Below are 57,553 nucleotides of genomic sequence, written 5' to 3'. Positions count from 1 at the left end.
GAAATAGATGTTAGCAAAGTTCCGACACTCCATACTGCTTAATTGTATAACTCAGTCTCTAGAAACTTTTCCAAGTGGTTTTATTGTTTTAACTTCTTTAATTTTAAGTGCAATTTTACGCATGAAAGAAAGACTAAAACGCCCTTGAGGTTTTAAATCTTCAAAGTCAAACAAAGATTCGCAAGAAACAACATTAAATTCATCAACACGTACCCAAGATTGCTTTTGCAAACCCACACGTTTACATTCTATCTCAGGTACTTTTAAGCTAAATTGCAAATTAATAGGTTCTTGAGAAGTGATAGGAAACAAAAAGAAATGGCTTTCAGTTTTAACCATAACACAAGAAGGACGCGCTTTACGTCCCAAATGTTCACCTTTTTGCGCTTGTTCGTGCCATAAATAATAATATTGAACAACATCCCCTGCTTTAAACATGTTCATCACTATTCAAAATGTCATCTAAACCACGATCTAAATCGTCTAATATATTTTGCGGTGCATCTGCGTAAACAAAAGATTGTACACTAGAACGGGATTTTATTAATTCATGATATAAATCAACAGGAAGCATAATGATTTTTTCACGCCCTCGTTTTGTCAAAGCGACAGGTGTAGACATAGCCTCATCTAAAATATCGCCTGCCCCGCGGTTTACATCTGTAAAACTATATTTTTTCATATGCACATCCTATCTTTAATGTATAATACGTATTATACGTACAATATGTATTATGTAAAGATATTTTACGGCATTAACTACCTCCCCGCCTCAAGGCGAGGAGATAAAATCATGTTTTTAACTTAAGCTACTTTTGCAACAGGACTTACTAAAACTCGCTTGGCTTCTTCAACAAGCGTTTTATAATGTTTGCTCTCTTCTGCTAATGTAAAGGCTTTAACAAGATGCATGTGAAGCGGTCCATAAATATAAACAGCTTTTTCAGTAGGTCCCATTTCATCCCAGTTGCTTGGAAAATCAAAGCGTGTATCACGGTCATTATCAATTAACTGGTTTTTTAAATCATAGAAAGCTTTAACGAGGGCTTTTTTAAACGCACGCACCGTATCATTGTTACGCATATAGGTCATGAGTAGAGTGGCTTGTGGTTCGTTGAGAATAGCAACTTCTCTCTTTTGACCACCTTTACCGTCTCTTTTACTCACTTGGATTTCAAATCCAAGTGAACCAAACTCTTCAAAATCCTTACGATTATTGCGTACTAACTGTATAACTGTTTTATGCGTATTCCCCACACCCTCAGCAATTTTTAAAGAGGTTGTGACAACGATGCCATCATTGTTGATTGTCACTAAATTGTTCATGATGAACTCCTAATGGTTTTAATGTCTCTATTGACACCCCCAAGGGTGCCGGGCGTTAGAAACACGGCCATTAGTCCGTCGCTATGTCTTCCCCTCGTGAGAAGGTATTGTATAGCATAGCTACACCCGACAAAATCGTTATATGCCAATAATAGCATAAAAGACAATCAGTATTTTAAATGCATGGGAGAGATCTTACGTGACCTATCCGCTAATGGTTTAGTGTTTCTAGCACTTGTGATTCGAGTAACATGAGGGTTTATTAGTGTCAATATGCTTTTAAAAAATTATTTCACATATTGTTGTTTTCAAAGGATCGCATTTGAAATGCTACCCTTTACTATTCACTCGCATTTGAAATGTGAGTGAACCAAAATTCTTATGTTTTACTGTTTTAAAGGGTGCGATTTCAAATCCAACCCTCATTTTTCCCATTCATTTCATTAGCCAATTATTAAAAGGAGCATAAAGTATGGCAACAGGTTTTTTACACGGTGTTGAAGTCGTTGAAGTTGACGACGGCACCCGCCCCCTTCGCGCCGTTCAATCGGCAGTTATCGGAATTGTTGGCACAGCACCCGATGCCGATGAACAAGCATTTCCCCTCAACACACCCGTTTTGGTAACGGGCTCTCTTTCACAAACTGCAAAACTGGATACAACAGGTAAACGACGCGGCACTTTACCCAATGCCCTTGATCTTATTTTCAAGCAAGTGGGGGCTATTGTCGTTGTCGTACGCGTGCAAGAAGGTGACAACGAAAATGCAACACTCACCAATGTTCTAGGCGGTGTGAACGCAAATGGTGCTTATGAAGGCGTCCATGCTTTGATTGGAGCACAATCCATTGTGGGACAAACACCACGCATTCTCATCGCTCCAGGCTTTACACACAAACGCCCTATCAGTCTTAGCAAGATTGATGTGACGAACCAAGGAAGTGGTTACACTCAAGCAACTGTTAAAATTGCCGGCGGTGCAGAAGCAGAAGCAATCCTGAAAGATGGAAAAGTAACTTCTGTTGTCATTAAGAACGGTGGCTTTGATTATCACACCGCCCCAAATGTGACGATTGAAGGGGATGGCACTGGAGCGACAGCCAAAGCCGAAATCAGTGCAACCTCTAATCCTGTAGCAGCAGAACTGATTGGCATTGCCGAGCGTTTGCGCGCCATTGTGGTGCTTGATGCACCAAACACGACAGATGAAGCAGCACTTAGTACGGCAAAGGATTTTGATTCAAAACGCGCCATTCTCATTGACCCGTTTGTAAAGGTAAATCGTGATGGAAAGATCATAGAACAGCCGGCAAGTGCAGCGGTTGCTGGTATCATTGCCAAAACGGATTTTACCCATGGCTTTTGGCATTCCCCTTCCAATAAAGTGATCAATGGCATTGTAGGAACTGCGCGCCCCATTGATTTTTCCATTGGGGACAGATCAAGCCGCGCTAACCTTCTTAACGAACAAAACATCACAACCATTATTCGGGAAAACGGCTATCGCCTCTGGGGTAATCGCACCCTTTCAAGTGATACAAAATTTGCTTTCTTATCGGTGGTGCGCACCGCGGATATGATCAATGATGCTATTTTGCGCGGACATCTATGGGCTGTCGACCGCAATATCAAAAAAAACTACATGAGTGACGTGAGTGAAAGCGTCAATGCCTATTTGCGTGATTTAAAAGCACAAGGTGCCATTCTTGGTGGGCGCTGTACGCCTGATCTAGAGCTTAATACAGCAAGCGCCATTGAGAGCGGCAAAGTCTATTTCAATGTCGAATTCACCCCCACAACACCTGCAGAACATATCACGTTCCGTTCACGCATTGTGAATGATTACTTAGAGGAGATCTTTTAATGACCGTACCTGTTTTACCCAGAGTCTTGAAATATTTTAACATTTTTGTCGACGGCATTCCCTATCAGGCAAAATGTGAAAGTGTCACCCTACCGAATTTGAGTTTGGTTGTTGAAAGTTATCGCGGGGGTGGCATGGATAGCTCCATTGAAGTTGACCTTGGTCTTGAAACCCTCACGCTTAGCATGACCATTTCTGATTGCTCTCCAGAGTTGATGGCACTCTTAGGGCGCACCGATGTCAACATTTCATTGCGCAGTTCAATGCAAGCTCAAGGCACCCCCGCAGAAGGTGTTGTCATTACCATGAGAGGGCTTTGCAAAGGCTTTGAAATGGCAGAATGGCAACCGGGAGGAAAAGCAACTTCTACGGCTACATTCACATTGCAGTATTTCAAATATGTCCAGAAGGACGTTGAAATCGTTGAGATAGATGTCCTCAACTTGGTGAGAAAATTCAATGGCGTCAATCAACTCGCAGACCATAAAAACAATTTAGGATTATAAAAATGACACTACAAAAAAATGTTACATATCAATTGCTTGAACCTCTCACATTTGAAGGAAAAGAGCACACCACAATTACTTTACGGCGCCCCAAAACAAAAGATTTGCAAGCAATCGACAAAAAAGAAGGTATAGAGCAGACAATCGCTATGATCGCGCGCCTTTCTGAATGGCCGCATGAGGTTATCAGCGAACTCGACATCAATGATTTGACAAATATTGGAGAGATCTTGGAGTCTTTTATCAAACGGCGGGAAACCTAGACTGGGAAACCGCCGCAAAACTCATAGCCGATATTGCTATTGAGTTCCATTGGTCCCTTTCAGACATGATGGAAATGGAACCACAAGAACTCATATTCTGGCGAAACCAAGCAGCAGAAAGGTGTAAGACAAAATGAGTGAAAAAGTCGCCGATGCAAAGGTAAAATTGTCTCTTGAAGATAAACTCACGGCACCTCTCAAACGTGTTCAAAAACAATTTGATACATTGTCAAAAACACTCTCACATAGATTGGGTATTCCCCGCTTTTCTGCTGCTGTTAAAAATATGACAAAAAGCCTCCATGGCGTTCAAAATGCTCTTAGCACAGCGGCAAGTCGTGCTTCGGTCTTTACCGGTGTCTTAGGGCTTGCCGGGGGTGGTCTTGTGGCAAGTGTGACCGCCCTCACCATGAAAACCATGCATCTGGGAGATAGTCTTTATCACGCATCACACCATTTAAATATGAGTGTTACGGCACTTCAATTATGGGGTGATGCAGCCGATAATTCAGGCACTTCTGCCGAGCTTTTTCAACAATCCTTAGCGGTTTTAAATAGGCGTTCAGCACAAGCATATGCCGGACAAAAAAGAGGCATGATGGGTTTTGAAGCGCTTGGCATTTCTGTCAAAAACACTTCTGGAAAACTCAAATCCACTTCTGTCTTGTTAGAAGAAATTACCGACAAGATGAGTAAGATGAAAAGCCAAGCACAAAGACAGCATATTGCCGCTCTGCTGTTTGGGGGTGATGGTAAAGAAATGGCGACCATGCTTGCACAAGGCATGGCGCCTATCAAAGAACTGTTTGCAAAGGCGCGGAAAGGAAAATGGCTCATAGGCGCCGATGTTGCACGCTATGCAGCAGATTTGAGTGACAAGCTTGGTGCTTTTAAGAAAAAAATAGGCGGTATCGCGAGCTTTATTGGCGCCCGTTTTATGCCCGTCATCAATGATATGATTGACGGTTTTTCAAAGTTGATTGATGAAAACCGTGATCTCATTCAAACAACCGTTGCGAGCTGGGCAAAAACCTTAAAAAAAGTCCTTAATGATTTGCTTAATCCTACCTCTGATTTAAGAAAAAGCATCAGTGATCTCACAGAGAAAATTAAAAGCTGGTTCCAATGGCTAGAACCATTGATTGGTGAAATAACCCTCTTTAAGGTGGGGCTTGTAGCTCTTGGTTCCTTCATTTTTGGTCCACTCATTGCCGCATTAGCAGCCGTGGGAACAGCGTTTGTTAGCCTTGGTATCACAATTATGACGACACCTATCGGTTGGTTAATGGGTGGCATTGCAGCGCTCTTTGTCCTCTATCAATATTGGGACAAACTCAATGGTTGGGTAGCAGCATCTTTAGCCGCGGTTGGGGCAGTTCTTGTAGCGTCACTTATTCCAGCAATAACCGCCGTTGGTTCTGCTTTTATATCGCTTGGTATTGCCATCATGACAACCCCCATAGGCTGGATAATGGCTGGTATTGCAGCCCTTATTGGAATTGGATATCTGCTTTATAAAAATTGGGATACGGTCATGAATTTCTTACGAAATTTGTTGAGTTCTTTGGCTAATTTATGCAGTAACGTTTTCAATAACCTCTTGACGCTCTTTAAAAACTTTTCACCACTCTCTTGGATTGCGACAAAAATCAATGAACTCATTAAATGGTTGCTTGGCGTTGATTTAATGGAAGTAGGCTCCAATCTTATTAATGGGCTTTGGGAGGGCATCAAAAGCAAATGGAATGCTCTGTATAACGGTTTTGGCAATATGATGAATAAATTAACCAGTTGGATGCCAAACTGGGTGAAAGAAAAGTTAGGGTTTAATGTCTCAATAGATAAGACTTCAACGCAGACCATTAAAACCTTTACTGATGAAACTAAAACACGAGCAAAAAGAATGCTGGATACAGCAGTGGTTACAAATACCCCCCCTGAAAAACGCAAGAGTGGCTTTAATACAAGCGTAGTCGAAACAGGACAAATGCAGGCTACAAATGCAAAAGTGGGCGCCTTCAAAGCTCCCAAGCCCATTACCGTTCATAAGCCGGTAGAAGTAGATGCCCGCGTGATGATTTCAAATTTAAATATTTCTGTCCCCAATGGTCTCAAGGACGAAATCAGAGACGCAGTCAATCAAGCCCTTGAACGCTATGCCAAGCAGCAACGCTTGGCTATAGCCTCTAGCCTTTCGGATTAAGCGCCATGATGTTAGCTTTGGGTGGTTTTATCTTTTCCATTGAAACAGCTGCTTATCAAACCCTTGACATGTCTTATGGCATTCCATGGGTCGAGCAAGGGCGATTGGGGCGCAAAGCAGCGCTTCAATTGCCTGCCCTTGCAAATGCAGAGTTTTCTTTAACTGGGGTGATCTATCCAGATTTTAAAGGCGGTCACGGACAAATCGAGTATTTGCGACAAATGGCGCATAATGGTCCTCATATCCTTGTAACCGGTCAGGGGAAAATTTTAGGCAAGTTTGTTATCCTTTCTGTAGAGGAAAAACAAAGCATTTTTCACTATAACGGGTCCCCCAAAAAACAAGAATTTACGATAAAGTTGAGAGAATATGGTGAAGAGCTATGAGTGATCTTTACGTAACAAAAGAAGGTGATATGGTTGACGCCATTTGCTGGAGATATTATGCAAAGGGTCAACAAGCCCTTGCTGTTGAACGCGTTTATGCAGCAAATTTTGGTCTTGCAGACTATGGACCCATTTTAAAAGCAGGCATCACAATCGTTTTGCCAACCCTCCCCTATCCTAAAGCCACACCGGTGATTAGAATTTGGGGTAGCCAGTCATGAAACCTTTTTGCACAGTGATGGCAAATGGAGAGGACATCACAAGAACGCTGATGGACTATGTTTTGTCGATTGAAATTACCGATGAAGCAGAAGACAAAAGTGACCGCATTACCATAGAGCTTGATGACCGCGCCCGTGACAGTGATAACGGCTTTCTTGATATTCCTCTCATCGGAACAATCATTTCTGTCACACTTGGCTATGAAGGCGGCAAAAACCGCGATATGGGAGCCTATCTGATTGATGAAATCTCTGTAAGCAGCCCGCCTCAAAGCCTAAGCGTGACCGGACGCGCCGCCTCTATGAATACGTCTTATAGAACACCCAAAAGCCAATCCTATCACCAACAAACCCTTGGCAGTATTGTTCAAGAGATAGCAGAGCGCAATGGCTATACACCAAAAGTTGACCCTGCTCTTGCTAAAATTGTTGTGCGTCACATTGATCAAACTTCTGAAAGCGATATGGCTTTTGCCACGCGCCTTGCAGAAGACTATGATGCGGTAGCAAAACCCGTTGATGGCAAGCTTGTTTTGGCTAGACGGGGGGAAGGCAAAGCCATCACTGGTGAAACACTCCCCGTTGTTATTATCCATGAAAAACTCTGTACCTCTTGGGATTTTAAATACAGTGCGCGTGATGAAGCAGGAGCAGCAAACGGCTTAGCAACAGAGGCAGGAGATGATCAAAAAGCCGCCGCTGATGCACGAGAGCCAGAGGAAATTGAAGAAGGCGAAGATGTTATCCATATGGACGAAAATGACGCCCCCAATTTGCCTAAAGTAGAGACGGAAGCCAAAACACCTGAAAATCAAGAGCAAGAAGAAGAGAAAAAAGGCGGTGTTATCGCAAGCTATCATGATATTCGCACTGGTGAAAAAAAAGAAGTCAAAGTTGGTAAAGCACCGTTTCATGAACTCAAATATACCTACCACAATCAATCAGAAGCTGTTGCAGCCATTGCGGCTTATCGCAATAAATCATCGCGTGGGAAATCTTCTTTCTCATGTGATATTGGTGGTGATCCCTTTGTACAAGCGGAAGCAAAGCTTGTTCAAGAGCCCCCTTTCCGCCCCTATATTCCAGCAGAATGGCGCATCAAAAGTGTTAAGCACAAACTTGATAAAACAGGTGGTTACACCACAAAAATAGAGTGTGAACTTTTTGATGAAGCCCAAGAAAACACAGCTGGAAACGTTGCAAACACCACACCAGACAAAGATGATACCCTTGACCCAAACGCCCCACCTAACGCATGTGATGAAGGCGAAGGCGTCATCCATATGGACGAGGAAGACAGATAAGTCAAATTAGCAAAAATGCAAAAAATCTCAAAAGCCGCTTGACAATGTGGCGACAATATGAATAATCGAATCAGGTGCCTAGAAAACACCTTAAAATACCAAGCGGATTGATTGCCGAAATAATCAATCTTCTGAACATTAAAGATTTTGACTCATTATATGCTGTGGCATATAAAGATCTTGTCGGGTGTAGTTACGCTATACAATACCCTTTTGGGAAAAGCATAACGACGGACTTGGTACCGTGTTTTCTAGCACCCGGCACTCTTCATAGAGTGTCAATAGAAAACCTCTATTACCAAGGAGTTCACATGAACACTCTTATAGAAATTAGAGAACAGGTTATTGATCAGGAAACTGTTCAAACTGTTAACGCTCGTGATTTGCATGCGTTTTTAGAGATAAAAGCCCGCTTTAATGATTGGATTAAAAATCGCATCAACAAATATAATTTATTAGAAAATCAGGATTATTTAGTTTTCACCAATTTTGGGGAAAACCTCCAAGGTGGTCGTCCCTCTAAAGATTATCATCTCACCTTAAGCGTAGCCAAAGAGCTCTCTATGCTTGAAAATAATAAGAAAGGTAGAAAAGCTCGTTTATACTTTATCGAATGTGAAAGACGGTTAAAACAAGTAGCAACACCACAGATTGACTACTCCAAACCCGAAGCATTACTTGGCGTCTTGAATCATTTACAAAGTCAAATTGAGCAGAAAGATCATGTTATTGCAGAATTAGCACCAAAAGCAGAGGCACTTGAGGGTCTAAAACGTTCTGATGGTCTGTTTGGTCTTATCGAAGCAGCAAAGATGTTAGAGGTACGACCAAAGGATTTAGCTGATTACTTTTATAAAAACATTACATTGCCACTTGACAATATTGCGACAATATGAATAATCGAATCAGGTGCCTAAGAAACACCTTGATAGCAAGCGGATTGATTGTCGAAATAATCAGTTTTCCGCACATTAAAAAGCTTTGACTCATTGTATGTTACACGCATATAATGACTTTGTCGGGTGTAGTTACGCTATAAAATACCCTTTTGGGAAAAGCATAACGGCGGACTTGCTACCGTGTTTCTTAACACCCGACACTCTTGTAGAGTGTCAATAAGAAACCTCTAAGTAGCAAGGAGTTCTTTATGAACAATCTCATAGAAACTAAAGAAAGCACTGCTAATAGTGCTACCACTCGGACTATGTCTAGTCGTGAAATTGCTGATTTGTGTAAAAAGCAGCACGCACATATTATGCGTGATATCAAGAAAATGCTTGAAGAACTTAACGGCTCCAAATTTGGATTGGTTGATTTTATCGGTACTTACGTTGATGCAAAAGGTGAAAGCCGCCCTTGTTATAACTTACCTAAGCGTGAATGTTTAATTCTCGTATCTGGTTACAGTACTGCTTTACGTGCTAAAATCATTGACCGTTGGCAAGAATTGGAAAGACAAATAACAACACCACAAGTTGACTATTCCAAACCCGAAGCATTACTTGGTGTTTTGAATCACTTACAAAGTCAAATTGAGCAGAAAGATCATGTTATTGCAGAATTAGCTCCAAAAGCTGAAGCTTTGGAAGGTCTAAAGCGTTCTGATGGTTTGTTTGGTCTTATCGAAGCAGCAAAGATGTTGGAGGTACGACCAAAGGATTTAACGGATTACTTGCGTAAACATGATTGGGTCTATCGACGGGCTCCAGGGGCGCCTCTGTTACCTTATCAGGATAAAATCAAGAAAGGATTCATGGACTGCCCTGCTATCACCATTCAAAGACCAGATGGTACAGAGAAGGTGCTCCCTTCAACAAAAATTACCTCCAGAGGATTAGCATGCTTAAGAGAGCAAATTCATGGAGGTGTGCAATGAATACCAGTGTCGACTTTTTATGTAATTTGTGGATGGCATTATCTCAATTTTCTAGACGTGAGAATATGAGCGATAAAGATTGTACTGCTCTGGTTGATACTATGAGTGTAATAGAAAAGGTTTTGATTTTAAAACTTCAGAATGAGGTTCCAAGTATGCTTAAAATCTTAACAGTTCTAACAGATTTTGGAGCTTCCGAACTGCCACATAGCATGGATTCTTTGTTGAAAGCTTACGAACCAAATTTAGAGAACCCTATTAGAAAAGTTGCTTAAGTAAAATATATGCCCCTTTCCCACTTCAAAGGTGGGGAGGTGGTTAAGATGCTTCTTCTAAAGCTTTCTGCTCCTTACAATTCTTTTGAATAGGTGTTAAACTCATTTGCAAATCTAAAGCACTCAAAACACTAAGAAAAGTAGAAAGGCGTGGATCACCTTTATCGCTTAAAGAACGATAAAGAGACTCTCTTGATAGCCCTGTATTTTGGGCGATTTTACTCATTCCTTGGTTTTTCGCTATTATACCAAGAGCATGGGCAAGATACTTACTATCTTTGCTTTCAAGAGCATCTTCTAAAAGAATCCTTTGTGTCTCAGGTGTCTTGAAATATTCACTTGTATCAAATTTAGTAATTTCCATGTTTCATTTCCTTTACTAATTGAAGAGCTTTTTCGATATCTTTTTGTTGTGTAGATTTATCACCCGCATTTAATAACAAAATGATTTGTTTACCTTGTTTTACAAAATAGATTCTATAGCCAGGACCATGATGTATTTTTAACTCTCCAATTCCACGGAAAAATTTTACATTTCCAAGAAATCCCGTTTCTATTCTTGCTATCCGTTTAACAATATGCGCTTGCGCAATCTCATCTTTTAAAGAATCTAGCCATTTTATAAAATGCTCTGTTTTGTATACTGTAAACATTTGTAACTTATAAGATACAATTATTACAATGTCAAATACATTCTTTTGTTCCAATGAAAAAGCGACATGAAGCTTAACCAAGCTATCTTTCCGAATGAGAAAGATGTCAATTTTTTTAATCCAGCTCTGCTTTTTGCGGAGCTTTTTTTATGGAGAAGCATATGCGAAAAATATCATCAGAAGGACTTGCACTTATCAAACAATGGGAAGGTTTGCGTTTAAACGCCTATAAAGATGCCATTGGGGTGTGGACAATAGGTTATGGACATACAAACAGTGCTGGAAAACCTTTTATTTACGAAGGCATGACAATCACTGAAAAGCAAGCAGAAGAACTTCTTTGCCAAGACTTAAGACAATTTGAAAATGCTGTTGAACGCGCTGTTACAGTTTCATTAACAGATGAACAATTCGCGGCGTTAGTGTCCTTTTGCTATAATGTAGGAACAGGAGCCTTTTGTAACTCGACACTGTTAAAAAAGCTCAATCAAGGTGAATATGAAGCTGTCCCTGCCGAGCTACAGAAATGGACCAAAGCAGGCGGTAAGCGTCTTGAAGGTCTCGCACACCGGCGTGCAGCAGAAACAGGCTTATGGGCGAAAGGGGCTTTTGTTTCCTCCAATTATCAAACAGTAGAAACGCAAGCACCAACGGGGGTTTTCAAAGCCGAAGCTCTTGCACCGATTATTGGTTCTTTTTCAGGGCTTGGAGGCTTATTAGCAGGCAATGGTCCAGTGCAATGGGCGCTCGCCACTATCATGGTTTTAGCCGCATGTGCTGGCATTTTCTTTGTTGCTAAACGTTTTCAGGAACACCGCCTATGATCTTATGGATGAAAAGAAATCTGCTGTTAACAGGCGCGGCTTTAGCCGCTTTTTTTATGGCTTTGGCAAAAGCTTTTACCCTTGGAAAAAAGGCAGAACGGCAAAAGCAAACAGAAAAAACCTTAAAGGCAGCAACAACACGGCTGGAGGTGGAAAATGAAGTTAATCAGAAAAATGATACTGATGTGCGTACTGCTCTCTCTCGTTGGTTGCGGGACAAATAAGTATGTCTCTTGTGTTGGTTGGTTGCCAATTTATTTAGAGAGGCAAGATGTTAACGTCATCAGTTCCAATTTAGCAAGAGAGATCTTAAAGCATAACAAGCAGGGTGAACGTGTGTGTGGGTGGAAACATGGCTAGAAAAAGAACACAAGACGATATAGAACTTACAGAAGGAGAAAAAGAAATACTTCAAGAAATCATCATGACCTACAAAAGTGTAAAAGTGATGTCTCGTTATACGAAATGGATTGTACTCATTATAATCTTATTAGCGCTTGATTTTTCACGTATTATGGACGCATTGGTAAGTGTTTTTACACAAAAACCAAATATCCGACTCTAAATACATTCTGAGATGTGCGAAACTGTTTAGCAAATGAATTGTCAATTTCGCGCGCCTCACAGATGCGAGAGATAATATCGTTTTACACATCTCAAACAGTGGTTTTCAAAAGCTGAAAGCCTTATCCTCTCCCCGCTTTTGAAACGGGGAGATGAGTCATGTCGTTTACTTAAGCAGCTTTCGTAACAGATCTTGCTAAAACCCGCTTAGCTTCTTTAATGAGAGCTTTATATTTTCTATTCTCTTCATCCACTCTAAAAGCGTCAATAAGACGAACATGGATTGGACCTAAAAGATACAAAGCTTTTTCACCAGCACTCATACCCTCCCAGTAACTTGGCAAATCAAAGCGTGTATCATTATCATAATCAACAGATTGGCTTTTTAACTTTTTTTCACACTCGATAAAGTAACGACGGGCCTGTCTACCTTTCTCATTGCGTTCAACCATTGAAAGTTCTTTAGCCATGTCTAAGGTAAGGTGATAATCTATTGCTGTAATAGCTCTAGATTTTGCGCTCCCCAATTTTGGGGACCGCAAATCTTGTGTTTTTATAAAATCACTACCCTCTTCAAATTTATACTGATGAATGCGATCTTTAATCCAGGTAGAAAAATCTTTCCCTATTTCCAAAAACGCATGCAAATCACGAGCGTTTACCGTTTGAACAGTTTCCTGATCAACGATTTTTTCTTTAATTTCTATAAGCGTGTTCATAATGAACTCCTATGTGTTTAAATGTCTTCTATTGACACTCTAGAAGAGCGCCGGGTGCTAGAAAACACGGCACATAGCCCGTCGTTATGCCTTCCCCAAAAGGGTATTGTATAGCATAACCACACCCGGCAAAGCCATTATATGTGTGTAACATACAATGAGTCAAAGCCTTTAATGTGCTGAGAAAAGATTGTATCGGCAATCTATCCGCTATGTGTCTAAGGTGTTTTCTAGGCACCTGCTTCGACAATAGACACATTGTTATAATCCTGTCAAGTATCTCCTGTTATAAATGCAGCCCACTGTTCCAAGAGAGCATGGCGTTGTTCTAAAAAATCTGTCCGCATATAAGCTTTTGTCACTGAACTCCCAACTGAATGTGCAAGAACAGTTTCGGCAATCTCAAAGGGTGTTGACGTTGTCTCTGCTATCCAATCCCGTAAGCTGGAACGAAAACCATGGGGACGATAAGTCAAACCACAAATTGTCATATATTTTGCCATGCTTGCATCAGAAATTGGTTTGCCGGTAAGACCAGAAAAGAGAAAACCATTTTTTTCAAAGGGAAGAGATTTTTCAATCACTTTTAAAGCTTCATTACTCAATGGCACGCGAAAATCTGAAACTTTCCCTACAATACCCTTCATATTTTCTTTGGGTATCGTCCATATATCTTTATCTATTTGTTCAAGACGCAAATAGCGCAATGGATATGACCGTACCCCCGTCAAAATAAGCAACTTCAGTGCTAAATTTGAAAGAATCTTATCATCTAAATTCTGATAAAATGCCGGAACTTCTTGCCATGGCATAGCAGGAATATTTGTTGGTGTAGTACGGGGCTTTCCCAAAAGGGCGCGTGCTTTCATACAAGCTTGTAGATCAACTTCCAAACCAAGAGCCGCCGCATATTTCAAGCAAATGTTAATACGGTTTAACGCTTTTCGTGCTGTATCTGCTTTTTCATGCCAAAGGGGCGCAAGAACATTGCGAATGATATTAGCCGTTAATTTTTCTATAGAGAGGCTGCCTATGTGTGGAATAACGTGCAATTCCAGCGGAGAAAACCAACGCCCATTTTTGCCTTCATTTTTTAACTCTGCTTTTTTACTTTCAAAAGCCGCAATTGCAATCTCACTGAATATGTTGCTTTGCTGTTTTAAAACGGTTTGTTCTCGAAAGACAATAGGGTCATTGCCTTCTCTGAGAATAGCACTATAATGCTTGGCAAGTTCGCGCGCTTCTTTCAGAGAAAGTTGTGCGACTGGACCAAGCCCCATTTCACGGCGTTTGTTATGGTATGTATAACGAAAGAACCAAGAGCGCGTATTGTCTTTTCGAACATTCAACCATAGCCCTGCTCCATCACAGTATTTACCTTGAGAAGCAGACTTGACAAGCAATGCTGATAATCTATGAATCCCCCTCACTTAATTTCCCTTCTCGTCCACCTTTTCACACATTGCTCGTCCACCTTTTTGGGTCCACCTTTTAGACCACCTTAATTTTTTGATTTGAGATTTTTTCTTTAATTCTTAATTTTTTTATTGGAACATAAAAAATTATAGACATCAATATGCTCTTGCACATATTTACATAACTTGATTCTTGTTGCTAAAGCCTGATTCGCTCTCTGGGGGCACCATATGTTTTTTAATTACGTGTAGCTTTTCATTTTCCGAGTGTTTTTAAATTCAAGAGAAGGTAGAGGTGAGCGTGAATTTACAAAATATGTTATTTTTATCAAACTTCTTTTTAATACTTTAAATTCAGCTAATTTCTACCAAGGAAAATATTAAAGTTTAAGTTTCTAATGAATATACTAACAACTTCATAACATTGGTAAAATTATCCGGCGGGCTATTATTAAAAGAATCAGAAAGTTTTTTGTAAAATTCTTTCCACAAACATTTTTTTCAATAAAGCCACCTAATTCATCAGCCTTAACTTTAGCAAAGACATAAGGCATGTGTTTCATTTATTAAAGCAAATTCTTTTCTTTAAAAAGGTTGTAGCCTTCTATCTAACAGCGTTTTTGCTGTAAAATTCAAATTATCTATCTGCTCAACTAAAGAACTTTTATTGTTTAGCTTTTGTGCTTTTTTCAAAGAGATGTGGACTTTCAAGAATAAGCTTTTCTCGTGCTTTTTGTAACTGTTTAATGACTTCATCAATCTTTGACGGAGAACAAAAAGATTCTTGGCTATTCAACAAATGCAGCCTCTCCTTTCCCTCATATAAACATTGCATCTGAGATTGAAGTATTCTAACTTCTTGAAAAAAAAGACGTCCTGTTTCCTTAAAACCATTATTAAGTGCAAAAAGTTGATCAGAAATAGATAGCAGAATTTGTTTTAAAAAACGCTCATTTTCTTGGCGTTTACGATATTCTAAAATAAGAGCATGGCTTATTTCATCTAACTGTTTTTTTGTAGAATCAATTTGACGCAATAAATTTGGTTTTTCCCCCATATCACCTTTTCTCACCTTCACAAGCATAGCATGAATGTCTAATAACTTAATTGCGGAATGAGATAAATAATCAACAACTGTAGGCGTATTAACATAGCGTTTCCGTGCAATCATCACAAACTCACCTAATGACTGTTTTTTACATTCATCCCGCTATTTATTTTTCATTTTACAAGACCATTCTAAAGAAAGTGCTAAAAAATATTACCTCCAATACATTATTCGATGGAGCCCTTTCTCTCTTTTCACGATCAACGTGGAATCCGTGGAGAGAGAAAACGTACAGGTGTATAAAGGATAAGATGTGTTGTTTTTTCCAACACACTACTACCATCAGCAAGAAGGGCTTGACTAGGTGACAATTCTGTACCTTGCATAATTGTGGAAGCCAAAGAACCTTCTCGAGAAAGAGCCATCAACGTTGGCGAAGATGCAAAGACATTGTGTGCTCCCCCATCCACATGAGAAAAATCAAGAACAGCTATTCCATTTTTACGCAACATTTCGATATCTGAGCCATCGCCCACACGATGATGTCCACCCGTAAGACGTCCTGAAACGGCAAGAGCTTTATCCGCTCTGGATACTAAAATAGCGGTTGGCTGCGGGAGTTTTTTTATATCATTAAGTTGGCGCTCAAATACATCAACATCAATATCTGGTGCAGCCATTAATAAACTTGTAATACGACGAATAGGCCTATATTTTCCCTGTAACGCTAACGTTCTAAATGCTTCCATTATAACAAAATTGCCCATAGAATGTGCAATAACCGAAATTTGATCAGCATTGGTTTCACTAATAAGTGTTAAAAGCTCTATCAATCCGTCACGGGCAAAATTAGCACTGTCACGATCATAAATATAAAGAGGAACTGATCCGGCCGAAGGCCAAGAATAATGCACAGCGACAACATTTAAAGAATAATCGTGTGTAAACTGTGCTGTACGAAATGTACCATCTGCAAAATTATTATTATACCCATGGATAAAAAGAAAAATTTCTCTTTTTCCTTTTGGCTTTTTTGCTAAAGCAGCATTTAATTGCTGTTTAAACTGTTCTTTATTATCGTATTTTTGCAATGCTACTGCTGCAAAATACTTATCATGCGTAGGTTTATAGGCATTTATTTCAACAACTCCCTTTACATGTTGCTGAGGAATTCCTACGTCAACGCGATTATAATGAACTTTATTTGATCGCTCTGCACCATAAGGTTGAGCGTAATTATTTTGCATCATACGACTTGTTGCAACATACACTGGAACGATGGCTTTTGGAGAAACTGGTTTCCCTTCAACTTCCCTTTCTACGGCAGTCATAGAAGGTGTTGCATGTACCCCATGCCAAAGTACAGCACGTGAATCACTACACGCTGATAATAAAGAAATACAAATAAGAAGTGTTAAATATCTCAGAATCATTATACTTCTCACTGCAACTTAACCCCACCTTATAAAAATATAACATTTCAAATGCATAGATAAAGTAATAAAAAACGAAACATTATTGGCAACACACCAACAAATAACATACAAAAAAGATTTTTCTATAATGCCTATAAATCCCCTCTCTCTAACATAACTTCATCTCATTATGGAGAAACTCACTGCTAACTGGTGCGGTCGAGAAGACTCGAACTTCCACGGGTTGCCCCACAGCGACCTCAACGCTGCGCGTCTACCAATTCCGCCACGACCGCACGTGGAAAGAAAAAACCTTGGTTTTTAGCCTTTAACAAATCATAAAGAAAGGTACAAGCCAATTTTCTTTTTCTCATAATTTATTTTATCCGGATGTTTTATAACTTAATAGAGATTACGAGAAATATGGGCTTTACTATGACCTTTGAACCATCATCATAAAATGTTCTTGTGCCGCTTGATCTTTTTCATAATAACCATGAAAGTTTTTTGTAATTGTTGTAGAGCCCTGTTTTTGGATTCCTCTCATAGCCATACACATGTGCTCAGCCTCAATCAATACTGCGACACCATGAGGCTTCAGATACGTTTTTAACGCGTGAGCCACTTGCGCTGTCATAGCTTCTTGAGTTTGTAAACGACGAGAAAAAATATCTACAACACGTACAATTTTTGAAAGACCAACAATTTTTGTATTAGGAAGATATGCTATATGTGCTTTCCCAATAATTGGGATCATGTGATGCTCACAGTGTGAATAAAAAGATATATTCTTTACGATTACGGCTTCATTGTATCCTGAAACCTCTTCAAAAACTGTACCTAAGGTTTCTTTAACCGATTGACTATAACCATTAAAAAGCTCGCGATATGCCTTGGCTATACGTTTTGGAGTATCTAAAAGCCCTTCTCTATTTGGATTTTCCCCTATCCATAAGAGTAATGTACGAATCGCCTCTTCCACCTCTTCAATACTCGGACGCTTTTCTTCAGATAAATTTGTGTCCTCTTTAACAACATTACGCATTCAAAAACTCCAAGCTTATTCTATACAAAGCATTTGCTCCATACCTATCTCATTTTGTATAATCTCTATATAAGCGAATTAAAAGTTTAAACAATCACGACTCTCAAAATTTCAGGCAATAGCGCATGATTGATACTATCTATAATGATAAAATACTTAAATATGCTGCACATATAGGCAAAATTGGGCGTCTTAATAATCCTGATGCAACATCAAGAAAACATGCACACCTTTGTGGTTCGACAATCACTGTAGATTTAAAAGTGGAAAATGGTATTATTACCGATTTTGCTCACGAAATACATGCATGTGTGCTAGGGCAAGCTTCAGCTTCACTTTTAGCATCTCATATCATCGGACAAACAACTCAAGATCTTAAAATATTGCGTGAAGTTATCTACCAAATGCTAACGCAAAATGGTCCTTCTCCTCAAGCTCCATTTGAGGATTTTTCTTGCTTACAGCCCATTAAAGACTATAAAGTGCGCCATGCAGCAACACTACTACCCTTTGATGCAACGATAGACTGCATTCAAAAAATTGAAGAAAAATAAATGTTCAAATCACAATCTAGACAAAAAAAGTTGACTCGGAATTACACAGGCACTTGGCAAAAGACACCCGGACGATTATTGGGTATTTTCTTAATACGTTTCTATCAAATAACACTTTCGAGTCTTATAGGCAATCAATGTCGCCATGCCCCGACTTGTTCAGAATATACATATGAAGCGATTGCACGCCATGGGCTTTGGGCTGGTGCATGGATGGGACTCTTTCGTATCATGCGTTGTGGGCCCTTTGGAACAGATGGCTTTGATCCAGTCCCTCCATCACTTGGAAATTCTTGCTGTTTTTATAAACCTTGGCGTTACTGGAAAATTTCTGACAAACACAATAAATAATCCTTTTCTTTTTTTATATGTACTGATAGAAAGATTAGTCTATAAGTTTTTTACTTAGTCACGAAACCATCCGCAATCGTTGGCGGAATTGGACTTAAAGGGTGTTTTTATGTCTTGCTCTATTTCTCTTTCTTTTCCTGACGGCTCAAAACATAATTACCCCCCCGAAATGACAGGCTTGGAATTAGCAGAATCTATTTCTAAATCACTTGCAAAAAAAGCAGTCGCCTATAGTCTTGATGGCATCACGCGAGACTTATCGGATCCATTGGGACAATCTGGTCAAGTAGAGATTATTACCCGAGAAGACTCACGCGCTCTTGAGCTCATAAGGCATGATTGCGCCCATGTCCTTGCTGAAGCAGTGCAAGAGCTCTTTCCTGAAACGCAAGTAACAATAGGTCCTGTCATTGAAAATGGATTCTATTATGATTTTGCACGCCAACAACCTTTCACATTAGATGATCTCACTGTCATTGAAAAGAAAATGCGTGAAATTATCCAACGCAATAAACCTTTTAGAAAAGAAATTTGGTCTCGTGAAAAAGCGAGAAGAGTTTTTTCTGAGAAAAAGGAATTTTATAAAGTTGAACTTATTGATAGCATTCCTGAAAATCAAGATTTAAAAGTTTATTATCAAGGAGAGTGGTTTGATCTTTGTCGCGGACCGCACATGCAATCTACAGGGCAAATTGGGAATGCTTTCAAATTAATGAAAGTTGCAGGCGCTTATTGGCGTGGCGATGCCAATAATCCAATGCTCACGAGAATTTATGGAACAGCATTTGCAAATGAAAATGACTTAAAAGCCTACCTCCATATGCTAGAAGAAGCTGAAAAACGTGATCATCGCCGTTTGGGACGTGAAATGGACTTATTTCACTTTCAAGAAGAAGGGCCAGGAATGATTTTTTGGCACAAAAAAGGCTGGAAAATGTTCCAAAATTTGATCAACTATATGCGTAGGCGCCTTGATGATCATCAATATGCTGAAGTTAATGCGCCACAAGTTCTCGATAGGTCACTTTGGGAAATATCTGGCCATTGGGGCTGGTATAAGGAGAACATGTTCAAAGCAATTCCAGCAGTAGAAAATTCAGATCATAGGAATGTTTATGCTCTTAAACCAATGAATTGCCCTGGTCATGTGCAAATTTTTAAACATGGTTTAAAATCTTATCGTGATTTGCCTATTAGACTTGCTGAATTTGGACTTGTTCATCGTTATGAGCCTTCAGGCTCTTTACATGGTCTTATGCGTGTGCGTGGTTTTACACAAGATGATGCGCATATTTTTTGTACTGATGAACAATTAGCCGATGAATGTCTCAGTATTAATGATCTTATTTTATCAACTTATGCTGATTTTGGTTTTAAAGAAATCAGTCTTAAGCTTTCAACACGTCCAGAAAAACGAGTTGGATCTGATGCATTATGGGATCACGCAGAAAGTATCATGGAATCTGTCCTTAAAACGATTGAAACAAAATTTGCAGGACAAATCAAAACAAGCATCCTTCCAGGTGAAGGAGCATTTTATGGTCCAAAATTTGAATATACATTAAAGGATGCTATCGGTCGTGAATGGCAATGTGGAACAACACAAATAGACTTTAATCTCCCTGAACGTTTTGGTGCATTCTATATTGATAAAGATTCAGAAAAACGTCAACCTGTTATGATCCACCGTGCTATTTTTGGATCAATGGAGCGTTTCCTTGGTATATTAATCGAAAACTTTGCTGGACATATGCCACTTTGGCTTGCTCCTGAACAAATTGTTGTTGCAACAATTACATCCGAAGCAAATGAATATGCCCAAAAAATAACAGCAAAACTTAAAGCTACTGGGCTTTCCGCAACAATAGATCTCCGCAATGAAAAAATTAACTATAAAATACGAGAACATTCTTTACAAAAAGTCCCCGTAATTTTGGTATGTGGCAAACGTGAAGCTGAAACAAATAGCGTAAATATGCGCCGCTTAGGAAGTACAAATCAAACCCTTTTATCTGTAGAAGATGTAATTAAACAACTCTCAAATGAGGCAACACCTCCAGATTTGCAACGCGTAATAAATGCGTAATATCACAGAAAATTGTAATACGTTAATTTTTTACTATAAATCTTCAGTTTTTGTACAAAATGAAATAATTTGATATTGTAGTGTGTTTTTGTTTCATGCACAATGACCTATCATCAGAAAGAATAACGGCTCTTTCTCTACAAGGTAGATTGGTGAAAAAATTGAATGTAAGCTATGAGCTTGTTTAAATGAAAAAATCATAGCCAATTGAATATTAATAATAACATTAATCTTTTACCTTTATAATGAAAAGATTCTGCTATTATCATGGATAGATCATTACAATAATGATAGCAATATCAAGCAAGAAAACTGGAAACAAGATTATATTTATTAATAAAAAATATGTAAAATTACCTAAACAATGATATGTCTTATTCATAAGATAAGCCCTTATAAAAAAGACAAGATATTGATTTATAATCATAATATATCGTTATTCATATTAAATAAAGCTTTGAATATCATAGGATTCTCTTATTTTAAATATGTTTATGTTGAATCTATCAAAATCATTTGCTTGCACCAAACAAGCGGAATAAATGTGTGGATAAAAATTATTGAGAAAGGACTTTTAAAATGCCTACAATGAACCGCCTAAAGTGCTAAGGATCGTTGCAATCATTGAGGACAGACTATAACTATAATGATGATGCCGACTTGCTCCTTCATAAATGTAAAAATAGCGACATTCAGCAGAGTTTACCATTATATCATTCACGAAGAATCATGGCAAAATAAGCTTAAGAAACATCTCTTTAAAACAAGCACATGAATCGGTAAGCCAACGGCATTCTACATCCCGCAATCTACACTGATGAGATATTGCCTTAATTTTTATAAAGCTAAATCAAAGAAAAATGGCAAAACTCAGCGTTTATTCTTTTTCCTCTTCATATTTTACCAAATTAAAAACTCTTATAAAAAACTCGTTAAATATACACATACGGTACATGACCTCTCGTTGAACGTATTAAATTCTGAGCACATCCATAAAACGTCTAAATATCTACGAAACACATATAAAATAAAAAATATTATTATTATCGTGCTCTATCAAGAACACGCTTACATTCAATGAGTTCAAACAAAATTTCTTGTAACAATGCTTTATCAGTTTTGTCTTTGTAAAGATTCAAAGAACCGACAGATGTTTCTCCCTCATTCCTCATGAAGCTCAAAAGCCCAAAAGAAGATTTTTTAGGCTTATTGCTTGCATTTTCAGAAGTTTGTCCTGCATGTTTCTTCTCTATGACCACATTCATAGCATCAAGATCACCATTACCCAATGCAGTCACAAAAGCAACACCATTTTCTTTCAAAAGGCGTTGCACACCTTTTATCGTATAACCCTGATCATATAGTAACTGCTTAATACCATTGAGCAAATCAACATCGACCGGACGATAATAGCGCCTTCCTCCCCCACGTTTCATTGGTTTAATCTGCCTAAAACGTGTTTCCCAAAATCTTAAGACATGCTGCGGAAGCTCCAATAACTCCGCTACTTCGCTAATTGTGCGAAAAGCATCAGAGCTTTTATCCATTTCGTAACACCTTATTTAAAACAAAATAAATTACTTTACAATGACTCATTCTGTTTCAATTTCTCAACAAAATTAGTCAAAAATAAGACCATCATTGACACCTTACTCACCAGTCTTTTTCTAAAAAACAAAGACTTTTATTTTATACATTTCTTTAACAAATACCAAACATACCATGGCATTTATTTATGAGATATCATTTTTTCTGTTTTGCACGATGCGAATCTAAAATTCTCTGTTTAAGAACATTGGCAGCCTTAAACGTCACAACACGTCGCGGCGGAATAGGTGCTTCAACACCTGTTTTTGGATTGCGTCCAACACGTTCATTTTTACTGCGAACCTGAAAAGTTGCAAAAGAAGATAATTTAACCGCTTCACCTCTTACAAGTGAGTTGCAAATCTCATCCAAAACCAATTCGACTAAAGCTGCTGATTCAGTATGTGACAAGCCCACTCTTTTACAAACTACGCTCGCTAAATCTGCACGCGTTACTGTCTTACTTGTCATTATAACCACCTATTAAAATATTAAAAATTACAAAATGACTTATACGTTTTCTTAAAATATGGTCAAGTAGCCATAATTTACCAACGAATAAGAATTGCTCCCCATGTAAATCCACCTCCCATGGCTTCTAACATGATAAGATCTCCTTCTTTTATTTTTCCATCGCAAACAGCTGTTGTTAAAGCCAACGGAACTGATGCAGCAGACGTATTACCATGTTGATCAACGGTAATCACAACTTTATCTAGTGAAATTCCCAGCTTTTTAGCAGATGCTTCAATAATGCGCTTATTAGCCTGATGAGGTACAAACCAATCTAGTTGTGAAGAATCCATACCTGCAGCTGCAAAACAATCATCAACCACATCCGTTATCATACCAACAGCATATTTAAAGACTTCTCGTCCTTCCATACGCAAATAGCCTGTCGTTTGTGTTGTTGAAGGTCCACCATCAACATATAGCTTATCTATATAAGCACCATTAGAGCGCAATTTCGCAGACAATATACCACGCTCAAAAGCAATATCCCCCTCAGTTTCTTGTGCTTCCAAAATAACAGCACCAGCACCATCACCAAACAAAACACATGTCGTACGATCTTCCCAATCTAAAATTCGAGAAAATGTATCGGATCCAATAACTAAAATTCTTTTAGCCCCCCCACACCGTAAATAAGAATCTCCTGTTGTTAAAGCAAAAATAAAACCAGAGCAAACAGCTTGAATATCAAAAGCAAATCCATGACTCATTCCCAAAGCATGCTGAATTTCAACAGCAGAAGCAGGAAAAGTACGATTCGGGGTGGACGTTGCTAAAATAATACAATCGATGTCTCTTATTGTTAAACCAGCATTTGTAAGTGCTGCTTGCGCAGCCTCAACTCCTAAAGAAACAGTTGTTTCATTTTCACTGGCAATATAACGTTGGCGTATTCCTGTGCGCTGAACAATCCATGAATCTGACGTTTCAACAAACTTTGCAATCTCATCATTTGATAAACTTCTTTTCGGCAAAGCACTTCCTACACCCCGTATAATTGACCGAATCATTCAGCTCTTACCTTTTCTTCAAATTTTTTATTTCTATTATAAGAGCTTATCATAAGGACTCTCCATTCATCACTGCTTCATCTTCTTGGTCAAAAAGTGTTTCTTTATTTTCATGAAATCGCCGTAAATCAGCCGTTATTTTTTGTAAAAGTCCGTTGTTAACCATCTCATAACCAACGCGGATAGCAGAAGCAAAGCCATTAGCATTAGCACTGCCATGACTTTTTATAACAACACCATTCAAACCTAAAAGCACTCCTCCATTCACCCTATCAGGATCCATTTTATGTTTCAGTATACGAAAAGCACCCCGCGATAAAAAATAACCAAGAGATGTTAAAAAAGAACTGCGCATTGCAGAGTTTAAAATCTCTCCTATCTGTCGCGCGGTTCCTTCTGCGGTTTTTAAAGCAATATTACCAGAAAACCCCTCTGTTACAACAACATCGACTGTTCCTTTTCCAATGTCATTGCCCTCAACAAATCCTTTATATTCCAATCCTTCTAATTGCACTTCACGCAATATCATTCCTGCTTTTTTTATTTCATAAAGTCCTTTAACCTCTTCCACCCCCACATTTAAAAGCCCAACACTTGGTCTTTCAGTGTGATATAAAGCGCGAAACATACCTGCTCCCATAACCGCCAAATCAACCAACTGACTAGCAGAGGCACCAATTGTTGCTCCAATATCTAAAACAATACTCTCACTGCGCAGTGTTGGCCAGATACCCGCAATACCAGGACGTTCAGCCTCTGCTAGCATTTTTAAACAAAAATAAGACATAGCCATCAGCGCTCCCGTATTACCAGCAGAAATGCAAGCATCAGCTTCACCATTTTTTACCGCTTCAATGGCGTACCACATTGATGATTTACCACGTCCATTACGAAGTGCTTGGCTTGGCTTTTCATCCATGCGTGTATAACTTTCTGTCGGGCAAAAGCGCGATACAGAATCCAAACAGGGATATTTTTTTAAAACCGGACAAACAGTCTCCTCTACCCCATAAAATAGAAAATAAATATTTGATAAATATTTTTGTACAATTGCTGCTCCTGCAATAGCTGCTTCTGGACCGTAATCACCGCCCATGACATCCACAGAAATTCTAATCACGCTTGCATATCCCACATCTTTTCATTTACATCTTTAAATACATATTATGATTTTTGGCTCCTGAATACTCACACAGAATATCTGGCGAAAATCGCTCCGCAGAAAATACCGTTTAGCATACAATAGATATTTTTTATATTTTTTTACAATCACTTCCAATTTTTCAAAACAGAAAATGGAGAGAATTTTCGCTCTGCTTCTTCTAAATTTTCAACCATATTCATCTTTATCCCTTCTTTACGTGGATAATGATTAATAGACAACTCAAAAAACTCTTCCATGATTGCGCCAATATCAATTTTATCATCATAAAACACTTCAGGAGTATCAAGCCCCTCTACATCTAAAAACAATTCCCCTGTATCCTCTGATATTTTGGGCTTCATCAAATTTGAATCTTCAGGAACAAAAACAACCTCAATATTTTCACAAAGGATATTTTCTAATGGTTCTAATGTAACAACACATAACTGTAGTATACGCGCTTGCAACAGACCTTTTATACGCACTCCGCGTTTTTTCCACGGGAAAATATGAAATTTTCCCTCACAAGATTTTACTTCAATTAAATCATGGTTCTGGGCTAAATGTGTACATTCTTTTTTGTTTGCACAAAAATGAACCCTTATACCTTTAGCAGGGAGAGAACGTACAGATATTGGATAAGCCAAAGCAAATGTCATTTGAGGAACATTTTGAACATTCATAGACAACTCCCAAACATAAAAACGCGTAAAGCACCATGTTTTTATTTATCTCAAGTATTTATGCATTTTTTTCTTTTCTAAAGAAATTCTATATGGCATAATTTGCTTTATAACAGGGAAACTCAGTGTAAGCTACGGTAGATTAAGTTAAAATTAGAAAAAACTTGAGGCTGCCTTCTTGTCCTACATCTCAGTATAAAAAGGAGATATCATTGTTTCAAATGCCTCACATAATAGCCTTAATCAAACGTAAATTATTGATTGGTCTATCAATAGCAAGCATAGGAATGCTTGCTGGGTGTAGTCTTCTTGATTCTTCAGGTTCAAGCCAAATTTATAGAGAAGGCTATGTTCTTGATAAAAATGCTCTAAGTTCTATCTCTATTGGCTCAAGTCAAGAGCAAGTTCTTTTAACTTTAGGGACCCCTTCATTAAAAACAAAATATGATAATGAAGTTTTTTATTACATCTCACAGACACGTTATCGTGGGATGCAGTTTATGAAAACAAAGATTATTGATCGCAAAGTTTTAGCTATTTACTTCAATAAAAATAATCAGGTTGCAAAAGTTGCAAATTACGGGTTACAAGACGGTCAAGTGTTTGACTTTATTACACAAACAACGCCAACTGTAACGAAAGAACATCCTTTCTTAATTCAAATTATAAAAGGCCCTGCGAATTTGCCAACCAATAACTAAAATATAGTTTACATATCGTTTTAATATTATGAGATTTGATTATTGTCAGGTCTCATAATATAAAAGATTGTAACTCTTAGAGTCGGACTTTTTTTGCCATACTATCGAGAACTGCGTTAACAAGTTTGGGCTCTTCACCCTCAAAAAACGCCTTTGCTATATCAACATATTCATTCATAACAACTGCAATAGGGACATCTTTACGGTTGATCAACTCCCATAAACCTGCTCGTAAAATTGCGCGTAAGATAGAATCAAGACGTGAAAGAGACCACTCTGCAGAAAGCTGTTGATGAAGCAGCGGATCAAGCTGCTTTTGATCTTTTACAACACCCGTTATAATAGCCAAAAACCATTGAAAATCAGCTTCAAGATATTGGTCTCCATCAATATCTTTTCCCAAACGATAAGCCTCATACTCAGCTGCAGTTTCCATCACCCCCGAACCCACGATATCCATTTGATAGAGTGCTTGAACTGCAGCAAGTCTTGCTGCTCCACGTTTATTGGCTGAACGCGGAAAATGTCTGCTTTTTATATCAGCCATATTTAACGATTATCTCCAAATCTCTTTTTTAGAGCGATCATACATAAAGCAGCTTCAGCCGCAAAACCACCTTTATTTTTGTTATCTTGTTTTGCACGCACCCATGCTTGTTCTTCGTTTTCAACAGTCAAAATACCATTTCCAATAGCCAAGTGTTGATGAACAGTTAAATCCATCAATGCACGACAAGAACCATTAGCAACAATTTCAAAGTGATATGTTTCACCCCGAATAACACAACCAAGAGCAACATAACCATCATACGATATTTTGTTTTGTTCAGAAAAAGCTATTGCACTTGGTATTTCTAATGCTCCAGGAACCGTTACAACATCATAACTTGCTTCAGCTTTTTGCAAAGTATTCACTGCACCTCTCAAAAGCGCATCAGAAATCCCCTCATAAAAACGTGCCTCAACAATCAATACGTGAGGCTTTTTACCTATCTCTTTCATCATAATGAAATTCCACAAAAAACGAATCAAAAAAATCAAAGTTATAAAGCATAAAATTCTGAAAACGATCAATAGAGTGTTGGCTTATTCATCTTCTCTTTTTAAAGTAAAAAGTTTTGCAGCATAACGAGCAAGTTGATCAATTTCCAAATTTACCCGATCTCCAATTTTAGCTTGTCCCCACGTTGTCATTTCGAGTGTATGGCGAATAATAAGAACATCAAAAACACAATCCTCAACACCATTAACAGTCAAAGATGTCCCATTAAGTGCAATAGATCCCTTATTAACAATAAAAGGCATAAATTGTCTTGAAACTTTTAAATAAAAGCGAATTGCATCCCCTTCCTTTTTTTGATCAATGATTTCAGCCAAACCATCAATATGACCAGAAACCAAATGTCCCCCCATTTCATCACCCAATCGAAGCGAACGTTCCAAATTAACAAAAGTTCCTTTTATCCATTGTGCAAGATTCGTTAAACGTAATGTTTCTTCCCACGCTTCAACAACAAACCAATTGGAATCTTCTTGCTTTAATCCTCGCTCTACAATTGTCAGACAAATTCCCGAACAAGCAATTGATGCGCCAATTGCTAAACTTTCTATAGCATAGCGTGTGGAAATCTTTAAACGCATCCCCTGCTTTAAAGGTTGAACATCTTCAACACAACCAATATCCGTTATAATTCCTGTGAACATAATGTCTTACGTCTCCACTTATAAAAACGGTCATTTCCAAACATTCTTGTCTCAATTTTATGAAATTGCGAGAGATAATTTCCAAAATGAGGGGCTTCAATACGATTTTTGCCTAAAACAATGGGGGTATGAAAACATATCAAATGATCAACACAACCAGCATTCAAAAATTTTTCCCCTGTCTTGACGCCCCCTTCCAATAAAACACTATTAATCCCATGTTTATAAAGCATCTGTAAAAGAGCAAAGGGTTCTACACAACCATTGTTCATCTCTACCGAATAAACAGACACACCATATTGCTCCAATGCATTTTTTTTGCTTTTCTTTGAAAGATCCCCATCACAAATAACCCATGTAGGGATTTTTATAGCTGTTTGGACAACTTTTGCATAAAGAGGGATAGATAAATCTGCATCCAAAATAATACGAATTGGTGAGCGCATCTCCATCCCTGGCAAGCGGCAATTGAGTTGTGGATCATCTGCGAGTATAGTTCCAATACCAACGAGGATAGCATTATTTTGAGCACGTAAAATATGCGTATGGGCATGAGAAAGTGTTCCACTAATTTTTACGCTGCCTTTCTCTTTTTTTCCAACACCATTATCTGCAGAAATTGCCATTTTAAAAGTGACCGCACAGCGTTGTATCTTTCTTATGCACCAATGCGTCCATAAGGATTCAAAAGCCTCTTCAGCTAAAATACCCTCAACCACTTCAATACCAGCCGCTCGCAAAAGAGCAATACCATGACCATCAACACGCTTGTCACAATCAGTCAGCGCAACAACAACTCGAGAAACACCTGAACCAATAAGTGCATTCACACACGGCGAAGTTTTTCCATAATGCGCACAAGGTTCTAATGTAACATAAGCAGTAGCTCCTTGAGCCAAAGAACCTGCCATGTGTAAAGCTTGCACTTCCGCATGAGGACGCCCATGAATAGCTGTTACGCCATAGCCAACAATAAAAGCCCCTCCACCATTATCGTTTCGCACAATTAATGTACCAACCGAAGGATTCTCACCTGTAAGACCGACATGACGTTCTGCTAAACGAATAGCTGCAGCCATAAACCGTTCATCTTGCACTTTTTTATTCATCAAAACGAGATTCTGTATCCGCGATACCCTTTGATAATTCATCTATAACATCGTGAAAATCGCTTGCATTACGGAAATCTCGATACACAGAAGCAAAACGAATATAAGCAATATCATCAATTCTTTTCAATGCTTCCATCACAAGATGCCCAATTTTTTCTGAAGAAATCTCTGGTTCTCCCAAACTTTCAAGCTGGCGTACAATGCCAGAAATTGCTCGTTCAATATGATCAGGATCAATATTGCGCTTACGTACAGCCACATCAACTGATCGCATTAACTTATCACGATCGAAAGGTTCACATCGTCCACTTTTTTTAGCGACTAAAAGCTCACGCAACTGAACACGTTCAAAAGTTGTAAAGCGACCAGCACAAACAGAACAAACACGGCGGCGTCGAATCACTGCCCCCTCTTCTGCAGGACGCGAGTCTCTAACCTGTGTATCCTCATATTGACAATAAGGACAGCGCATCTCTTTTATATCCTTAACAAGCGCTGAGATAAGAGTAAAGAGGAAATTGATTCGTTATATCTTCCACCTTTTTCTTAACAGCCATTTCAACAGCATGATTATCTTCATCACTTTTTGCGTTCCGAAGACCATCAAGAACTTCTGAAATCAAATGACCAACTTGAATAAATTCTTTTTCTAAAAAACCACGCGTTGTAGCAGCAGGTGAGCCCAAACGAATTCCCGATGTTATAGATGGCGTTTCAGGGTCAAAAGGAATACCATTTTTATTGCAGGTAATATGAGCGCGTCCTAAAGCCAATTCAGCACGTTTACCTGTTAGATTTTTGGAACGTAAATCAACCAACAATAAATGATTATCTGTACCGCCAGAAACAATATTAAAACCATTATTCTGTAATGTTTTTGCTAAAGTTTTCGCATGTGTGACCACCTTGGCACTATAATTCTTGAAAGAAGGATGCAAAGCCTCCCCAAATGCAACAGCCTTTGCCGCAATCACATGCATTAAAGGCCCCCCTTGAAGACCAGGAAAAATAGCAGAATTAATTTTTTTGGATAAAGCCTCATCATTTGTCAATATCAAACCACCTCGGGGACCTCGAAGCGATTTATGTGTTGTTGTCGTTACAATATGCGCATGTGGAACAGGTGAAGGATGTACGCCACCAGCAACAAGACCAGCAATATGAGACATATCAACGAGTAAATGAGCACCGATTTCATCTGCAATTTCACGGAATCTTTCCCAGTTCCAGAATCGAGAATAAGATGAGCCCCCTGCTATAATAAGTTTTGGCTTATGTTCTTTTGCAAGTCGCTCAACCTCATCCATATCAATAATCTGATCTTCTTGACGTACACCATAGGAAACAACATTAAACCATTTTCCTGACATATTAACAGGTGAACCATGCGTAAGGTGACCACCAGCATTTAAATCCAACCCCATAAATGTGTCACCAGGCTGAAGTAAAGCTAAAAAGACAGCTTGATTCATTTGGCTACCAGAATTAGGCTGTACATTTGCAAACGCAGCACCAAAAAGCTGTTTTGCCCTTTCAATGGCTAAATCTTCAACGACATCAACAAATTGACATCCACCATAATAGCGCTTTCTTGGATAACCTTCTGCATATTTATTGGTTAAAACAGACCCCTGTGCTTCAAGAACCGCTCTTGAAACAATATTCTCAGAAGCAATCAACTCAATTTCATGTTGTTGACGCTCAAATTCTTCCATAATTGCATCAAAGATTGCATCATCAACAGTTTGTAAATTATCATTAAAAAAGCGCTCTTGTGCGTCATTTTTTTGCTGAGTCATAAAATACGTTCCTAACATTAAAAAATAAAGTCATTAAACGATAACACAGCAAACCATGCAAACCAAACATTTTAAACTACTTACACTCAAAAATAATGATACAAATAATTATCCTGTTCCTTGTCATAGAGACAGCAAAAAACGTCTCTCATAAAAATGGTGAAAAATGAGGTTAAATTTCTTCTTTTACGCTCTTATTTGTTTACACCTTTTACAAAAAAATATTTATAATCTAAATAAATTCAATAATTTAATAATTATTATTTAAGTTGGTAATGATTTAAAATAATTTATAATATGAAAAGCTGAATATAGTAGAGAAAAGAATGGCAACCAAAGTTTTTATTGATGGTGAACATGGCACAACCGGACTACAAATACAAAAACGCTTAGAAAGGCGTACAGATTTAAAACTACTCTCTCTTTCTCATAAAGATCGCCATAATGTTCATCTACGACAAGACTATCTTAATCAAGCCGATATTGCTATTTTGTGTCTTCCAGATGATGCTGCACGCGAAACCGTTCATTGGCTTAAAAAAAATAAAAACATTAGGATTATTGATAGCTCGACAGCACACCGTGTTACACCAGACTGGGTTTACGGTTTTCCTGAAATGACAGCAGGACAAAGAAAGCGCATTCAAGCAGCACATTATGTAACCAATCCCGGATGCTATCCTACTGGTGCCATTAGTTTGATTCGCCCACTCCGTGAAGCAGGACTGCTAGACGCCGATTATCCCATCTCGATTAATGCAATCTCCGGCTATACCGGTGGTGGAAAACAGTTGATTTTACAAATGGAAAATCAATCTCAACAGAATATTAAGGAAAATTATTTTATTTATGGTCTTAATCTTGCACACAAACATGTGCCAGAAATTAAAATCTATGGACAAATCAATCAAACCCCAGTTTTTATACCAAGTGTTGGTCGTTTTCCCCAAGGAATGATTGTGAATCTTCCTCTGCATCGCCATTTATTCACAAAATCAGCAAACTGTTCTGATTTGCGCGAAATTCTCGCAAACCATTACGATGGACAAAATACCATTTTAGTTGCATCACAAGAAGAAACTGTTTCACTTGAAAGACTTAATCCAGAGTGTTTAGCCAATAAAGATGGTATGAAACTGTTCGTATTTGGCAATGATCGCGAAGGCATTTTTAATCTCAGCGCCATATTCGATAATTTAGGAAAAGGCGCATCAGCTGCAGCTATCCAGAACCTCGATTTAATGCTTTCAAGCGACTAAACCTCCCTACCCACAAACTTTTATTCAACAACGCGATATGCCCCTTTCGTTGCTCGCCAGTGCGCAACCGCAAAACATAACACAGCTAGTGCCATACTTTGATGAATGAGCCCTAAACTTATCGGAACCTCATGTAACAGTGTTAAGATACCCAAGACTGCTTGGATAATAATCATAACACAGATAAGAAATGCACGACGAGAATGGGTTGAATGTGGAGCATTTTTTTGTACATAGAAAGCATGAACAACTGAGACAATAAATAAAAAATAAGCAAAAAACCGATGAATAAATTGAACCATTAAGGAATTTTCGAATAAATTGAGCCAAACAGGACGATGCTGCAACAATCCATCAGGAATAATCTGCCCATCCATAAGCGGCCATGTATTATAGACTTTTCCTGCATGAAGCCCTGCAACCAAAGCTCCGAAATAAATCTCTATCAAAACGAGAATAACAAGCCAAGACGCAAAATATTGCACCTTTTGATTTGCTGGCTTTTCTGAGTATTCTGCAAGTCCTCGAGATAAATAAGTAACAAAAACAATAACAAAACATGCCGTTATAAGATGAAATGCCAAACGATATTGGCTCACACTTGTTAAATTACTCTGCCCAATCCCTGAAGCGACCATCCACCAACCAATAAAACCCTGAAAGGCGATAAGAATAGGTACGACAATAAGCGGAAGTAAGATATTTTTTTCAATACGTTTAGTTGCCCAAAACCAAATGAGCCCTAATAAAGCAACAAGACCAACAAGACGCCCAAGAACACGATGCGCCCATTCCCACCAAAAAATGACCTTAAAAGCACTTAAGGTCATATCACGATTAAGAAGCTTATATTGTGCTATTTGTTGATATTTTAAAAATTCCTCTTGCCATTGATCCTCACCAATCGGTGGAATAACACCGTGTATTGGCTTCCATTCCGTTATAGATAATCCTGATCCCGTCAAACGAGTAGCACCACCCACTAAGACAATTGCCAAACAAAGCAGTAAAATAGAGTAAAGCCACACCTGTATATGTTTTCTATTTTCCTTTTGCACAGGTGTTAAAAAGTTATCGTTTAATCTCTTTACTGCCATCTCTGATTGCCCCACGCTTCTCTCCAACTAAAATGCATTTTAAAATTAACATTAAATCTTTAATTTTAGTATGTACTATAACTTCAGCAAAAAACAAGCGTACCACTATAGCATATGATACATATTTCTTTTCTCTTTTGCGAAGTTTATGATGCAACAACACGATAAACAGTCTTTGGAAAGCTGCTTACCATCCACATCATCCAATCTTGTTCATTAAGAACAGTATTACAAATATAATAGTCTGTTAGCTCTGCAAATTGTTCAAAACCATATTTTGGTTTGCTTGCCATCTCTAAAATGATAAAATCATATTCTTTTTTAAATTCTTGTAATATATGAGAAATATTATTTGAAAAATCTTGTGCAGAAACAGCACTTGTTAATCCCTGAGGAAGAATATCAACGCCCGTATCGTAATCGCGGTAAATAACATCATGCATCTGAGCATGGCCGGTTAAAACATCACTCAGTCCGCGATGTGGGCCAATGACTTTCTCTATTTGTTGACCAGAGATATCGACCAATAAAATTGTTTTGTTCTCTTTTGTGAGATGAAGTGAAAGCTTTGCCGCTGTCCGTGCAGCCTCTGGTCCAATAATTGAAATAACTGTTGAAGCATGCCATTTCAAAACATCAGATAATCCCTCTATCGTAATAAAAGCTTCAAGATTTTTTATTTCTTGAGAGACTAAAAGACTCTCATTCTTCTTGAGAGCATTTTCTTTTAATCTCACATCCTCTTCTGAAAGTTGGTCTTTTTTGCTTTTAAAGAACGGATAAAATAACATTATTCCTAGCAAAAGAGTAAGGAAGCTGGCCAATGCACCCACAAAAACATTTTTTCCATAAAGAGCCATAAAAGAAATGGGGGCTAATGTTGTTGGCATTACCACATTGATCTTTGTATTTTGTAAGAGAAGAGGGTTATCACTCAATCCCCAATATGAACCAATAACTTTTTCTCTTTGAGCAGATTTGCTCATCACTTTATTTTGTGCATCGACCGCTGCTTTTATTTTATTTTCAAACTCGTTAAATATTTCATTCAAAGATTGGGATTGATCTTTTACAAAAAAACTCACCCTTTTTTGGAGCTGTTTTTCCAACTCCGTTGCAATAATTATATCTGAATGAACTTGATAAACGATCTGTAAAATTTTATTGTTTAATTGATGAGAAACCGCTTCTAACTCCGCAGTCATTGCCTTAATTTGAGGATGTGTCCACCCCAATTGCGCCGCCATATGTGCTCTTTGCGTTTCCAAGAGATCACGTTTAGATTCCAGAGAAACAATTGCTGAATTATCTGCAATAAACGATAAAGACAGTAAAGACTGTCCATTTTCACGTATCATGTTAATCGTTGAATTCAAACTTGTTAAATGAATACGCTTTAAAGTTGCTTGCATTAATTGCATCGAAAGATCATGAAGCTCTGTTTGTTTGACACTATGCTGAATAAAAGAATCAACAGAGGACCGAAATTCCTGCACGATATTAATAATCGCAGTGTTATCATATTGTTTGTCTTCAGATTTATCATTTAACAAGAATTGTTTTTGTTTTATGATTGCTTGTGAAAATACGGAAAACCAAGTTTCCAACCCACGTTGTGCTGCTTCCTGTGTCTCAGCTTCAAAAGTAAGGTTGATAAGTTCACCATGACGCGATAAACGGATATTTTCCTGATTTTTTTTCTTATAAGAAACCCTTAAAGAAAAAGGAGAATCATTTGAAATTATAGGCTGTGAAAACAAAAAGGCGATAACATTGTCTTGCTTTTTAATTGGTAATGGCTTTCCAACAGAATCAGATAATGAAAATACTAAAGTTGCTTGGTAACCACGGGGCTGGACAAAATAATACAACCAAATCAAAGATACACATAGCATTTGTAATAGCAAAACAATCAAAATGCTTCGCCATACGGTACGTACGAATAGTCTTTTATTACATGTAAGACTCATCTTTATTTTAACCAGCAAAATACTTCTTCATATTGTTTTATTAAGAGAAAGTAGTAACTATCCTCTTAACTTGCTGTCATATTATTTTGAGATAATAAAAATATAAAATTTAAGCAAAAATGTTCAACAATAGCTTTAAAGAACTTAATTCATATTTTTTTTGAGGCTCTCTAGTTGTTTTTTTGCTTCAGAAGTAACAACCGCTCTAATGGTAATAGACCCATCATCATGCCCTTCTTGCACTATTTCCGCAGAGTTTTCATAAAACCAATCAATAAGCGACATTTCATGAGGTTGTAAAAGATATTCAATGCTTTGCACGTCTCCAAAAATTCGCTTTTCAATGGCTCTTAATAATTGATCGAGTCCATCCCCCTTAAGTGCTGATACCATGAGAGCAGGATTTAATCGCGTCTTTGCGCTTGTTTGTAAAACATTCAATGCTTGCTCATCTAACATATCAATCTTATTCCAAACTTCTATGATGTGCTCCATATCATCAATATCGATATCAAGACTTGAAAGCACTTCTAAAACATCTTGGGCATGTGCTCGATGATCAAGATCTGACATATCTCTTACATGAAGAATGAGATCCGCTTCAACCACTTCTTCAAGGGTTGCTCTAAAAGCTGCAATCAAATTCGTTGGCAAGTTAGAAATAAACCCTACAGTATCAGACAAAAGAACAGTTTTTCCATGGGGAAGAACAACTTTGCGCAAAGTCGGATCAAGCGTTGCAAATAACATATTCTTTGCTAAAACATCTGCACCGCTTAAACGGTTAAAGAGAGTTGACTTTCCTGTATTCGTATATCCTACCATTGCTACAACAGGATAAGATGTTTTTTTCCTTTTTGCTCTATGAAGTGCACGTGTTTTAATAACCGTTTGCAATTCGCGGCGAATACGAATAATTTTTTCTTGTAAAAGACGCCTATCTGCTTCAATTTGCGTTTCACCAGGTCCCCCTAGGAAGCCACGCCCCCCCCGTTGCCTTTCCAAGTGCGTCCAACTCCGCACAAGCCTCCCTTTTTGATAGGACAAACGCGCTAACTCTACTTGCAAAACTCCTTCTTTTGTTCGTGCACGATCCCCAAAAATTTCAAGAATCAAAGCTGTTCTATCGATAACTTTGCAATTCCATAATTTTTCTAAATTACGCTGCTGTACTGGCGTTAAAAAGTGATCTACAATCGCAAGCTCAATAGAATATTCATCTATATAACAGGTTAACGCATCTACTTTACCTTTTCCAAAGAGTGTCGCAGAGCGAGGCGTTGCAATATTAATCGTTTCATAATTAACAACTTCTAACCTTATAGCACGCGCTAACCCCAATGATTCTTTAACACGAGAAGATATAGAACACTCTCTCAAAGAGCTTTCACTTCTATTTTCTTGAAAAATCGGTATCAAAACAAGTGCACGCACCTGTTCTGTATTCTGCGAAAACACCCCTCCTAATCTCTCATTTTCATTTATCATAGCAATCTAAGTACTTTTAAAATGGGATAAGAGGTCTATCTTAAAATGACGTGCTTACTCAGGACTTTCACCCTCAAACATCTGTACAGGCTGTCCAGGCATAATCGTAGAAATAGCATGCTTATAAACCAATTGCGCGTGTCCATCTCGGCGCAAAAGAACACAAAAATTATCAAATGAAGTTACAATACCCGTGAGTTTAACGCCATTGACAAGAAAAATTGTAAGGGAAATTTTTTGCTTACGCACCGTATTTAAAAACACATCTTGCAGGTGTTGTGATCGCTCTGCCATTATTCTTACACCTTTATCTAGATTGCATAAAATATTCGTGCATGCATATCGACTGAAAAATATCCAATTGTCAACGTAGAAGCTTCAAAATTCAGAAACAAACAACTGAAATCAGAGAAAAAACAGCTCTTTAAGGCAATAATAAAGTACAACTTACGAAAATCTATATTAAATTAAAAATTTTTCCACGTTTACTTTTTTATGAGCTTACAATTCAAAGGCATACTTTATACATCCTAATATACATCCTAAGCTATTACAGACTATATGTCATGATGAATCTGCTTCGTTTAGAATCAATAAAAGTAAGCGGACAACAACATTTATTAACGATTATCGATATTAAAGAGAGGCATTCGCACCTTACTGTATATATAACCGCTATTAAATTGTCCTTATTTCAAAGATTGCCGGCTTATAAAGCTTTTTATAAACACAAGTTGTAAACAGTATTTTTGTTTTAGTTAGATTTAAATAATAAATTGTTTTTACTATATTTTATAATATTTTAAAACAGGATACAAGAAACTGCGTTAACTTTATCTTGATAAGTTTTTAAAATTTTTCCCTAAGCATATTCCTTTCTAAATAATTAACAGCTAGTATATAGAAATTATGTGGAAGAGGACGTATCCCTTTTCCGGCTGTAAGAGTACGAGGCGAGTATGGCACGCAGAACAAAATTGCAAACATTTGAAGTTGAAGTTGAAGAAGCCCTCACAAAAGCTATGAACTTCGATTTCGATAACACAGGATTTGAAACGATATCATCCAATAATTCTGAAAATGTTGTTAATGTCGATGATCTGATTCAAAAAATTGCAATGGCAGAAGAAGAATTTTTTGCTGAAAACGGTACATCAACTTTTGTTTCTAATATTCATGATGAAGCTGTTATTGATAAATCCGTTGTTGAACAGCTTTTTGCTCCAAAACCTTCACCTGATATTTCAGGTGGAACTGTTCATAATACATTGTTGTCTACAAAACTTCTTCCTGCAAATGATGATATAACAACCCCTGTAAATTTTGGACCATTAAAGCAGCGTTCTTCCTCTCGAGTCTACTGGTATACAACAGCGCTTAGTGCTTTATGGGCAACGGGAGGAGCTTTTATTGCGCATAAGCTCGCACCTACCGGACTCAGCTCCTTATCCAATATCAGCACTTTTGTTACATCCCCAACAGGCCTCGCTGTAGCAGCCGGAACAGCAATTCCTATCCTTATATCTTGGGGTGTTGCCCAATTAACAAAACGCTCAAACGACTTGCATAATATTGCTCTTCTTATGACCAATGCTGCACAGCGCCTTAGTGAACCACAACATCTATCCGAAAAACAAGCTATTGCTATAGGGCAAACCATTCGTGAAGAAGTAGCGGCAATGAACGAAGGTATTGAGCGTACCCTCGGACGTGCTGTTGAACTTGAAGCAATCATACAAGGTGAAGTTCACAATCTAGAACAAGCCTATGCTGAGAATGAATCACGCATTCACACATTAATCAAAGAATTGAGTAATGAACGCATAGCCATTTTGAATCATGCAGATCGCGTACAATCAACAATTAAAGGAACCCAAGAACAACTGAGTGATGAATTTGGGTTGGTTACCTCTAACATTGTCACCAATGTTGAAAAGCTTGCACAAACCCTTTCTCAAACTTTACAAAAACAAGGTGAAGACCTTGTTGAAAAACTTTCCTGTGCCGGTGATGGCGTAACAAATCAACTTGTTGAAAAATTTAACAAAACAACAACACAAATTCAGCAAAAAAACACGGAATTTTTTCATGAATTAGGAAAAAACTTCGATGGCTTTGCAAAACGATTTGATCATAATGAAAAACAAATAGAAAAAACTTTTAATGAAACAGCTGAAAAAGCGGAAGTACATGTTGCTAAAATTGCAACACATATACAAACAGTAACAGATCAAACTTTGCACGCTGTCGATGAAAAGTTTAAAGCCTTAGATAAAGCTCTTATTGATCGTAATAATCAATCTATACAGAATTTTGATGAGAAGATCTTAAAGCTCGACGACCAAGCACATAAACTCTCTTCTAAATTTGATAACGTAACCTCGCAAGCGATTGGAGCCTTTGAACAACGTTTAGCAACTGTTGATCATTCTCTTAAAAAACATAGTGATTCCATTATTGATTCCTTTATAGAACGAAGTCAGGCTTTAGAGGATAATGCTGAAAAACTTGGTAACTTCTTGGAAGCTCATGTCTTGAAAATAAATGAGAACCTCCAAGAAAAAACAGCAGACATTACCCATGCATTTACAAATGGACGTGAAGCTATTCTTTCTGCAATTGATAAAAGTAAAGAAAGTCTGAGAGAAGAAATTCAATATGTCGACAATGCCATTGTTGATATCATACAAGAACGTTCACAAGATTTTAAAGTACAACTTTCTGATCAACGAGCTCTTATGGCAGATATGCTCGATAACGAGAAGAATAAAATTGCGGATACATTAAGAAATCAAATTGATGTTTTATCCCAAAATACTTCTCATATTGAAAAAGTTTTGGCTGATAATGTTCAAGTCGTTGATAAACAAGCTGAAAATCATATTACGAACATCATTCAATGCACTGAAAAGTTACAAGATGTCATTGTACAAAGTTGTAATACAACCCAAGATGCTTTAGAAGCACAAGCGAGAAATATTGATATCCGTGCTGATGCTCTACGTGACTCTTTAGCGATTAATAGTTTTTCTCTCAATGAAGTTCTTGCCGATCAAGCACGCACACTCGAGCAACGCATGGAAACAATCCATAATCTCATTGCAAAAAGTGATATACGTGTTGATGTTGCATTGAAACAACAGATAGATTTAGTTGAGAGCGCAATTGTTGCCAACAATAAAAATATTACTGAAACGGTTCAAGATCATATCAAAAATCTTGAAAGTCAGGCCGAAACTTTAAAGAATACTCTCTCTCAATCGAGTGGTGTTTTCTTTGAAACTCTTGAGACGCGTATGGAATCATTTGATACAAATCTAGAAGTTCGTGCACACAAAATTTTTGAACGTACAACAACGCTAGAAGAAACATTATCTGAAAAAATTAGCCAAGTATGTGAAGCTATTGATGCACAAACATCTGTTATTGAGGAACGTTCTGACACTTTAAAAACATCTCTCATGCTTAATAATGAACAAAGTCAGATAATTCAACAAGCGCTGGAAAGCAGTGTTGACAATATGCGTGTCACCTTAGAAGATTCTGTTAATACAGTGACAGATAACCTGCACAATCAGATTATAAAGGCCTCTGACATTCTTTCTTCTACAAGTGAACAAATTCTTTCTTCTGTTACAAATGTTACTGCACAAGCAGAAAATATTCTTTCAGAATCAGGAAATCGCATTGTATCAAACGTTAAAAAAACAGTTTATGATACCAGTGAAAAAGTTCTGTCCGTTTTGTCTGAACAAACAGCACATACTGTCGAAGCTTTCACAACAGCCAGTCATAATGCACAAGCATTATTGAATGAAACTATTCACACATCAACAACAGCAATAGAACAAGTCCTTAATGAACGCTGTGATGTTCTTCATCACTCTATGCAAAATCTTAAAAATAATTTAGGACATCAGCTCTCTGATGTAACGAGCCGTCTGGAAGATGCAAGAAATCAAACAGCCACACAAATTTCAGAACATGTTGGAAAAATAACAGAGCTAACAAATCACTTAAATCAAGCAGCGCAAAGTACGACAGAATCAATTGATTCTTTAACACAGCATATCGGTGAACAACTCTCTCTCTCCACACAAGATGCTGAACAAAGAATTTATGCACATAATGAATCTCTAGTGAATAGCTTAACCAAAGCTAACTCTGAAACACTTCAAACAATAACGATTATGAAGGAAGAGCTTGTTAATAATGTCTCATCCATCTTAACACAGTTGAATCAATCAATTTACAATTTTCACGAAAATAGTAATGTTTTATTATCGGCTGTTCAAAATATTGATGGGCAGTTTAATGAGAGTACGAATAATTTTTTCCGCAACACGGACCAAGTAGCAGAGCGTTTGTCAGCCTCAAATCAAGCGCTCAATACTAATGTTGAAATTCTGCAAGGACTTTCAAAGAATACCTTTGAACAAATTAATCATATAACGAGCAGTTTTGGTGAACATGCAAAGACACTTTCCCAAACTATTCATGTTCTTGAACAGTCTGAAAATTCACTTAGTGCAACACTTGAAGAAAAACATAATACGCTTTCTGTATTAAGCGATGCTCTTGTTTCAAAGTCTCATGAAATTAATCAAATGATTGGGCATTATGAAAAAATCTTCAACTTAGCACTTGAACGCTCTGATAAGAATGCGCGTAACTCCACAAATTCATTCCAACAATCACTTAATAAGCTTGTTAGTGAAGCATCAACGCGTTTTTCAGAAGCAGCAGAAGATATACGTCGCTCCGCTGATGAAGTTCGTTTAGAGCTTTCAAAGATTAATAATGATATCAATGAAAATGTAAAAAAACTTCCAGAAAAAACAAAAGAAACAACGCAAACAATTCGCACAGCTTTGAATGAACAGATTACAGCGTTACAAGATTTAGTCAGTGTTATACAAAATGATCAAAAGAGCGCACAAAAACAGCTAATATCAGCATTTCCTACATCATCAATGTTTAATCAAAAAAGTGACAGTTCCACTGAGTCTGTTAAAAAGATTGTGCCACCTAAGCCTATTTTGCAACAAGATCAAAGCAAAAAAAGACCAAATAAATGGGTATCAAATCTCTTAGAAAGAGCTTCACGTGAAGAAACATTTTATGATGCTCCCCCTAGTGAGGCTGTTTTAACATCAGTGCAAACAAAACCATCTCCTGCAAACTGCTCTCTTAATTCATTAGCTGCTGGTATAGTGCAAGCGATTAATCACAATGCCATTGTTGAGCTATGGGATCATTATCAACGTGGACAAAAAAACATCGTAACAGAACGCCTTTATACCTTAAGTGGACAAAAAATATTTGAAATGATTAAGAAAAAATATATGAGCGATTTTGGGTTTAAACGTTCAGTGAATCAATATGTTACAGATTTCGAAAAGCTCTTACGTGATATATCGCGCAGTTCTGGCTCTTCCAACTCAGTTCGCAAGTACTTGATATCAGATACCGGAAAAGTTTATACTATGCTTGCTCATGCAAGTGGTCGAATCCAATAACAAATAAGAAAGTGGAAAAAGATATTTTTTCCACTTTCTCTCTCTAGTCGTTTTAATGGCTCATCATAGAATGCTTTTCTTTCAACTGTAGCTTTGTACTTCAAAGGTTGGGATAATTGGCATGCGGTTTTCTTTGATATCCTAAGCAATAATCCTAAAGAAGCGTAATGGCTTATCAAACAACATATCATTCTAAGAATGATAAAGCATGTTTTCTATTTCCTTATCTTTTTCTTAACTCCTTTATTTTTCATATTTTCATAAAAACACAAAGATTTAATAAAATTATTTTATTTGCTAGCCTTTAATATTTTTTCATGCGTTATTATTAAAATGGCTCATAAGAGAGATTTCTATTCCTTTCTTACATGTTGTTATCCACATATTAAGCGCACTTGAAATATCTAAGTAAATATTTTTATTACATTAGGTGAATTTGAAATGAATGTATCTTATTGTACTCAACTTTCCCATTCAATATACGAGATGATTCATTATAAATTATAAAGCAAAGCGTTAATGGAATGGACTTTATGTATAGAGTGCGCAATTACAGCTGTTTTAGTGACATATTCATTGCTTAAAACAACATATTTGTCATTCTCAATGTTCCAAACTCCTTTAAAATAGCTGAATAAACAATTTATAACTGTCAAATTGTTGTTTAATTTTTTTCTACCTCCGTATAAAACTTTAAATAAAATATATATTTTATAAAAAACGAATGAAATGAATAAGAAAATTTCTTCTGTTCTTTCCTTATTTTCTAAGCATTGCAAAAAAAATAATGACTTGGTAATATAGTCGTTAGAAAATATTTTATTCTTTTGTAAACTAATCAATTTTTATGCATTTTATTAAGGAAAGAAAAACAAACGTGCGACTAACCATGAAATTATTCATGCGCACAAACAAAAAGAATTACCAAACTGGTTTTATGATCCAGAAGAATTTGCTCATGCTCACGCATTTTGATATTCAGAGAAATGAGGATCTATTAGTGGACAAAACCTTAACGTAGATAGAACACTCATATAAATACACACTAACTTGGATATCATAAAAATGTCTAGAGAACGAAATAGTGATTTAAGGTCACCAAAAGCTGAACTTGACAGTGCCGCGCTTTTTTATCACCAATACCCTAAACCTGGAAAATTGGAAATACAAGCAACAAAACCTCTTGATAATCAACGTGATTTAGCTCTTGCTTATTCTCCAGGTGTTGCAGCACCATGTCTTGCAATTCATGAAGATCCTAATCTTGCTGCTCTATATACCTCCCGTTCTAATTTAGTTGCCGTTATATCAAATGGAACTGCTGTTCTTGGTTTAGGAAATATTGGCCCACTTGCTTCAAAACCAGTTATGGAAGGCAAAGCTGTTTTATTCAAAAAATTTGCGAATATTGATGTTTTTGATATTGAAATTGATGCATCCAATGTAGAACAAATGGTACAAACGGTATCGACCTTAGAACCTACATTTGGTGGTATTAACCTTGAAGACATTAAGGCCCCTGAATGTTTTGAAATCGAAGAAAAGCTGCGTGCTAAGATGAATATTCCAGTTTTTCATGATGACCAACATGGAACTGCCATTATTGTTTCTGCTGCTGTATTAAATGCCTTAAATCTTTCAGGAAAAAAAATTGAAAATGCAAAAATAGTTACCTCAGGTGCAGGTGCTGCTGCCCTCGCTTGCCTTAATCTTTTGGTTCGTCTTGGGGCAAAAGTTGAAAATATTTGGCTTAGTGACTTGGAAGGCGTTGTTTATGAAGGTCGCAAGACCCTTATGGATCGTTGGAAAGTTAATTACGCACAAAAAACTGACGCACGAACTCTATCTGATATTATTGATAATGCAGATATTTTTCTAGGTTTATCTGCGGGTGGTGTTTTAAAGCCTGAACATCTTAAAAGAATGGCTCCAAACCCATTAATTTTAGCGCTGGCTAATCCAGTACCAGAAATTATGCCTGAAGAAGCACAGTCTATACGACCAGATGCAATGATCTGCACAGGACGCTCTGATTATCCCAATCAAGTTAATAATGTACTTTGTTTTCCCTATATCTTCCGTGGTGCATTAGACGTAGGTGCTACGGCAATTAATGAAGAAATGAAAATGGCCGCTGTTCATGCGATTGCTGCTCTTGCACGTGAAGAAACTTCAGATGTTGTAGCACGTGCATACTCAAAAGAACCTCCCAGTTTTGGTCCAGACTATTTGATTCCCTCTCCTTTTGATCCACGTTTAATACTGCGTATTGCTCCCGCTGTTGCTAAAGCAGCAATGGCAACAGGTGTCGCTATTCGTCCCATTGAAGATATGGAAGCCTACTATGATATCCTCAATCGATTTGTCTTTCTTTCTGGTTTAACGATGAAACCTGTTTTTGCTGCTGCAAAAACAGCAAAACGTAAACGCGTCATTTATGCGAATGGTGAAGATGAACGCGTCCTTCGAGCAGCACAAGTTGTCATTGAAGAACAAACAGCAACACCGCTCCTTATCGGCCGTCCACATGTCGTAGAAGCTAGATTAAAACGCTTTGGTTTAAGAATTCGTCCTGGTATAGATTTTGAATTAACAAACCCTGAAGATGACCCACGTTTTCGTGATTATGTTAATTTATTTTTTCATTATACAGGAAGACGTGGCGTTACGCCTGAAATGGCAAAAACAATAGTAAGAACATCAACAACGGCTATTGCTGCCCTCGCCGTTATGCGAGAAGAAGCAGATGCAATGATTTGTGGCTTAGAGGGACGTTTTGAACGTCAACTTGAATTGATTGAACAAATTATCGGACTTGATCCTAATGTTCACCGTTTTTCTGCTATGAGTTTACTTATCTCTCAACAGCGTACTCTTTTTCTCACAGATACTTACGTCAATGAAAATCCTTCTGCAGAAGAAATCGCTGAAATGACTGTATTGGCCGCTAAAGAAGTTGAAGCATTTGGAATAACACCAAAAGCAGCCTTATTATCACACTCAAACTTTGGTTCTAAAAACACAGAAAGTGCGCGTAAAATGCGACGTGCAACAGAAATTCTTGCCCAATTACACCCTGATTTAGAAGCAGATGGTGAAATGCACGGTGATGCTGCCCTTTCTAAAGTTTTTCGTGATCGTGTTTTTCCTGATTCTCGTCTTAAAAGTGAAGCCAATCTGCTTATTTTTCCAACACTTGATTCAGCCAATATCACGCTCAACACTGTTAGAAGCCTTACAAATGCACTTCATGTTGGTCCTATCTTGATCGGGGCAGCACGTCCCGCGCATATCTTAACACCTTCGGTAACTTCACGGGGAGTTGTTAATATAACAGCCCTTGCCGTCCTTGCGGCAAATAGAAAAAATAGTCTCGTAAAATAAATGTGCAATAAAATTTCAAAGTTTTTTAAATATTGAGGTATAGTACTTCATATACTGTAAACCTCTTTTCTCTATAGAAAAGACAGCTATATTCTGGATTAATTCTTTTTTTTAAAGAGAAAAAAGGCTAGAAGAATAGTATTAAATATATTTTGAATTTACTAACTCTATAATAAGGAATCCGTACATTGCCTTCCACGTTTGATAAAGTTGCTGATATTATTGCAGAAATCAGTGAAATTGATCGCAATACAATTACGCCTGAAAGTCATACAATTGACGATTTGGGAATCGATAGTCTTGATTTTCTTGATATTGTTTTCGCTATTGATAAAGCTTTCGGAATAAAGGTTCCACTAGAACAATGGACGCAAGAAGTCAATGAAGGCACAGTTGCAACGGAAGAGTACTTTGTTCTTAAAAATCTTTGTGCAAAAATTGATGATCTCGTTGCCTTAAAACAGGCGGAGTAATTTTTTTCACCATGCATGATCAATCTGTATTCATCACTGGTATAGGCCTCATAAGCTCTCTGGGAGAAGGAACTGATCAACATTGGAATCTCTTAAATGATCAAGCCCGTACACCAAATCTAGATTGTACAACTTTTTCGCCCTACACGGTTCATAAAGCGCCCGAAATTGATTGGGGTTCACAGATTCCTAAAAAAAGCGATCAACGACAAATGGGAACATGGCAGCGTCTTGGTACCTATGCGGCTGGTCTTGCTCTTGATGATGCCGGCATGAAAAATAATGAACAACTCACTTCAACAATGGATATGATCGTAGCGGCAAGTGGAGGAGAGCGTGATATTACTGTTGATACACAAATTCTTTCTAAAGCGCGCGCAATCGCCGATCATGCTTCTATGTTAAATGTTGCTCTTTCAACCGAACTTCGTCCAACATTATTTTTAGCACAACTTTCAAACCTTCTGGCAGGAAACATTTCAATCGTTCATAAAGTCACTGGATCTTCTCGTACATTTATGGGAGAAGAAGGCAGTGGGCTTTCTGCACTTCAAATTGCTGTAGCCCGTATTAAATCAGGACAAAGCACCCATGCTCTTGTAGGAAGTTCTTATAATGCACAAAGTTATGATATGTTGTTGGCGCATGAACTTGGTGGTCTTTTAACCCATAATGGATGGAGCCCAGTGTGGAATCGTGAAATTCACCCCGGCGGCGGTATTATAACCGGTTCTGGTGGTATCTTTCTAGTTCTTGAAAGTGGAGAGCATGCGAAAAAACGTAACGCGCGTGCTTATGCTGAAATTAGTCAAATTGTTACAGACCAAACAGATAGAACCAAAACTTCACTGAGAGAGTCAATTGCAACAATGTTGAAAACTGTGGGCGCTAAATCTGCCTTAGTCATTTCAGCAGCCTCAGGTGCTCACGAAGCAACAAAAGCAGAACAATATGCTCTTGACGATGCTGATCTATCTTATCGCGGTATTACAACATTATTTGGTTATATGCGGGAAGCACAATTTCCTCTAGCGCTTGCTCTGGCAGCACTTGCAATTGAAAAAAAACACTGTTTTCCAGCATTAAGTCCTCATGAAAAACCTTTTCCTAAAGAAGTGCGTGAAATATTTATTACAACTATTGGTATAAAAAGAGCTGAAGGTATCGTGCGTCTTACAGCTGTTTGAAGGGGAATTTCTATCGTGAAATATCATGATCATTTTGGACGTCCACTTGTAGCAATAACTGGTGTAGGCGTTGTCACATCACTAGGACGAGGAAAACATGAAAATTGGCAAAAATTAACAAGCGGTGTAAGCGGAATCCACAAAATAACACGTTTTCCCATTGAGGGATTAAACACATATATTGCTGGAACGATTGATTTCCTCAAAGAAAGTACGTTTGGTGCTTCAGCTCTTTCTGAAAAGCTTGCACATCTTGCTGCTGAAGAAGCGTTAGAACAAGCAGCTGTTGATAAAACAAATTTTAATGGACCACTTTTTCTAGCTGCTCCTCCTGTTGAGCTTGAATGGAAAGCACGTTTTAGTCTTGATCAAGAGGAAAAATTCAATAATGAGCCTTCTTATGCAGATCTTCTTAAAGTCTGTAAGCATAAACTCCATGAGGCACTTTTTGAAACCACACAATTTGGTGCAATTGCAGAAAAACTTCAAAAAACATTTGGCACAAAAGGACTTCCTGTTACACTTTCCACTGCCTGTGCATCTGGTGCAACAGCAATTCAATTAGGTGTTGAGTCTATTAGACGGAGAGAGACAAATAGAGCGCTCATAATTGCGACAGATGGATCAGTTTCAGCAGAATCTCTTATTCGTTTTTCGTTACTATCTGCTCTTTCAACTCAAAATGAGCCTCCAGAAAAAGCAGCAAAGCCCTTTAGCCGTGATAGAGATGGTTTTGTTATGGCAGAAGGATCAGGCGCTCTTGTTCTTGAATCTCTTCAAAGCGCATTAAACCGTAATGCTACAGTTTTAGGAATTTTAGCTGGCTGTGGAGAAACCGCCGATGACTTTCACCGTACACGTTCAAAACCCGATGCATCACCAGCAATTGAATCCGTTCGTAAAGCCTTAGACGATGCACAAATAACCATCAATGAAATTGACTATATTAATGCCCACGGAACTTCAACACCTGAAAATGAAAAAATGGAATATCTTGCATTATCAACTGTCTTTAGTGATCTGTTAGAGCATATTCCAGTCTCTTCTAATAAATCAATGATTGGGCATACATTAACTGCTGCTGGTGCAATAGAAGCCGTTTTTTCTCTTTTAACCATTCAATCAGGGGTACTTCCACCGACAATAAATTACGATAATCCTGACCCTTCCATCCCTTTAGATGTTGTTCCTCATCATAGCCGTAAAGCCTGTGTTAATGCGGTTTTGTCAAACTCTTTTGGATTTGGTGGTCAAAATATGAGTCTTGTTATCACAGCCTATAAAGGATAATCCTTTATATAATAAAAATTTTGTAACGCTAACCTAATAACGTCTTTTAAGGGGGCTGATAATGCGTGCACTGCAACTCTTTAATGAACGTCGACTTGAAATCACCAATATTCCCTCGCCATCTTCACCTAGTCTAGGTGAAGTAACTGTGCGGATAAAAGCCGTTGCCCTTAATCATATTGATGTATGGGGATGGCGTGGCATGGCCTTTGCGAAAAGAAAAATGCCTCTCATCATTGGTGCAGAAGCCTCTGGTGAGGTTGTACAAATAGGAGATGGCGTTGAACATCTCCAACTTGGACAGATTGTCTCAATTTATGGTGCACAAACCTGCGGAGTATGCAAAGCTTGTCATGAAGGACGGGATAATCTTTGCAGTAATGTAAAGGGAGTCTACGGTTTTCATCTTGATGGATTTGCGTGTGAGTTTGTTAATCTGCCAGCACGTTTATTGGTTCCAGCACCACCCCAATGTAATGAATTGCAAGCAGCTGTTGCTCCAATTACTTTTGGTACTGTAGAACATATGCTTTTCGATAACGCAAAACTACAAGAAGGAGAAACAATCCTGATACAAGCAGGTGGTTCCGGTATTGGCTCTGCAGCTATTCAACTTGCAAAACACATGGGCTGTACAGTTATCACCACCGTAGGTTCAGATGAAAAAATTGCAAAAGCACACGCTCTTGGAGCAGATCATGTGATTAATTATCGTAAAGATCGTTTTGAAGGTGTGGTGCGGAAATTAACCCAAAAAAAAGGTGTTGACGTTGTTTTTGAACATGTTGGTGTCGATACATGGAACGGTTCTCTGTTATGTATGAAAAAAGGAGCACGCTTAGTGACTTGCGGTTCTACCTCTGGTGTTTCAGCACCAATAAATCTCATGCAATTATTCCAGCAACAGCTTAAGATATTCGGTTCATTTGGCTGCCGTATGGAAAATATGAAAAATGCCATGCAAAAAATGGCACAAAAAGCTGCACATCCTGTCATTGATACAATTGTTGGACTGGATGAAATTGATACAGCTTTAAAACGAATGGAAAGTCGTGATGTTTTTGGTAAAATTATCCTTAAAATCGATTAAATCATGATGAAGCTTTCTCTTAAAAATCTCATATATCATATTAAAATTATAGCTAAAAAAATATCCTATTTGTTATGGGCATATCTACTCTTTGGTTCTTTATTTATTCTAAAGTGTTTTCCAGCCAAAATGGGAATTTCTTTTTTTGCTTGGTTAGCAAAAAAAATTGGTCCCCTTATCCATCGTCATCAAATCACACTTGCAAACCTTAGGAGTGCATATCCAGAAAAAACAGAGCAAGAACTCCGTGCGATTGCAATAGAAATGTGGGAAAATATAGGACGTTTCCTCGCTGAATATATTTTTCTTGATAAAATTTTTGATTTTGATCCTCATGCAGACAAGCCAGGTTTCATTGAGGTTAAAGGCATTGAAATATTTGAGCGATTAAAAAATGAAAAAAAACCACATATTTTTTTCACCGCACATACTGGCAATTTTGAACTTCTGCCTATTTGTGCACAAAGTTTTGATCTTAATGTTACGGTATTATTTAGACCACCCAATAATCCCTATGTTGCCAAACGAATCCTTAAAGCACGACAAACTTCTATGGGACATCTTGTTCCCTCCAAGGCCGGTGCCGCATGGGCATTAGCAGCCAAATTAGAAGAAGGTGAAAATGTTGGTATGCTCGTTGATCAAAAATTTCGCCGCGGTATCATGGGAACATTTTTTAACAGACCTCTTAAAACAAACCCCTTAATTATAAAACTTGCTCGACAATATGACTGTGATATTTATCCAGCACGTTGTATTCGTCTACCTGGAGGACGTCATCGTTTAGAGTTATATGAACATGTAGAACTTCCACGTGATGAAAAAAATGATATCGATATAGCGGCTTCTACGCAAAAATTAAATGATATTGTTGAAACTTGGGTCCGTGAATATCCTGGACAATGGATGTGGTTACATAGACGTTGGGACATCTAACATAAGCTCTATTGCTTACAAAGGAAGTGCAAAATGTTAGCCTCAAAAGATATCAAAGATCTCACCGCAATTATCACTGCATTACGCAATCCTGATAGTGGTTGTATATGGCATAAAAAACAAACTTTTGAATCTCTCATACCCTATATGCTTGAAGAAGTTTACGAAGTCATCAATGCCATTGAACAAAAAAACCGAAGGAATCTCTGTGAAGAACTTGGTGATCTTCTTTTACAAGTTGTCTATCATGCTACTATTGCACAGGAAGAAGGCAGTTTTACTTTTGAAGATGTTGTTTATGCAATTACGGAAAAAATGATTCGGCGCCATCCTCATGTTTTTGGAAATGCTGTGCAAAAAGAACGGGGGGTTATAAAAGAGGAGTGGGAATATATAAAAATCAAAGAACAGGCTGAACAAAAAAAATTATATAAAGAAAAAAACAACAATTCCTCCACAAGCATACTCGCAACAGTAAAACAAATCCAGCCAGCAAACCAAGAGGCACTTGCTTTACAAGAAGCAGCAGCTAAAGTAGGTTTTGATTGGCAAAAAAGTGATAAAGTTTTTGAAAAAATAGAAGAAGAACTGGAAGAGCTCAAAGAAGCCATCAAAAATAAACAAAACTCAGAGATAGAAGCAGAGTTTGGAGATCTCTACTTTATACTCCTTAATCTCGCGCGCCACTTAGCAATTGATTCACAAAAAGCATTAAAAAAAACGAATATAAAATTTCGAAATCGTTTCGCCTATATTGAAGAAAAGCTATCCACTCAATCTAAAACACTTACTGACGCATCCTTGAATGAAATGGAAGCACTTTGGAAGCAAGCTAAAAATGAACGATAAAAAATAGTAGATTTCTTCTACCTAAAAGAACAAGCGCCTCTAAAATTACTAAATTATAATTTAGCTTAGTTCAATTTGTTTTATATTGATCCTGCGTAGCAGGACGAAGTTCAACCGATTCTCCACACCCGCATGCTGAAACTTGATTAGGATTTTTAAAGACAAAACCAGACCGCAGCGTTGTCACTTCATAATCCATCTGCGTCCCTAATAAAAATAATACCGCATCATGTGCTACAAAAACACGGGCACCATTCACTTCAACAACATCCGCATCTATCCCCTTTTCTTTGACAAGAGTAATTGTATACTCCATCCCTGCACAACCACCTTTTTTGATACCAACAAGAATACCCTGTGCATCTTTTTCATCCATAATCGCTTTAACACGATCCACTGCTGCTTGCGTCAAATTTATTACCGAAAAACGGCTCATCCTTTACTCTTTTCTTAGTCCAATAGACACTTTGAAAGTTTTTCCTCTATAATATTTTATCTGATATTTTAGAAAAAAAACGAAACATAAATTAAAGCATTCTGATCTTGTTTATTTGGATAAAAATACATACCCGTAAAATGAGATTTGTGATTATACAATCCAGAACTTACAATTTTTTATCCACATAAAATGAAAATACCTCGTCTATAAAACTCTAAAAAAACGAAAACTTTTCAAAACCATACATTCACTCCTCTTCTTTTGAAAATCTTTATCTTTTTAGAAAAGTAACGATTAGGTAAGAAAAAATATACCTTCCGCACTCATTTGCTCCAATTCATACCCCTAAAGTCACCAATCTTACCCCCTCCTCACAATCTCAAAAGTAATTAAATGCATACATCTATTAACTATAGAGCTAAAAATTTAATGATCACAAAGAATTTTACAAATTCGTTATTTATCTTGAATTAACAACAAAATATTGATGTCCAAAATTTTTACTTTCAAAAGCTCTAAGTGCAAGAGCATTTTAGATTTTATTCTGTTTATTTTTTCTCTTGCCTTTAAAGAAACAGTCATTTAATCGTTTTACACGAACTCGGAGCGTAGCGCAGCTTGGTAGCGCACTTGACTGGGGGTCAAGGGGTCGTGGGTTCAAATCCCGCCGCTCCGACCATTTTTAAAATGCTATAAAATAAGCTTACTTAAAAAGTGGATTATTACGCATTTTAATTGCACACACATGAACTTTTTCTTCAACGTAAAATAATGTGCAGTGATATTTTATCATAAATTTGAGATAAGCTGTTTTATTAAAATGCGCTTCGTTCTTAGGAAAACACATACGAAACGCGAGACCTTTTGCCTCGCGTTTTTTATTCTTCAGAAAAATTTATAATTATCCGATCTCATATTTTCTAAATTTTCTTTACACAATAACGTCGCTGTTATCATTTTTTGTAATGGATGGTGACATCTGTACGGTTATCTTTTTTGGTTTTAATTCAGCTGGCATTTCCCTTTTAAGCTGAATATGAAGAAGCCCATCTCCAAGTTCTGCCCCAATAACCTTAACATGATCAGCCAAATGAAAACGCCGTTCAAAAGCACGCGAAGCAATACCTCGATAAAGAAACTCTCGTTCTTCAGCATCATTTTCAGGCTTTCTGTCTCCTTTAACGATCAGCTGGTTACAATGTGTTTCAATATCAATTTCATCTTGAGAAAAACCAGCAACAGCCATAGAAATTCTATAAGAATCTTCAGTTAAACGTTCAATATTATAAGGGGGATAAGAAGAAACTTCATCTGGTTGGGTTCTAGAATCAAACCAATTAAAAAGATGATCAAAACCTACTGTGGAACGATAAAATGGTGAAAAGTCTACTTGACGCATAATATTGCCCTCCTCTAGAGCGACTATAATTTATAATTGATTCACAAAGTTCCCAAATGGCAAACTTACTTGTGAACCTGCGGCCCCATCATGGCAACCACACTATATTATCTAGTAATCGTTTTTCTTTATTTCAACTCTTTGGGACCTAAATTGATAAAAACTATCTAAAAAGCAATATACCCCTTTTTAAATCCTCTTTCTTCATTACATAAATGTCAAAGCACTAAGCGACAAATACACTGTAAAGGATTTCAATTGGAAACACCTCTTTATCCCATAGACTGGGGTTCCACTTCTCTTAATATCCATCATGATACTCTTAAAATAGCAATAGATCATGAAATTCGTTTTGCTATAACATATCCTGAGGTGGAAAAATCTAAGGGAACAATTGTTATTCTCAAAAGCTACGCAAATACTTTAGAAAAATATTTTTTATTAATAAATGAAATTTCTAAACGCGGTTTTCATACAGCAATATTTGACTGCTTTGATCAAGAAAAAACATCCTTCAAGATAAGAAAACAAAGCCGACATCATTGTTTTGATATAAATAATGATATTAATGACTTATATAAATTTTTTAAAAATATTGTTTATCCTAATTGTCCGCCGCCTTACTCTATGCTCGCCTATGGCATAGGTGGATTGATAGCACTTAGCGGATTAGATCTCATTAATCATCAGTTTAATAGATTACTCTGTGTTTCTCCCCTTTTTGCTCCATTCGGAAATAAAACGAATAGTTTTCAACATAAATTAACACAATTTCTTTCTGATATAGGTCTTGGCTTTATACCAGTGAAAAATGGGAAAAAATTAAACAAGACAAAACAAAAAAATATACAATTGGGACACATACATAAAGTGCCGCTCCCTTCCATTAAGCCCCCAACATCCCAATGGATGGCTTCAGTATTTAATACGATTGATTCTATGAAGAGAAATGTACTTCATGGAAATTTACGAATCCCAACACTCTTTATTCTTGCCAATCAAAACAATATTGCAAACAACATTGAAGTGCGGCAATTATGCCAACACACACGTCTAACAGAAAGTATTACTATTACAGGCGCTGAACTGGATACAATTATGGTTAACGAAGATTATAAAAAACAATTTTTGGCTGCATTTGATGCCTTTATTCCCGATAATGTATCTGTAAAATAACTAAACCTTAATTTCCACTCCGCCCCATCAAAAAAGAAAATTTCTACGAGCATTGGATCTACAAACACTTTTAAATATAATAGATTTTTCTTTCCAACCACTCATATGATTTGTTTTCTAGCCTTTACAGGAAAACCATGACCTAAATATTCACCACGCATTCTAATAAAAAACTAATATACAAAGTATATCATTACATTAAAAAATATTATTTTACATCATAAAAAATAACTTAATAAAAAAACTATTTATATAAATAATAAATCTATCTTAATATAACATGATACATATTTACAAATAAAGCATCAAAATACTATTTTTTATTTGTTATAATAATACTCATTTAATATTATATCTAGAAAAATAATACTTTTCATCTATTTAAGGAAAAACTGAAAATAAAGCGCATTTATAATATTTATTACAAATCTCTATAAAAACAAATAACTATAAAATTTCTATTTCTTAGGAGAACTTTTTAAAAACAATAAATTAACATAATATTCTTTTAATTTCTCGATATAGGAAGTCCCTACAATAATGGTTTTCATAATTTTTTTAATGGAATTCTGATAATAATCAGCAAATTTAAAAGAAAAGATAGCAATGAATCATCCTAGAAGTTTTAGAGCCCCCCTTCTTTTTTCAAAATCACATATATTTCGAATTTAACCAACTCACAACGAATATGCTGTATTGTAAATCAGAATGTAAGAATTAACCATTTTGCCATTCATTTCAATTATGAGCATTTTACCATCTTTTTTCTAAATACTCTATATTGTATAATTGATGCGGCAAAACTCTGACAAATGGAGCCATTGGAACATAATCATGAAACGAATCCTGCTCGCAGAAGATGATAACGATATGCGTCGCTTTCTCGTAAAAGCCTTAGAACGTGCAGGCTACGAAGTCGCCGATTTCGATAATGGTATTAGCGCATATGAACGTTTACAAGAAGAGCCATTTTCCCTTCTCCTGACTGATATTGTGATGCCAGAGATGGACGGAATCGAACTTGCACGACGTGCTACTGAAATTGACCCTGATTTACGAGTAATGTTCATTACAGGCTTTGCAGCGGTAGCACTCAATTCAAATAGTGATGCCCCTCCTGATGCAAAGGTTCTCTCTAAGCCATTTCACTTACGTGAACTCGTCAATGAAGTTGAAAAGATCCTTATCGCTGCTTAAAAAGTATTTTTTAAAGTTATTTGCATCTGTTGAAAGAGAAAATAAAATTAGGCATTGACGTTTGGCATTCTATATGGTGTATGCAACATCAATGAATGGGCGTGTAGCTCAGCGGGAGAGCACTACGTTGACATCGTAGGGGTCACAGGTTCAATCCCTGTCACGCCCACCATTGCATTTTATGTCAACAATAATTTATTGATTTTCCATATGTTTTTTTTAAGTGAGGGATGCGTAAATAAAAGTGAGGGAATAGGGTTTTGCAACACATCTCTATAGGACGCCTCTTTTTTTACCAACTTTCTCAAGAAAGTCTTTTAATTCTGCTACGGTTTGTTGTGAAAAATTCTCTAAATTTCTAACAAACTCACCAACAGCTTCACGCCTCAACGGATCAGAAGTCTTGATTGTAAAACTTTTTCGACAAGAATAGGCTTCTTTTTTTAAGAGAGAAGCCTTCTCTTTATCTAAACCATAAAGCTCTATGATCTTTTCCTCCAGTCCTACAGGAACAGATTTTTTGCCAATCTCGACAGAAGATAAAAATGCTACAGATATGTCTAATTTCTTAGCCATATCTAAGAGGCGTTCGGAGTGATCAATGCGAAGTTTCCGTAAAATTTTACCAAAAGATGTAACCATATAAAAAGTCCTATTAGAGAAGAAATATTTTCTTCTGATTCTAACAAATCTTTTTATGATTTTCTTCAATTATTACGAATCAAGAGTTCTTTTCGGGGTGGTTTTTTAGTAAATCCTGATGTCCAAAGGGTCTCAACTTCTAAAAAGTCAAAATCCTTAAAGATCTCTAGAACCGCATCACAATCATTCAGACTCAAGACAAATTTCCCTTGGATACCCTTGAGAACTTTTGCCATACTGACAAAATCCTCTTCAACAAAATCTCCAGAACTGTAATATTTCCTTTGCAAAAAATAAGGCCGGTCTAAATAAAACAAACTATCGGGCGCATCAAAGAGCTCGATAACCCGTTCCCACGACAAATTTAATATGGTTGTATCAAGCAATTTTTGCCTTACACGTCTCATCCTTGATAATAGCTTTTCGGGATTAAAACCAGCGGGTCTCTTTCTTCCAAAACTAAAAGAAACGTAATCTTTTTTCCCATAAAGGACACAACATTGGAGAAACAAAAAGCGTGCGGCTCTTTCAACTTTGGAAAGGCTTTCGGGGTCAAGCGCTGCAAGGTCAAAAAACAACTGTCTTGAACAAATAAACCACTCCAATCGTTTGGCTAAATCATCAAAATGATTTTGAACACATTGAAACAGATTCGTGATCTCTCCATTCAAATCATTAATCACGGAATATTTTGCTGGTCGCTTGTTTAGAAAAATAACGCCTGAACCTAAAAACGGTTCAACATAGGTTTCATGATCAATACTATTTAAAATCGGTATAATTTTCTTACGCAGATAGTGTTTACCACCCATCCACGCAAACAGTGTCTGTGTAAATTCTTGTTTCGTCATATTTTAAAGGAAAGATTTTGTGAGTTCTAACTTTTTGTTATCCATCTTTCAAGATGTGAGAAGCTATTCTCTATGGCGCCCACGCAACGGGAAAAATCTATTACAAACATAAAGAGAATGAAGGCAATCCACTTCATGATGCGTGACATCATCTTT

60 protein-coding genes and 3 tRNA genes (1 of these 63 cut by a window edge) are annotated in these 57,553 nt (G+C 37.4%); 33 read left to right on the top strand and 30 right to left on the bottom strand.

Going from position 1 to position 57,553, the window contains the following annotated elements; genetic code table 11:
- On the top strand, positions 1-42 hold the end of the coding sequence (locus tag ACFINA_RS06750; RefSeq protein WP_375615283.1) for a HigA family addiction module antitoxin. 255 nt of this gene lie to the left of the window's left edge; the window shows 42 of its 297 coding nt (coding positions 256-297); its start codon lies off the left edge, out of view; the stop codon is at positions 40-42.
- Positions 43-51: 9 nt separating this feature from the next.
- Here the strand turns inward: ACFINA_RS06750 and ACFINA_RS06745 are convergent, their stop codons facing one another.
- From ACFINA_RS06745 to ACFINA_RS06735, 3 genes are all read right to left on the bottom strand, one after another.
- Positions 52-438, bottom strand: coding sequence for a hypothetical protein (locus tag ACFINA_RS06745; RefSeq protein ID WP_375614644.1), 387 nt, complete (start codon positions 436-438; stop codon positions 52-54).
- On the bottom strand, positions 431-682 hold the full coding sequence (locus ACFINA_RS06740) for a type II toxin-antitoxin system prevent-host-death family antitoxin (RefSeq protein ID WP_375607138.1): 252 nt from the start codon (positions 680-682) through the stop codon (positions 431-433). The genes ACFINA_RS06745 and ACFINA_RS06740 overlap by 8 nt, the downstream gene beginning before the upstream one ends.
- A 122-nt stretch (positions 683-804) precedes the next feature.
- Positions 805-1,326 (bottom strand): Rha family transcriptional regulator, encoded by a 522-nt coding sequence (locus tag ACFINA_RS06735; protein ID WP_375615282.1) that lies wholly within the window; start codon positions 1,324-1,326, stop codon positions 805-807.
- A 472-nt stretch (positions 1,327-1,798) separates the two neighbouring features.
- Here ACFINA_RS06735 and ACFINA_RS06730 point away from each other — a divergent pair, with 472 nt between their 5' ends.
- From ACFINA_RS06730 to ACFINA_RS06680, 11 genes are all read left to right on the top strand, one after another.
- Positions 1,799-3,190 carry a phage tail sheath subtilisin-like domain-containing protein gene (locus ACFINA_RS06730; RefSeq protein ID WP_375615281.1) on the top strand — a complete coding sequence of 464 codons (1,392 nt, stop codon included), beginning with the start codon at positions 1,799-1,801 and terminating at the stop codon, positions 3,188-3,190.
- A complete protein-coding gene (locus ACFINA_RS06725) occupies positions 3,190-3,696 on the top strand; it encodes a phage major tail tube protein (protein ID WP_375615280.1) in 507 nt (168 codons plus the stop codon). Before ACFINA_RS06730 ends, ACFINA_RS06725 begins: the two co-directional genes overlap by 1 nt.
- 2 nt (positions 3,697-3,698) lie before the next feature.
- Positions 3,699-3,959 (top strand): phage tail assembly protein, encoded by a 261-nt coding sequence (locus ACFINA_RS06720; RefSeq protein WP_375615279.1) that lies wholly within the window; start codon positions 3,699-3,701, stop codon positions 3,957-3,959.
- A 23-nt stretch (positions 3,960-3,982) separates the two neighbouring features.
- On the top strand, positions 3,983-4,096 hold the full coding sequence (locus tag ACFINA_RS06715; RefSeq protein WP_375615285.1) for a GpE family phage tail protein: 114 nt from the start codon (positions 3,983-3,985) through the stop codon (positions 4,094-4,096).
- Complete coding sequence (locus ACFINA_RS06710) at positions 4,093-6,162, top strand: phage tail tape measure protein (protein ID WP_375615278.1); 2,070 nt, start codon at positions 4,093-4,095, stop codon at positions 6,160-6,162. Before ACFINA_RS06715 ends, ACFINA_RS06710 begins: the two co-directional genes overlap by 4 nt.
- A gap of 5 nt (positions 6,163-6,167) precedes the next feature.
- Positions 6,168-6,548, top strand: a complete 381-nt coding sequence (locus tag ACFINA_RS06705; protein WP_375615277.1) for a phage tail protein — start codon at positions 6,168-6,170, stop codon at positions 6,546-6,548.
- On the top strand, positions 6,545-6,769 hold the full coding sequence (locus ACFINA_RS06700; protein WP_039760481.1) for a tail protein X: 225 nt from the start codon (positions 6,545-6,547) through the stop codon (positions 6,767-6,769). The genes ACFINA_RS06705 and ACFINA_RS06700 overlap by 4 nt, the downstream gene beginning before the upstream one ends.
- A complete protein-coding gene (locus ACFINA_RS06695; protein WP_375615276.1) occupies positions 6,766-8,073 on the top strand; it encodes a contractile injection system protein, VgrG/Pvc8 family in 1,308 nt (435 codons plus the stop codon). The genes ACFINA_RS06700 and ACFINA_RS06695 overlap by 4 nt, the downstream gene beginning before the upstream one ends.
- A 311-nt stretch (positions 8,074-8,384) precedes the next feature.
- Positions 8,385-8,969, top strand: a complete 585-nt coding sequence (locus tag ACFINA_RS06690) for an antA/AntB antirepressor family protein (RefSeq protein WP_375615275.1) — start codon at positions 8,385-8,387, stop codon at positions 8,967-8,969.
- Between the two features lie 251 nt (positions 8,970-9,220).
- Entirely contained in the window at positions 9,221-9,949 is a 729-nt protein-coding gene (locus ACFINA_RS06685) for a phage antirepressor KilAC domain-containing protein (RefSeq protein WP_375614650.1), read from the top strand.
- The gene (locus tag ACFINA_RS06680; protein ID WP_375615274.1) at positions 9,946-10,224 is read left to right on the top strand and encodes a hypothetical protein; all 279 of its coding nucleotides are present in this window, start codon (positions 9,946-9,948) and stop codon (positions 10,222-10,224) included. The genes ACFINA_RS06685 and ACFINA_RS06680 overlap by 4 nt, the downstream gene beginning before the upstream one ends.
- 43 nt (positions 10,225-10,267) lie before the next feature.
- Here the strand turns inward: ACFINA_RS06680 and ACFINA_RS06675 are convergent, their stop codons facing one another.
- The gene (locus ACFINA_RS06675) at positions 10,268-10,588 is read right to left on the bottom strand and encodes an addiction module antidote protein (RefSeq protein ID WP_011180241.1); all 321 of its coding nucleotides are present in this window, start codon (positions 10,586-10,588) and stop codon (positions 10,268-10,270) included.
- Entirely contained in the window at positions 10,575-10,877 is a 303-nt protein-coding gene (locus tag ACFINA_RS06670; RefSeq protein WP_212113015.1) for a type II toxin-antitoxin system RelE/ParE family toxin, read from the bottom strand. The genes ACFINA_RS06675 and ACFINA_RS06670 overlap by 14 nt, the downstream gene beginning before the upstream one ends.
- Before the next feature lie 161 nt (positions 10,878-11,038).
- Here ACFINA_RS06670 and ACFINA_RS06665 point away from each other — a divergent pair, with 161 nt between their 5' ends.
- From ACFINA_RS06665 to ACFINA_RS06650, 4 genes are read left to right on the top strand one after another with little or no spacing between them, the layout of a single operon-like run.
- Positions 11,039-11,701, top strand: a complete 663-nt coding sequence (locus ACFINA_RS06665) for a lysozyme (protein WP_375614652.1) — start codon at positions 11,039-11,041, stop codon at positions 11,699-11,701.
- Entirely contained in the window at positions 11,698-11,925 is a 228-nt protein-coding gene (locus ACFINA_RS06660) for a hypothetical protein (protein ID WP_375607125.1), read from the top strand. Before ACFINA_RS06665 ends, ACFINA_RS06660 begins: the two co-directional genes overlap by 4 nt.
- Positions 11,858-12,061 carry a hypothetical protein gene (locus tag ACFINA_RS06655; protein ID WP_375607124.1) on the top strand — a complete coding sequence of 68 codons (204 nt, stop codon included), beginning with the start codon at positions 11,858-11,860 and terminating at the stop codon, positions 12,059-12,061. The genes ACFINA_RS06660 and ACFINA_RS06655 overlap by 68 nt, the downstream gene beginning before the upstream one ends.
- A complete protein-coding gene (locus tag ACFINA_RS06650; RefSeq protein ID WP_375614653.1) occupies positions 12,054-12,266 on the top strand; it encodes a hypothetical protein in 213 nt (70 codons plus the stop codon). Before ACFINA_RS06655 ends, ACFINA_RS06650 begins: the two co-directional genes overlap by 8 nt.
- Positions 12,267-12,435: 169 nt before the next feature.
- Here the strand turns inward: ACFINA_RS06650 and ACFINA_RS06645 are convergent, their stop codons facing one another.
- The 6 genes from ACFINA_RS06645 to folE form a co-directional block, all read right to left on the bottom strand.
- The gene (locus ACFINA_RS06645) at positions 12,436-12,984 is read right to left on the bottom strand and encodes an antA/AntB antirepressor family protein (protein ID WP_375614654.1); all 549 of its coding nucleotides are present in this window, start codon (positions 12,982-12,984) and stop codon (positions 12,436-12,438) included.
- A 272-nt stretch (positions 12,985-13,256) separates the two neighbouring features.
- Positions 13,257-14,414 (bottom strand): tyrosine-type recombinase/integrase, encoded by a 1,158-nt coding sequence (locus ACFINA_RS06640; protein ID WP_375614655.1) that lies wholly within the window; start codon positions 14,412-14,414, stop codon positions 13,257-13,259.
- Positions 14,415-15,063: 649 nt separating this feature from the next.
- Positions 15,064-15,570: a hypothetical protein gene (locus ACFINA_RS06635; protein ID WP_015856440.1), complete on the bottom strand. Its 507-nt coding sequence runs from the start codon at positions 15,568-15,570 to the stop codon at positions 15,064-15,066.
- A gap of 137 nt (positions 15,571-15,707) precedes the next feature.
- Positions 15,708-16,880: an alpha/beta hydrolase gene (locus ACFINA_RS06630; RefSeq protein WP_375607121.1), complete on the bottom strand. Its 1,173-nt coding sequence runs from the start codon at positions 16,878-16,880 to the stop codon at positions 15,708-15,710.
- A gap of 193 nt (positions 16,881-17,073) precedes the next feature.
- Positions 17,074-17,158 (bottom strand) — tRNA-Leu (locus ACFINA_RS06625).
- A gap of 137 nt (positions 17,159-17,295) precedes the next feature.
- Positions 17,296-17,907, bottom strand: a complete 612-nt coding sequence (folE, locus tag ACFINA_RS06620) for a GTP cyclohydrolase I FolE (RefSeq protein WP_375615273.1) — start codon at positions 17,905-17,907, stop codon at positions 17,296-17,298.
- Positions 17,908-18,032: 125 nt separating this feature from the next.
- Here folE and ACFINA_RS06615 point away from each other — a divergent pair, with 125 nt between their 5' ends.
- The 3 genes from ACFINA_RS06615 (at position 18,033) to thrS (ending at position 20,898) form a co-directional block, all read left to right on the top strand.
- Positions 18,033-18,461: an iron-sulfur cluster assembly scaffold protein gene (locus ACFINA_RS06615; RefSeq protein ID WP_375607119.1), complete on the top strand. Its 429-nt coding sequence runs from the start codon at positions 18,033-18,035 to the stop codon at positions 18,459-18,461.
- On the top strand, positions 18,462-18,812 hold the full coding sequence (gene yidD, locus ACFINA_RS06610) for a membrane protein insertion efficiency factor YidD (RefSeq protein ID WP_375607118.1): 351 nt from the start codon (positions 18,462-18,464) through the stop codon (positions 18,810-18,812).
- Positions 18,813-18,921: 109 nt separating this feature from the next.
- Positions 18,922-20,898 (top strand): threonine--tRNA ligase, encoded by a 1,977-nt coding sequence (gene thrS, locus ACFINA_RS06605; RefSeq protein WP_375615272.1) that lies wholly within the window; start codon positions 18,922-18,924, stop codon positions 20,896-20,898.
- 1,043 nt (positions 20,899-21,941) lie between these two features.
- Here thrS and ACFINA_RS06600 read toward each other — a convergent pair.
- The 5 genes from ACFINA_RS06600 to ACFINA_RS06580 all read right to left on the bottom strand — a co-directional run bounded on the left by ACFINA_RS06600 (position 21,942) and on the right by ACFINA_RS06580 (position 25,835).
- Positions 21,942-22,445 carry a MerR family transcriptional regulator gene (locus ACFINA_RS06600; protein ID WP_375615271.1) on the bottom strand — a complete coding sequence of 168 codons (504 nt, stop codon included), beginning with the start codon at positions 22,443-22,445 and terminating at the stop codon, positions 21,942-21,944.
- Positions 22,446-22,641: 196 nt separating this feature from the next.
- Positions 22,642-22,956 carry an integration host factor subunit alpha gene (locus ACFINA_RS06595; protein ID WP_273791377.1) on the bottom strand — a complete coding sequence of 105 codons (315 nt, stop codon included), beginning with the start codon at positions 22,954-22,956 and terminating at the stop codon, positions 22,642-22,644.
- A 77-nt stretch (positions 22,957-23,033) separates the two neighbouring features.
- Positions 23,034-24,008 carry a beta-ketoacyl-ACP synthase III gene (locus ACFINA_RS06590; protein WP_375615270.1) on the bottom strand — a complete coding sequence of 325 codons (975 nt, stop codon included), beginning with the start codon at positions 24,006-24,008 and terminating at the stop codon, positions 23,034-23,036.
- A gap of 49 nt (positions 24,009-24,057) precedes the next feature.
- Positions 24,058-25,128, bottom strand: coding sequence for a phosphate acyltransferase PlsX (plsX, locus tag ACFINA_RS06585; protein ID WP_375607114.1), 1,071 nt, complete (start codon positions 25,126-25,128; stop codon positions 24,058-24,060).
- Between the two features lie 149 nt (positions 25,129-25,277).
- The gene (locus ACFINA_RS06580) at positions 25,278-25,835 is read right to left on the bottom strand and encodes a DUF177 domain-containing protein (protein WP_375607113.1); all 558 of its coding nucleotides are present in this window, start codon (positions 25,833-25,835) and stop codon (positions 25,278-25,280) included.
- Positions 25,836-26,056: 221 nt separating this feature from the next.
- Here ACFINA_RS06580 and ACFINA_RS06575 point away from each other — a divergent pair, with 221 nt between their 5' ends.
- Complete coding sequence (locus ACFINA_RS06575; protein WP_375615284.1) at positions 26,057-26,536, top strand: outer membrane protein assembly factor BamE; 480 nt, start codon at positions 26,057-26,059, stop codon at positions 26,534-26,536.
- A gap of 76 nt (positions 26,537-26,612) precedes the next feature.
- On the opposite strand, the gene nusB is transcribed toward ACFINA_RS06575, so the two are convergent.
- The 6 genes from nusB to glyA all read right to left on the bottom strand — a co-directional run bounded on the left by nusB (position 26,613) and on the right by glyA (position 31,151).
- Positions 26,613-27,083 (bottom strand): transcription antitermination factor NusB, encoded by a 471-nt coding sequence (gene nusB / locus ACFINA_RS06570; RefSeq protein WP_375607112.1) that lies wholly within the window; start codon positions 27,081-27,083, stop codon positions 26,613-26,615.
- Between the two features lie 2 nt (positions 27,084-27,085).
- Positions 27,086-27,541: a 6,7-dimethyl-8-ribityllumazine synthase gene (locus tag ACFINA_RS06565; protein WP_375608300.1), complete on the bottom strand. Its 456-nt coding sequence runs from the start codon at positions 27,539-27,541 to the stop codon at positions 27,086-27,088.
- Positions 27,542-27,622: 81 nt separating this feature from the next.
- The gene (locus tag ACFINA_RS06560; protein ID WP_375607110.1) at positions 27,623-28,240 is read right to left on the bottom strand and encodes a riboflavin synthase; all 618 of its coding nucleotides are present in this window, start codon (positions 28,238-28,240) and stop codon (positions 27,623-27,625) included.
- Positions 28,222-29,349 carry a bifunctional diaminohydroxyphosphoribosylaminopyrimidine deaminase/5-amino-6-(5-phosphoribosylamino)uracil reductase RibD gene (ribD, locus tag ACFINA_RS06555; RefSeq protein WP_375615269.1) on the bottom strand — a complete coding sequence of 376 codons (1,128 nt, stop codon included), beginning with the start codon at positions 29,347-29,349 and terminating at the stop codon, positions 28,222-28,224. The genes ACFINA_RS06560 and ribD overlap by 19 nt, the downstream gene beginning before the upstream one ends.
- Positions 29,342-29,824, bottom strand: a complete 483-nt coding sequence (gene nrdR / locus ACFINA_RS06550; RefSeq protein ID WP_375607108.1) for a transcriptional regulator NrdR — start codon at positions 29,822-29,824, stop codon at positions 29,342-29,344. Before nrdR ends, ribD begins: the two co-directional genes overlap by 8 nt.
- Before the next feature lie 13 nt (positions 29,825-29,837).
- Positions 29,838-31,151 (bottom strand): serine hydroxymethyltransferase, encoded by a 1,314-nt coding sequence (gene glyA / locus ACFINA_RS06545; protein WP_375615268.1) that lies wholly within the window; start codon positions 31,149-31,151, stop codon positions 29,838-29,840.
- A 326-nt stretch (positions 31,152-31,477) separates the two neighbouring features.
- Here glyA and argC point away from each other — a divergent pair, with 326 nt between their 5' ends.
- Positions 31,478-32,410: an N-acetyl-gamma-glutamyl-phosphate reductase gene (gene argC / locus ACFINA_RS06540; protein WP_375608301.1), complete on the top strand. Its 933-nt coding sequence runs from the start codon at positions 31,478-31,480 to the stop codon at positions 32,408-32,410.
- 20 nt (positions 32,411-32,430) lie between these two features.
- Here the strand turns inward: argC and ACFINA_RS06535 are convergent, their stop codons facing one another.
- The 4 genes from ACFINA_RS06535 to hfq all read right to left on the bottom strand — a co-directional run bounded on the left by ACFINA_RS06535 (position 32,431) and on the right by hfq (position 37,259).
- Positions 32,431-33,522, bottom strand: coding sequence for a COX15/CtaA family protein (locus tag ACFINA_RS06535; RefSeq protein ID WP_375607105.1), 1,092 nt, complete (start codon positions 33,520-33,522; stop codon positions 32,431-32,433).
- Between the two features lie 131 nt (positions 33,523-33,653).
- Entirely contained in the window at positions 33,654-35,477 is a 1,824-nt protein-coding gene (locus tag ACFINA_RS06530) for a hypothetical protein (RefSeq protein ID WP_375615267.1), read from the bottom strand.
- A gap of 144 nt (positions 35,478-35,621) precedes the next feature.
- Positions 35,622-36,965 (bottom strand): GTPase HflX, encoded by a 1,344-nt coding sequence (gene hflX, locus ACFINA_RS06525; RefSeq protein ID WP_375607103.1) that lies wholly within the window; start codon positions 36,963-36,965, stop codon positions 35,622-35,624.
- 54 nt (positions 36,966-37,019) lie between these two features.
- Positions 37,020-37,259, bottom strand: a complete 240-nt coding sequence (gene hfq, locus ACFINA_RS06520; protein ID WP_005773461.1) for an RNA chaperone Hfq — start codon at positions 37,257-37,259, stop codon at positions 37,020-37,022.
- A 665-nt stretch (positions 37,260-37,924) separates the two neighbouring features.
- Between hfq and ACFINA_RS06515 the strand changes: the two genes are divergently transcribed.
- From ACFINA_RS06515 to mazG, 8 genes are all read left to right on the top strand, one after another.
- Positions 37,925-42,484: a hypothetical protein gene (locus ACFINA_RS06515; protein WP_375615266.1), complete on the top strand. Its 4,560-nt coding sequence runs from the start codon at positions 37,925-37,927 to the stop codon at positions 42,482-42,484.
- A gap of 1,065 nt (positions 42,485-43,549) precedes the next feature.
- On the top strand, positions 43,550-45,868 hold the full coding sequence (locus ACFINA_RS06510) for an NADP-dependent malic enzyme (RefSeq protein WP_375608305.1): 2,319 nt from the start codon (positions 43,550-43,552) through the stop codon (positions 45,866-45,868).
- Positions 45,869-46,056: 188 nt separating this feature from the next.
- Positions 46,057-46,341, top strand: coding sequence for an acyl carrier protein (locus ACFINA_RS06505; protein WP_005773457.1), 285 nt, complete (start codon positions 46,057-46,059; stop codon positions 46,339-46,341).
- A gap of 11 nt (positions 46,342-46,352) precedes the next feature.
- Positions 46,353-47,528 (top strand): beta-ketoacyl-ACP synthase, encoded by a 1,176-nt coding sequence (locus ACFINA_RS06500; protein WP_375614660.1) that lies wholly within the window; start codon positions 46,353-46,355, stop codon positions 47,526-47,528.
- Positions 47,529-47,543: 15 nt separating this feature from the next.
- Positions 47,544-48,818 (top strand): beta-ketoacyl-ACP synthase, encoded by a 1,275-nt coding sequence (locus tag ACFINA_RS06495; protein ID WP_375607099.1) that lies wholly within the window; start codon positions 47,544-47,546, stop codon positions 48,816-48,818.
- Positions 48,819-48,879: 61 nt separating this feature from the next.
- A complete protein-coding gene (locus ACFINA_RS06490) occupies positions 48,880-49,908 on the top strand; it encodes a zinc-binding dehydrogenase (protein ID WP_375615265.1) in 1,029 nt (342 codons plus the stop codon).
- 6 nt (positions 49,909-49,914) lie between these two features.
- Positions 49,915-50,844: a lipid A biosynthesis lauroyl acyltransferase gene (locus tag ACFINA_RS06485; protein WP_375608336.1), complete on the top strand. Its 930-nt coding sequence runs from the start codon at positions 49,915-49,917 to the stop codon at positions 50,842-50,844.
- 33 nt (positions 50,845-50,877) lie between these two features.
- Positions 50,878-51,693 carry a nucleoside triphosphate pyrophosphohydrolase gene (gene mazG / locus ACFINA_RS06480; RefSeq protein WP_375614661.1) on the top strand — a complete coding sequence of 272 codons (816 nt, stop codon included), beginning with the start codon at positions 50,878-50,880 and terminating at the stop codon, positions 51,691-51,693.
- A gap of 70 nt (positions 51,694-51,763) precedes the next feature.
- On the opposite strand, the gene ACFINA_RS06475 is transcribed toward mazG, so the two are convergent.
- Positions 51,764-52,129 (bottom strand): iron-sulfur cluster assembly accessory protein, encoded by a 366-nt coding sequence (locus ACFINA_RS06475; protein ID WP_375607096.1) that lies wholly within the window; start codon positions 52,127-52,129, stop codon positions 51,764-51,766.
- Positions 52,130-52,734: 605 nt separating this feature from the next.
- Between ACFINA_RS06475 and ACFINA_RS06470 the strand changes: the two genes are divergently transcribed.
- Positions 52,735-52,811, top strand: a tRNA-Pro gene (locus ACFINA_RS06470).
- 252 nt (positions 52,812-53,063) lie between these two features.
- Here the strand turns inward: ACFINA_RS06470 and ACFINA_RS06465 are convergent.
- Entirely contained in the window at positions 53,064-53,531 is a 468-nt protein-coding gene (locus ACFINA_RS06465; protein ID WP_375607095.1) for an Hsp20 family protein, read from the bottom strand.
- A 258-nt stretch (positions 53,532-53,789) separates the two neighbouring features.
- Here ACFINA_RS06465 and ACFINA_RS06460 point away from each other — a divergent pair, with 258 nt between their 5' ends.
- The 3 genes from ACFINA_RS06460 to ACFINA_RS06450 all read left to right on the top strand — a co-directional run bounded on the left by ACFINA_RS06460 (position 53,790) and on the right by ACFINA_RS06450 (position 56,076).
- Positions 53,790-54,707: a serine aminopeptidase domain-containing protein gene (locus ACFINA_RS06460; RefSeq protein WP_375609380.1), complete on the top strand. Its 918-nt coding sequence runs from the start codon at positions 53,790-53,792 to the stop codon at positions 54,705-54,707.
- Between the two features lie 834 nt (positions 54,708-55,541).
- A complete protein-coding gene (gene cpdR / locus ACFINA_RS06455; protein WP_005773448.1) occupies positions 55,542-55,904 on the top strand; it encodes a cell cycle two-component system response regulator CpdR in 363 nt (120 codons plus the stop codon).
- Positions 55,905-56,001: 97 nt separating this feature from the next.
- Positions 56,002-56,076: transfer RNA gene (locus ACFINA_RS06450), tRNA-Val, on the top strand.
- A 101-nt stretch (positions 56,077-56,177) separates the two neighbouring features.
- On the opposite strand, the gene ACFINA_RS06445 is transcribed toward ACFINA_RS06450, so the two are convergent.
- Positions 56,178-56,546: a helix-turn-helix domain-containing protein gene (locus ACFINA_RS06445; RefSeq protein ID WP_375614663.1), complete on the bottom strand. Its 369-nt coding sequence runs from the start codon at positions 56,544-56,546 to the stop codon at positions 56,178-56,180.
- A gap of 65 nt (positions 56,547-56,611) precedes the next feature.
- A complete protein-coding gene (locus ACFINA_RS06440; protein WP_375615264.1) occupies positions 56,612-57,397 on the bottom strand; it encodes a DNA adenine methylase in 786 nt (261 codons plus the stop codon).
- Between the last annotated feature and the right edge of the window lie 156 nt (positions 57,398-57,553).

Source organism: Bartonella sp. AC10YNML, from assembly GCF_042196825.1.
Lineage (GTDB): Bacteria > Pseudomonadota > Alphaproteobacteria > Rhizobiales > Rhizobiaceae > Bartonella.
Note: the sequence above shows the minus strand (reverse complement) of the source record. Positions and strands in the feature narration are given on the sequence as shown.

Coding starts and splice junctions, on each gene's coding strand:
- ACFINA_RS06530 (WP_375615267.1), bottom strand. CDS start 35,477: ATGAGTCTTACATGTAATAAAAGACTATTCGTACGTACCGTATGGCGA.
- cpdR (WP_005773448.1), top strand. CDS start 55,542: ATGAAACGAATCCTGCTCGCAGAAGATGATAACGATATGCGTCGCTTT.
- nusB (WP_375607112.1), bottom strand. CDS start 27,083: ATGGCTGATATAAAAAGCAGACATTTTCCGCGTTCAGCCAATAAACGT.
- ACFINA_RS06445 (WP_375614663.1), bottom strand. CDS start 56,546: ATGGTTACATCTTTTGGTAAAATTTTACGGAAACTTCGCATTGATCAC.
- ACFINA_RS06705 (WP_375615277.1), top strand. CDS start 6,168: ATGATGTTAGCTTTGGGTGGTTTTATCTTTTCCATTGAAACAGCTGCT.
- ACFINA_RS06500 (WP_375614660.1), top strand. CDS start 46,353: ATGCATGATCAATCTGTATTCATCACTGGTATAGGCCTCATAAGCTCT.
- ACFINA_RS06590 (WP_375615270.1), bottom strand. CDS start 24,008: ATGATTCGGTCAATTATACGGGGTGTAGGAAGTGCTTTGCCGAAAAGA.
- ACFINA_RS06645 (WP_375614654.1), bottom strand. CDS start 12,984: ATGAACACGCTTATAGAAATTAAAGAAAAAATCGTTGATCAGGAAACT.
- ACFINA_RS06475 (WP_375607096.1), bottom strand. CDS start 52,129: ATGAGCCGTTTTTCGGTAATAAATTTGACGCAAGCAGCAGTGGATCGT.
- ACFINA_RS06720 (WP_375615279.1), top strand. CDS start 3,699: ATGACACTACAAAAAAATGTTACATATCAATTGCTTGAACCTCTCACA.
- ACFINA_RS06740 (WP_375607138.1), bottom strand. CDS start 682: ATGAAAAAATATAGTTTTACAGATGTAAACCGCGGGGCAGGCGATATT.
- ACFINA_RS06650 (WP_375614653.1), top strand. CDS start 12,054: ATGGCTAGAAAAAGAACACAAGACGATATAGAACTTACAGAAGGAGAA.
- argC (WP_375608301.1), top strand. CDS start 31,478: ATGGCAACCAAAGTTTTTATTGATGGTGAACATGGCACAACCGGACTA.
- ACFINA_RS06730 (WP_375615281.1), top strand. CDS start 1,799: ATGGCAACAGGTTTTTTACACGGTGTTGAAGTCGTTGAAGTTGACGAC.
- ACFINA_RS06560 (WP_375607110.1), bottom strand. CDS start 28,240: ATGTTCACAGGAATTATAACGGATATTGGTTGTGTTGAAGATGTTCAA.
- ACFINA_RS06440 (WP_375615264.1), bottom strand. CDS start 57,397: ATGACGAAACAAGAATTTACACAGACACTGTTTGCGTGGATGGGTGGT.
- ACFINA_RS06565 (WP_375608300.1), bottom strand. CDS start 27,541: ATGATGAAAGAGATAGGTAAAAAGCCTCACGTATTGATTGTTGAGGCA.
- ACFINA_RS06685 (WP_375614650.1), top strand. CDS start 9,221: ATGAACAATCTCATAGAAACTAAAGAAAGCACTGCTAATAGTGCTACC.
- hflX (WP_375607103.1), bottom strand. CDS start 36,965: ATGATAAATGAAAATGAGAGATTAGGAGGGGTGTTTTCGCAGAATACA.
- ACFINA_RS06630 (WP_375607121.1), bottom strand. CDS start 16,880: ATGATTCTGAGATATTTAACACTTCTTATTTGTATTTCTTTATTATCA.
- ACFINA_RS06670 (WP_212113015.1), bottom strand. CDS start 10,877: ATGTTTACAGTATACAAAACAGAGCATTTTATAAAATGGCTAGATTCT.
- yidD (WP_375607118.1), top strand. CDS start 18,462: ATGTTCAAATCACAATCTAGACAAAAAAAGTTGACTCGGAATTACACA.
- ACFINA_RS06695 (WP_375615276.1), top strand. CDS start 6,766: ATGAAACCTTTTTGCACAGTGATGGCAAATGGAGAGGACATCACAAGA.
- nrdR (WP_375607108.1), bottom strand. CDS start 29,824: ATGCGCTGTCCTTATTGTCAATATGAGGATACACAGGTTAGAGACTCG.
- ACFINA_RS06675 (WP_011180241.1), bottom strand. CDS start 10,588: ATGGAAATTACTAAATTTGATACAAGTGAATATTTCAAGACACCTGAG.
- mazG (WP_375614661.1), top strand. CDS start 50,878: ATGTTAGCCTCAAAAGATATCAAAGATCTCACCGCAATTATCACTGCA.
- folE (WP_375615273.1), bottom strand. CDS start 17,907: ATGCGTAATGTTGTTAAAGAGGACACAAATTTATCTGAAGAAAAGCGT.
- ACFINA_RS06735 (WP_375615282.1), bottom strand. CDS start 1,326: ATGAACAATTTAGTGACAATCAACAATGATGGCATCGTTGTCACAACC.
- ACFINA_RS06615 (WP_375607119.1), top strand. CDS start 18,033: ATGATTGATACTATCTATAATGATAAAATACTTAAATATGCTGCACAT.
- ribD (WP_375615269.1), bottom strand. CDS start 29,349: ATGAATAAAAAAGTGCAAGATGAACGGTTTATGGCTGCAGCTATTCGT.
- ACFINA_RS06490 (WP_375615265.1), top strand. CDS start 48,880: ATGCGTGCACTGCAACTCTTTAATGAACGTCGACTTGAAATCACCAAT.
- ACFINA_RS06660 (WP_375607125.1), top strand. CDS start 11,698: ATGATCTTATGGATGAAAAGAAATCTGCTGTTAACAGGCGCGGCTTTA.
- ACFINA_RS06515 (WP_375615266.1), top strand. CDS start 37,925: ATGGCACGCAGAACAAAATTGCAAACATTTGAAGTTGAAGTTGAAGAA.
- ACFINA_RS06465 (WP_375607095.1), bottom strand. CDS start 53,531: ATGCGTCAAGTAGACTTTTCACCATTTTATCGTTCCACAGTAGGTTTT.
- ACFINA_RS06690 (WP_375615275.1), top strand. CDS start 8,385: ATGAACACTCTTATAGAAATTAGAGAACAGGTTATTGATCAGGAAACT.
- ACFINA_RS06635 (WP_015856440.1), bottom strand. CDS start 15,570: ATGATTGCACGGAAACGCTATGTTAATACGCCTACAGTTGTTGATTAT.
- ACFINA_RS06575 (WP_375615284.1), top strand. CDS start 26,057: ATGCCTCACATAATAGCCTTAATCAAACGTAAATTATTGATTGGTCTA.
- ACFINA_RS06700 (WP_039760481.1), top strand. CDS start 6,545: ATGAGTGATCTTTACGTAACAAAAGAAGGTGATATGGTTGACGCCATT.
- ACFINA_RS06665 (WP_375614652.1), top strand. CDS start 11,039: ATGCGAAAAATATCATCAGAAGGACTTGCACTTATCAAACAATGGGAA.
- ACFINA_RS06580 (WP_375607113.1), bottom strand. CDS start 25,835: ATGAATGTTCAAAATGTTCCTCAAATGACATTTGCTTTGGCTTATCCA.
- glyA (WP_375615268.1), bottom strand. CDS start 31,151: ATGACTCAGCAAAAAAATGACGCACAAGAGCGCTTTTTTAATGATAAT.
- thrS (WP_375615272.1), top strand. CDS start 18,922: ATGTCTTGCTCTATTTCTCTTTCTTTTCCTGACGGCTCAAAACATAAT.
- ACFINA_RS06510 (WP_375608305.1), top strand. CDS start 43,550: ATGTCTAGAGAACGAAATAGTGATTTAAGGTCACCAAAAGCTGAACTT.
- hfq (WP_005773461.1), bottom strand. CDS start 37,259: ATGGCAGAGCGATCACAACACCTGCAAGATGTGTTTTTAAATACGGTG.
- ACFINA_RS06680 (WP_375615274.1), top strand. CDS start 9,946: ATGAATACCAGTGTCGACTTTTTATGTAATTTGTGGATGGCATTATCT.
- ACFINA_RS06595 (WP_273791377.1), bottom strand. CDS start 22,956: ATGACAAGTAAGACAGTAACGCGTGCAGATTTAGCGAGCGTAGTTTGT.
- ACFINA_RS06655 (WP_375607124.1), top strand. CDS start 11,858: ATGAAGTTAATCAGAAAAATGATACTGATGTGCGTACTGCTCTCTCTC.
- ACFINA_RS06725 (WP_375615280.1), top strand. CDS start 3,190: ATGACCGTACCTGTTTTACCCAGAGTCTTGAAATATTTTAACATTTTT.
- ACFINA_RS06485 (WP_375608336.1), top strand. CDS start 49,915: ATGAAGCTTTCTCTTAAAAATCTCATATATCATATTAAAATTATAGCT.
- ACFINA_RS06710 (WP_375615278.1), top strand. CDS start 4,093: ATGAGTGAAAAAGTCGCCGATGCAAAGGTAAAATTGTCTCTTGAAGAT.
- ACFINA_RS06600 (WP_375615271.1), bottom strand. CDS start 22,445: ATGGATAAAAGCTCTGATGCTTTTCGCACAATTAGCGAAGTAGCGGAG.
- ACFINA_RS06745 (WP_375614644.1), bottom strand. CDS start 438: ATGTTTAAAGCAGGGGATGTTGTTCAATATTATTATTTATGGCACGAA.